Origin of the sequence: Photobacterium sp. GB-56 (genome assembly GCF_003026105.1) — a bacterium.
In the GTDB taxonomy this organism is placed as follows: Bacteria; Pseudomonadota; Gammaproteobacteria; order Enterobacterales; family Vibrionaceae; genus Photobacterium.
On sequence record NZ_PYNW01000004.1, the window covers coordinates 1 to 57,671 of the forward strand.

A 57,671-nucleotide genomic window follows, 5' to 3' on the forward strand; every position below is an offset into this window, starting at 1 on the left:
CATTATCCTTATTATTGAACGTCGGTTATCTGGGTCGAAATATCCCCGTTAATTGCATGACATGTTGGCAGCAGGGGCAAAAGGGTTGGGCTTTTATACGTACCGTTTTATTCGGTGAGGGCAACGTGAGTTGCCCGGCTATCATGAACATAAATTGGATTGCTTGAAGCAGCTTCTTTTCATGACCCCGCAGCAAAACATAATCACCTACCCGACGAAATCCTTTTGGTAACACATGCTGCAATATCAACCAGAGAAATTTCACCACGGGTAATGTGCGTGTTTCATCGTTTGAGTTTGGCTCTCTTTATAACGAAGTGTCACCTGATCATTATTGATATTCAGTTGTGTAAAATACCGCTTCAGATCTTCGGTAGTTAACGTGTCTGGCGATTTATCCAGTTGATGGGTAATGCGACGTAGAGCACGACTATAAGCATCAATCGTAGCGGGACGTTTACCTTGCAAGGTGAGATGGGTAAGGTGTTGTTCATAAAGATAATCTGAACGATGTTGCTGCGCTTTGTTCATGATAAATATTCCTTTTTAAAAGGTATATTTACCGTAGTCGAGCTTATGGGCTTTCACTCTGCCACGTAGCGGCTTCGTTCAACAAACTGTTCAAGAGTGATTCGCAACGCGTGGCATTTTTGGTATGCGGTGACTTCGGTGTTGAAGTGCAATGCAGCGGCTTGGTCATTGCGTGCTTCACACCTTAATTGGGCGTTATACAAATCGAGGTAATGAGGAAGTGATGAAGCCAGAGGCATTTGCTTCAATTAAGGCTGTATTGTTAGCTATTTTAGGTACAGGTTTGTTTGCTAAAGCAATTCAGTTGTATGGTTTAGGGTATTATGAAGGCTTTATTGAAGGCCATGGCTTTGAATATTATCTCTTCCCAATTGAGTGGGAGGACACAGCGCTATGGGCGTACTTTGCTAGCCAAGATCTGGGAACAAAGTTTTTGGGGGCTCTTGGAATAAGCCCATTACAGTTTATCGTAATAGCAATTGTTCTATTTTTTAGTATCTTATTTGGCCTGTATTACCCTAGAACTAAAAATGACATAGAAGCGGAAGGAACTGGCAGCGGAAAGTCTTTAAAAGACAACTTATTCATTTCTATGATTGGTTCATATGCTTTAATGGTAGCAGTTTGTCTATTCAGCCTTTTTGTCCTTATTTGGGTTTTTCTTCCCTCAGTCGCATTTGAACATGGAGAAGCGGTAGCTCAAAAACAAATGGCAAACTATCAACAGTTATGCGTAAAAGACAACCCATATTGGAATAATAAATGTATATCAGTTTTAGTTAATGGTGTTGAGTATACCGGCATCATCATTGTTAGAAATGATGATAAAGTAGGCCTACTTACCCAGAAAGGTGCTCTAACCTTTACGCTTGAGGAGAAGTTTAGTTACTTCAACCTGAAGAATGAGCAATAATTTGTATAACAAATAAGGATATGTGTCGCGTAGCCGACACCTATCCGAAGTGTTGGACAAGCCCAAGCCTCCTTATATAAGTAAATATTGGAAATATCATGAAGGGGGATGCCAAAAAGAATTCGAGCATTATCCTTGGTGTGAACCAATAATATTAATACCCTGATTTATAATAAAACCCTCTTTAGTTCTGAAGCGTGAAAGCCATTATCCTTATTATTGAACGTCGGTTATCTGGGGCGAAATATTCCAGTTAATTGCATGACATGTTGGCAGCAGGGGCAAAAGGGTTGGGCTTTTATACGTACCGTTTTATTCGGTGAGGACGATCGTTATGCTAACGCTATATAAATGGAGTGAAAAATGGAAGTTGTTGAAGTAAAAGGTTTTGAAATCCAAGGTTTAGTTTTAAGAACCCGCAATGAAATTGAGATGAATCCTGAAACGGCGAATATCCCAAAACATGTTGCATACGTTGACTCGAACTTAGTCATCAACTATCAATCGGGGGCAAGGGCTTATAGTGTCTACTGCAATTACGAGTCAGATGTTGATGGCTACTTTGATGTTTTGATGGGGGCGGACGAAATATCCTCTTCAAATGTTGCGCTGTCATCGGTATCTGTTCTTCCTGGCTCTTACCTTAAGTTTGAATCTGAAGGTGAGTTTCCTGCTGCTGTTATCGCTGCGTGGCAGTCGGTTTGGTCGTACTTTACTTCTTCTAATTGTGCGCATGAAAGGGCTTATACAACAGATTTTGAACACTACGAAAGCGCGAGTAAAGTTAGCGTCTACATTGCGCTGAAATAATTCACATAACAAATAACTAAAGCGCGATTTGCACGTGTGGCATTTTACCATGTGTAAAGTTTGGTAGTTACAATCGTTTTTATATCGTATCGAGAATTCAAAGCCTATTTCTCCGTCACGTTTTAAAAGAAAAAGCCACTGATTAATCAGCGGCTTTTTTATAGTTAATAGATTATAAACCATCGGCTGGTTGAATAATGTTATTAGTGTGTTGGCTTATTATTTAAGGTTCACCTATCACTTTATCATTCCACTCGCTGTTAGATTTTATGAATTACAGTTTCTAATGGCATACGAGATTTAGGTAAACGAGCATTAAAATCAGATTCATCATGGTAGCCAATCGCGAGTGCGACAGGGCATGAGAAGCCATCTAACTCTTGGCTGAATTCTTTCTCAACACGTTTTACGTCAATACCTTCAAGAGGTGTTGAATCTATTTTTAATCGTGCAAGAACATGCAGAATATTACCGAAAGCCAGATACAGTTGTGCTTTTGTCCAATTCGCATTGTAACCACTCGGCTCGGTGTATAAATCCGCAAAACTAAACTTGCTCACAGCATCGTCTTTTTTCTCTGGTTTAATGCGGCCATCAAGAATATTTTTATCTATCACGGCTTCAAAATCTTCAATCGAATAATGAGGGTTGTGAGTAAATAAAATGATATGGCTGGCGTTAGTTGCGTGAGGTTTATTGGCTAAAAACTTAGTCTCAAAGGTATTGCTAAATCGTTGTTTAGCATCATCTGATTCTAAAATAATAAAGCGCCATGGTTGCGAGTTGATTGATGATGCTGATAAGCGTAGTGCTTCTGAAATAATGGCAATATTTTCTGTTGAGATGGTTTTATTAGGATCGTAACTCTTAGTGGTATAACGCCAATTTAAGTCATCTAAAATAGGGCTGTTCATCTTACTTTTGCTCTTATTATTAATTGTCGTATTAATAAAATGGGGCTAGTCAGCACAATTTCAAGGTTTAGGCGGTATGTTGAGGCGATAGCAGGGAGTATGACTATGGCATACATCGCGTACACCATAGTAAATAGTATGGAATTATGCGTCAGGGCAGCAAGCAGTGCAGCCTTGTAGCGCAATGTCATGCTCAAGCTCAATCATGCCATCAGCATTTTTGTTTGCTTTGATTTCTTTTTCAATTTCAACAAGGTCGTCTGGATCTACGCCTGTTGTTTGCATTTCTTCTTCTGAATAAGCGAATGCATTTAACAATAGGTAATACTTAGCTTCATCAACAGAACAGGTAATAGTGGTCACAAGATCATCAGGGTAATCATTGCTCGCTGTAATGATGGTATTTACTTGCGCAAGAACCGCTTCATGCATAGCAGGGGTAAGCCAACCTAAACTTGCTTCTGCTTTTTGTTGACGGCAATCGAAACAAGGTAAAAGGGCGGTATAAAGATTAAAATTGCTCATGGTGAATCCTAAAAATAGCTCTAGCGATGAAGGTTACATTAGCAACGATCATAAACGTATTTGAACCATGCGTATATTAGGAAATTATCCTATTCACGTCTAATCAATAATGAAGCTTTGAATCAGTATCATGTTTATACTAAAACATAAGTAAGAGATGGTGTGATATTGTATGTCAAATCATTGAGATAAAGTTGAAATAAAGGATTTTTGATGAAAAAGCAGGTGTTATTTTCACTGATTGCATTCGGGCTAGTGGGGTGTGCTGGAACGCCATCAAATAGCTATACATTAAAAAATGCAGCGGGTGTATCGTCATGGGAGCTATGTAAAAATATTGGCTATCATGAGTTTTTTAATCGTACAGAGAAAGCAGCGGAGCTTAAGCAATATGTGACGGAGCGTGGTGATATTGCGCCAGAGTCATGTGCGGCAGCGGCACAAAAAGGCAAAGAGTTTGCTGAGCAAGAATACCACCGCAACACAGGGTTATAAGTTTGAAACAATAAGCCTAAGCAATGATTGCTCAGGCTTGTTTCTACTATAGATCTGTTGTGGTGATTTGCACTTTCACTAACTGGTTTGGCTTACCTGTCAGTTTCAGGGTATAGCTTCCCCATTCGTGGGTGTTTAAGTGGGTCAGGTATTGTGATGGCTCGGTACATTGCAAGTTAACAATATCTGCGCCTTGAATATCTGCACCCGCCATCGATACGTGGGTTTTCGGTGTGACACCGACGATAAACTTTTCATTCCATTCTTTTATCGCCAATTGAATATAAGCTTCACCTTGGGAATTTAGTTGGGTGGATAAGCCTAATTCTTTATCTAAAATAAATTCTTGTTGGCTGGCCTCTTCAAGTGTTGAAGCTGTCGCAATGTCTTTTGTTGGCAAGTTACATAGTGGCTGATAACTTTTGGCAAAATAATCATTGCGCCCTTTATGTTCAGGGTTAATGTCGGTGTTTGCGCTTACGGCCATTGATTGGCTTAGTAAGGCGCTTAATGTCATTAACTTAATCGTCTTTTTCATGGTCTTGTTTATGGTCTTCATGACTTCACTTTAAAAGGTGGAAGACAGTTCGGGCTGTCTTTTTTATTTTTTAATGGGACTAACTGGCAAAAAGGATCTTGGTGTTGCTGTGTTGGTAGTCGAGTTATGGCTAAGCTATTGAGAAAGGCAACGAGCGCTTTATTCTCTTTATTCGATAAACTAAAACCTGAGATCTTGTTGTCTTTATTGAGATGATAACGACCATCTCCTGCATTTTTACCTATCGTCAGTATTCGTCCACCGGCGGCATAATGTTCAATATACTGCTCGAGTGATTGTACGCTGCCATCATGTCCCCAAGGTGCTGTTTCGCTCACATTGATCAATGAAGGTATACGGTATTTTCCGTCGTCAGTTTCTTTATGGCTAAAACTGGCTTTGCCACGTTCATTTTCAGGGTATAAGTATTTGCCATCTTTATTTTTTATGCCGTACAAACCTGTGCTGACATAAAGTGGATCGGCGTTGTTTTTAGGGGTATTTAATAGCTCACCACCATGGCACTGGGAGCATTTTAGGCGATCACTATTGAACAGAGCTAATCCTAGCTGTTGCTCTTTATTTAGCGCATCAGTATCACCGGATAAATAACGGTGATAGGGGGTATCAACACTTTGAATTGTTTCTACATACTTCGCTAATGCGTTAATGACTTTTTGGGTTGTGAAATCTGCTGATTGATAACTGGCTTCAAATAGTGGGGTGTAGATATCAGACGCTTGTTGTAAGCGTTGCAGTAATAACGGCTCTGTCATCCCCATTTCTGTTGGGGCTGTGCCAAATAAAGGTAACAAAATAGCTTGTTCTAATGTCTGTAATCCTTCACGACTTTGCATGAATTGGTCATAGTGGGCAACATTGAGTAATGCTGGCGTGTTTAGCGTTGTTGGATTGCCATGGATATCTGGCACTTTGCTAAATCGATTGGTCCAACCAAGATCGACGGCATGACAAAGGGCACAACTGCGATTGCCGAGCTTTGACAAGCGAACATCATTAAATAAATAGCGACCTAAGGTGATCTGAGCTTGCTGCTCACTGGTTGTTGCCAATGCAAAATGAGGAACTAAGACAACAAAAATAAGGCTAAGAAAGGTGAGTAGTGGACGCATTGTCGAGAGTGCTCTTAACAGAATGAGCAAATGATATAAGATACGGAAAAAGAATAGGAATAAATATTGTTTCAAAGTGCGACATTAAAAGATAAAACGAGAAATAACCTTTAATTTTATAACCTTGGGCTATCTCTCGTTTATTACTAATGCTTACGTGTTAGCAACTTAAGCGCCTTCAAAGTGATAAAGCATATCGGTGTTGTGGGTCATTTTGGTCAATAAGGTATTGGTTAATTTATTGGTTAATGCCAATGCGTTATCAACTGTTTTTTGTTCAAATTGATTAATTAATGCTTGTGCTTTTTTAGGTTGCGTTTTGTATATCGCAAGGTACTGCTTTTCAAGCTCTTGTTGTTTAACGGCTGTTTGCTGCTCAAATTGTTGATAGGCTTTTTGAACAATGGGTGAGAACTCATTCCAGTTGGTCATGGCAATGGTTTGTAACTTACGGAATTGCCAGTTAGCAGATAGATTGTCAGCTTTATTTGTGCCAATCGTTAATGCTTTAGGCACTTCTGTCATGCCTTGATAATAAGGAATATAAACGCTAAGTGCTGTCATCCCATACGCCATGTATTCGGTTTCACCGATAGCGATAGGTAGATTAGGACGAACTTGCAATATGTGTGATTCTTGGGTTCTAAATACAGATATTGGTCGGTATGGTTCTTTCGGATTGCTATTCGCGTATGGGTCGTGTGACGTACCTTGGTAGTGATTTCGTAGCCCTTGTTCAACATCTGCAACCGATAATTTATGGCTTGGTTTTAAAAAGACAGGGAAACTCTCACCTTGCGTTATCTTGGTATTTAAGCCCTTTGTATACATGTGTTGTAACGTCCAGACACGGGGGTAATTGTACGTTTGATCATTCTTGGTATCTTGCGAGTAAGCTTTGTGGAAATTGAAAGCCTCTCCTGTAACTGGAGTATATAAAGCATGTTGTTCGGCAAAGCTAACTAGCGTAGGAGAAGCTAAATAATCGGGATTATGCAGTTTATAGGTAGTTAATCGACCTTGGTTAGCTGAAACGAAATATTTATCAGCTGGGATTTTTTGTGCCATCCATTGGTGACCACTGCCGGTTTCTAAATACCAAATACCGGTTTTATCAACGAAGGCAACGCCAAAGCCTTCAGATGCGCCTTGTTTTTCAATGATCTTACCTAACAGTTCAACGCCTTCTTTGGCTGTTTTTACACGTGGCAAAATGACATTTTCAATCGCATCTTCACCAATACCAGTCTTGGTTACATACGGATCCGCCGCGAGTGCTTGAGTACCGTTATAAATGGTTTCGGTTGCAGACATACCAACCCCAGCAGAGTTAAATCCAGCTTCACCCATACTGGTACCATGGGTGTCAAAATCTGACAATGACGTGTATTCCAGTGCATTTTTTGCTGCAGGGTAAGTAAAGTCATTGGCGTTAGATTTGAAATCAGCTTTTTGTTTTGCTTCAGCGGGGTGGTAGATAAACTGTTTTGCATTAGTGGCTTGATAGTCTTCATTACGTGCGACAATAAAAGACCCATCAGTTGTTGCTTGGTTACCTACTAAGATGGTCGTGCAGGCAAAAGCTGGTACAGTAATAGCTGAAGTAATAAGTGCGGAAAGTAACGTTATCTTTTTCATTAATTATCGTTAAGTTATAGGCATTGAACGAATATTCTTGCAGTTGAATGAAATATAAAACGTGATATTCGTCATATAATTTTTTTAGCTTGATGCACACTAATATTGCATGGATTACGGGAGTAAAAATGCGTAATTATTTTGTATAGCGTGACTCTGATTTAATTAAATATGACGAATAAAAATAAAAAGGAGAAAATAATTAAATACTTTCTCCTTTTTATATGAAGTTGAACTTAAAAAATTATTGTGGTTTTTTTTCTTCGTTTTCACGATGAATATAACCACCTATTTCTTCATCATGATAATTAATCGACATATTACTTGCGCGAGTTTGCTGGTTAATTTCATAAATTTGAGAAGTATTCATCAAATCGCGTTGGCTTGTGTGAATGTCAACGTTCGTTGAATTTCTAGAGAATTCAACGTCAATAATAATGATTATATCGCGTATGATAAAGATAAACTCATAGGTCTTTTTTGCGTGATAAGAATGCCTATTAATACATTGGCATAAGTGATTAGAAGGGGTTACGTGTTTACAATTAATAAAGCTGATGATTCTGATTTTGAATCGCTATACGATTTGATCTATCAAAATATGTATCAACTACAATCCGAGCTTGGCTTACCTTGGAATGCCGAGGGTATAAAGCGCCATTATAGGGCTAAAGATAATTGGGTAATTAAAAGTGGCGATATTATTGTTGCTGGATTTTCAATTGAAGCTAATGAAAAGTGTTTATTTATACATTCGCTACAAATTACAAAGTCAGAGCAAGGCAGTTTATTAGGCTATCGGGCATTTAAACACATAGTGAAAGAGGCTACATCACTTCGCGTTCCGTACATCAAGTGTTGTGTGTTTAGCAATAATAAGGCTAAAGAAATGTATAGTTTAGTTGGTTTTCAGAAGTTAAGTGAGTCGAAAGGAATATTGGAGCTTCAGCTTGATTTGAATGACAGGAGTAATCTATTTTTGCGTAGGTTGAGAACAGAAAAAATTGTTTAAGAGGGATTAACAACGCATAGCATTTTCACTATGCGCGGCTTTGGTATTTCGTTGCTCACATCTAAGCGGGCGTTATACGATCAAGGAGATTTTTGTCTGTACGATATTTATCAATATGGACTCAGCGATTAAGCATAACCACGATCGCGATAATTGTAATGAGAGCAATGACATTGAGTACGCTATATAAGATAGTTTTAGGCATACTAAAAGTCAGGTGGTTGAAGTCGTATTTTGTCCCAATTGAGGTGACGGCAAGAGGGAGCATAACCAGTAAGCCGAACAGCCAACGAATATTGTTAGTCATTAAATAACCAACCTGAACTTCTGCAATAATAAAACCAATTACGGCTAATACTAATGTCGTGATAGATACGGCGAACGTACGATTGTATGAGTCCATTAATTCCGCGAATGCTTTATATTCTTCATCAGTAAAATTAGGTTGATTAGCCATATTGTCGCTACACCTGTAGGTAATATCTTTAAAAAAGTGATGATGATTATAACGGATAATGACACCAAGATAAAAAGGACAATTGCCTGTGTATACAGCTAGCCATGAAGAAATGGCGAAATATATTATTAATTTTATTAGAAAATTTAGAATGTTTTAGAAAACATATAGCGATGTTCGGATGAATATATCTGCTTTTCTGTATAGAATTACACCGTATGCAGTGCATAGAGTTGAGTGGTTCTTAAAGGGGAAAGTGATGCGAATAATGGGATCAGAACGATCGGTAGCTGGATTATATTTAATAGCGTTATTTTTTAGTTTTATGTTGTTTGGCACCGCTTACGCTAATCAAGAGAAAGATCCCATTCGTCAGCCACCGATGGTGGAAGTGATTGGTAATGGCCCTTTAGTTCCGCAATCTCACCACCAATCAATTCCAATTAACTTTATGAATCTTGATAAAGTTGATGTTGAAATTTTACATATAACTGATCCCGACACCTTTTTAAATGACAGTTACCTATTAGATAACCTAAGCCCTTATGGTTTAGAGCGTTTACAACACGCTTATGAAAGTGTTTATGCTGATCGTTTTACACTGCCACCAAGCAAGTTAAATCAACAAACTGCAGCACGTATCCCTCTTTCACATCATTTGCCGTCAGGTTGGTATGTTGTGGTGTTAAAGGCACCTGGCGCGTTTGATGAGCTAAAAGTTAAACATGTGTTATTAACAGATATTGGTATTCAAGCACGGTTAAATACCCACCAAGCGAGTTTTTCTGTGTCACGTTTATCAACGGGTGACGCTGTTACTTCAGGTAGCGTTGATATTTATCGCGATCATAAACTGTTTAGAACAGCACCCATCGACCATAAAGGTGAAGCTAACTTTGATATTGTGGCGAAAAACACCGATATCGTTATTGCTCGTACTAATAAAACAACAGCAGAACGCCAACTCGCTCCTTCATTACAACATAAGTCACAACAAGAGATCGGTATTTTACCTCTGCGTGAAGCGCCCTTAGATTTATCGGATAGCAAAGTAGGAGGGCGAGCTTATCAACCTTATGAAGCGTTTATTTACAGCAACCGTGATTTGGTTAAGCCGGGTGAATCATTACCGTTAAATATTTTGCTGCGTGATCAAGACGGTCTGGCGATTAAAGATCAGCCGATCACATTAACGGTATTAGATCCACGTAATGATGTTGTGTTATCTGAGCAACTCTCTCCGCAAGCAGCGAGTTTTTATTCTAAGCAACTGAACACGACATCTAGTTGGCGTACGGGGCGCTATACCGTTGAAGTAAGGCTCGATCCTGAAGCGCAAAAGCCGATCAGCCAATATTTTTTCGAATTGGAAGAGTTTGTTCCTGAGCGAATGGATTTAACCTTTTCCGATCCTGCAAAGCTTGTTATGGCGGGCAGTCAAACCAAGGTTGAACTAAATGGGCGCTATCTATTTGGTAGCCCAGCGGCAGGTAATAAAGTTACTGCCGAGGTTATGTATAACCCAACGTCGAGCTTTAGCGGTAAATACAGTGATTATCGAGTCGGTAAGCGATTTTCATTGGCTAGCCGTTATCAGCAATTAGATAAGCAAACATTATCAGCAGAAGGGAAAGCAGAGATAGTTTTACCGACACCTTCTGCTGCTAAAATTCAATCACCAGTTAATGCGGTCGTTAATTTCAGTTTATTAGAAACGGGTGGGGCCGCTGTACAACGGGATTTACGTTACACGGTGTGGAAAGATAGTCCAATAGCTGGAGTAAAGCCGCTGCAAAAAAGTGTCGGTTATGATGCTAACCCTCAATTTGATATCGCACTATTAAGCCATGATGGTCAACATCGTCTTGCTGGTGATTTGACCGTAAAAGTGGATTACGATCAGGGGCCTTATTATTGGTTATATGAGCAAGGTGTTGGTTGGCAGCGTAAGAAACAAGCGCGTTGGAAATCGATCTCTTCGCAAACGATTCATGTTGAAGCAGGTAAAAGTCATCGATTATCTTTTGCGACTAAATGGGGTCAGTACCGTATTACAGTGACTGATCAAGCGAGTAAAACCGTTACTGAATATCAATTCTATGCCGGTTGGTATGATGGTTATCAGCAAATAAAAGCCAAGCCTGAACATCTTGATATTGCTTTTGATCAATCACGTTATCACGTAGGTGAAAATATCCGTTCAGCGATCACCGCACCAATTGCAGGTAGCTTATTAGTGACGCTAGAAACAGATAAAGTGATTTGGTCGCAACGCACTAAGATAACGAAAGGCAAACAAGATATTGAGATCCCACTGCCACAGGGACTAAATCGTCACGATATTTATTTAACCGCTACGCTAACAGGTAATGTTGATAATGCGCCGAAACGTTATTTTGGCATTAAGCCAGTTAAGCTTAATCGTGAGGCGCGAAAACTCTCAATCAAAGCGACAATGCCGCCAATTATTCGTCCGTTAACGACCTTAGATATCCCAATTACTGTTGCTGGTATTGAGAAGCAACAAAATGATAATACTTGGGTAACGGTTTCGCTGGTGGATAAAGGCATTATTAACCTCAGCCGTTTTAAACCACAAGATCCGTTTAACTACTTCTTTGCACAGCGTCGTTATAGCGCGGATGTGGTTGATCTGTATTCACGTCTTTATGATTTGCGTCCCAATCCCTTTGCTCAATCTCGTTTCGGCAGCGATAGCGTTACGCGTACTGATAATAAAAACGACGATCTCGTTGAAAGTAAAACCGTTATTTTGATGTCCAAATCGATAAAGGTTAACAACGGCAAGGCGAACGTGAAATTAGCTATCCCTGATTACAATGGTGAAGGGCAGTTAATTATTACGACATTTAACGATTCGCAAGTGGGTCGAAGTGTATCAAGTAATAAAATTGCAGCTCCCGTTGTCGCTGAATTAAGTATTCCTCGTTTTCTCGTAGCGGGAGACAAATCGAGTGTTACGGTAGATATTCACAATATTAGTGGAACAGCGCAGACGTTATCACTGGCATTGAGCGCTAACAAAGGCGTGAACTTAGCGATTTCACTACTGCCTGCTAAGGTGACATTACAAGATGGCGAGCATATAAGTTACAACGTCCCGTTTACGGTTGACTCACCAATAGTTGTTAACCGTGCAGAGTTCAAACTGCAAGCACACTCGCTGTCACAAAACAGCAACAATCAGATCCATATTGATCGTTCATGGACAACACCGATCAAGTCAGTAATGCCGTGGGTTTATAAGATGCATTCGGATCTGTTAGAGCCGCAACAAAAGCTGACAGTGACATCATCATTGTGGCAAGGGCTTGATACGATTCCAGATCAATTAGGCTTTGCTTATATCAGCCAAACACCGATGCTAAGCGTGATAGAGCAAGCAAGAGATCTTTATCAATATCCGTATGGCTGTGCAGAGCAAATAACCAGTAAAGCATTACCGTATTTATATGATTTACCAGAATTAACCCGCTTTAAAAAAGCCGCGTTTGAGCAGCGATTGAAAGCGCAAGGAAAAGCACCGAATGCTGAAGCGATGCCATCTGATAGGGATATGATTTATCAAGCGATAATGAACTTGAAACCAATGCAAACATCACAAGGTGGTTTTTCGTTATGGCCAAGTGATGGCTATAGCAGTCGTGTTAACGATCAGCCTTGGTTAACTGTTTATGTGACGGACTTTTTGCTACGTGCTGATAAAAAATTTCCAAATATAGTACCGAAAGCCATGCTGAAACGAGCGCAAGACGAGATCCTCGAATATGTGAAGAACCCAACACGCATGAAGCAATGGGCGTATAACCAACAAAATGCGGATAGTGCATTAACCTATGCGGCATATGTGTTGTCTCAACAAGGACTGCTCCAGTGGAGCGATATTGATAATTTAGGTCTTAAACTCTTCCCATCTGGACTAAGTGAATTACAGCTTGCGGCAAGTTATGCCAATGTGGGCGATAGTGATAAGGCATTAGCACTGTTAAATAATTACCATACGGTTAAACGTTACAGCAGCTATTTTCAAGATTATGGATCTAACCTGCGTGATAGCGCCTTGTCTGTATTGATTTTGCAGCAACTAAAGTCGAATAGTATTTTGGCTCATAAAGCGGCGGAAATTCAAAAGCAGTTGTTAGAACAACTTGTTGCAGAGTCGGGCGATAAATTGTGGTTGAGCACCCAAGAGCGCGGTGCATTGTTACAAGCTGCGATATTGACCCAAACATTGAATAAAGATCAGCCGTTTGATGTGACAATTAATGGTCATGATCAGCAACATACGGGTCCATTTTCAGTACCATTAACGGAAGGATTAACAATTACCAACCATAATACCAAGCCGCTGTACGTTAAGTTACAGGGTGAGGGATACCAGCAACGCAATAAAGCGGTATCAAATAGTGATAATCCGTTGAATACATTGAAAGTGAATACGCTTTCACGCTCTGTTTATCAATTAGACGGCAAGCCATTTACTGGAAATACAGTAAAAGTTGGTCAGCGGTTATTGGTTGTATTGAATGTTAATCTCAACCAGCGAGTTAATGAAGGGTTACTGTCTAAGATGATCCCAGCAGGTTTTGTGTTAGAAAACCCTGCACTTAATCAAGGGCTTGATGTAGCAGCATTAGCACCCAAAGGTGTGACATTAAGTTCACCAGAGCATAGTGAATATCGTAATGACCGTTATGTAATTTCTCAGTCATTTGATAAGGATAAAACCTATTCATTTGCGTATTTACTTCGTGCTGAAGTACCGGGAACCTTTACTATTCCGCCAATTTACATGGAGTCGATGTACCAGCCATCACAACATGCTGTGTACTGGCCTAAGCAAGACATGGTAACCATTGAAAAGTAATTATTTTGCGCAACAGCCTGCATCACGTTATAAAACGTGGATGCGGGCTTGTTGTATAACCATTGTATTATTAGCTACTTGTGGTGTGGTGCTGAATTACGTATTTCCATTACCGCCACTTTATCCGAATGGCTCTGCGGTTGTTATTAAAAGCCAAGAGGGAGAGGTACTGCGAGCATTTGCAGATATGCAAGGGGTGCGTCGAACGCAACTAACATCACCGGATCAAGTTGATCCTTTTTATCGACAAGCGTTATTAACCTATGAAGATCGATGGTTCTATTTCCATCCCGGGTTTAACCCTTTTTCGATCTTTCGGGCTGCATGGCAATGGGGGGTTAATGGGCATGTGGTCTCTGGTGGCTCAACATTAACCATGCAAGTTGCCCGTTTAATCTCACCGCATTCACGTTCGTTATCAGGCAAACTAACCCAGTTATTTCGAGCGCTTCAATTAGAGTGGTTTTTTAGTAAAGAGCAGATCTTAACCTTATATTTAAATCTTGCCCCGTTTGGCGGCAATATCGAAGGGGTTGAGGCTGCGGCGCAACGTTACTTTGGAAAGTCTGCGCAATTGCTCACAAAGTCAGAAGCGGCATTACTGGTGGTATTACCGCAAAAACCATCGTTATATCGCCCAGACCGTTTCCCTGAACGTGCAAAAGCGATGCGTAATAAAGTGCTTGAACGATTAGTGCGTTATAACAAGCTCGATCAATACAGTGCGAACTTTTTGCAACAGGAACCTGTCGTTGTTGCCCCTTATTTTCAACCACTGCAAGCGCCATTATTGAGCCGTATGCTACAGCAAGGTTATCCGCACCAAGCGGTGATTCAAACCACTATTCGAGCGGATATTCAAAAGCGAATTCAGCGACTGCTCACGACGGTTTCTCAACGCTTACCAGCTAAAAACTCTGCGGCTATCGTTGTGGTTGATAATGCGTCTGCCAGTGTTATTGCCTATCAAGGCTCGGCGGATTTTAATGATGTTAGCCGATTTTCTTATGTTGATATGGTGCAAGCGGTTCGATCACCAGGTTCAACGTTAAAACCATTCATTTATGGTACGGCTCTTGATCTTGGGATCATTCATTCTCAAAGTTTACTCAGTGATATTCCGTCATCGTTTTCAGGCTATAAGCCACAAAACTTAAATGGCAAATTTCAAGGCGCAGTGAGTATGAGTGAAGCATTAAAGCAGTCACTGAACATTCCTTTAATACAAGTTTTTAATAAAGAAACACCAGAGGTTTTTGATCAAAAACTGCAACAAGCTGGGATTCAATTACAGCATAAAAAATCAAATTTAGCGGTGGGATTAGGCGGGACAGGAACCAATTTAATTACACTGGCAGCTATGTACCGAACACTGGCAACGAATGGGCAATATCAGCCTTTACAACTGCTACAAAATGCCAAATCCGTTGTGAGTAAACCGCTCCTTTCACCGGCTTCAAGTTGGATTATTTTTAAAACACTGAGTGAAATAAGCGCGCCAGATAGAGTCGTACCATCGATAAGACGTCAAATTGCTTGGAAAACAGGAACCAGCTATGGTTATCGTGATTTTTGGTCGATAGGCGTTAGCCCAGATTTTACAGTTGGCGTGTGGATAGGTCGTCCAGACTCTAGCCCTGTTGTGGGTTATTTAGGCGCGACACAAGCCGCACCTATTATGTTTGATGCCTTTGATCAGTTACCCCGCGATCAACACCAACGAATAAAACTTAAAGACGTTGTGACAAAGACCATTTGTTGGCCGAGTGGGCGTGATAAACAAATTACGCCTCGTGCACAATGTGTTTCGCAAAGAAAAGCCTATACCGTAAGAGGAATTACCCCACCCACGTTGGAAACCGATGGACGTTTTTTACTTCCAAGTTTGGATACGGCTCAAACAACGTGGCCGAAACGTCTAGCAAATTGGCAACAGCAACGTGGAGGTATTTCAACGTCTAAAGGGAAAGATGATTCACATAAGGATAACGGAAATGTTGCGCCATATATCAAGCAACTAGTAACAGGGCAGCATTACTATAAAGATCAATTAGACGTATTACCGCTACAAACGCTAGATGAAAACGTAAAGGTTGATTGGTATGTTAATAACCAACCATTTACTGGTAATGAAATTAAATTAGTGGATTACTCGGGTAAGGTGCGTATCACTGCTTGTATTAATGGAGTATGTGATAAACGTGAAATTGTTGTTCATCCGTAATCGAAAGCGTCAAGAAAACAGTGTTTATTAAGTGGTGTTTTTGACGGTTTATTTAAAAATAAATTATTACAAATCAAATAGATAAATTAATTCTAAATTGTATTGTTATTGTTTATATTTCGCCAAATACATATTATTAACATTGTGCGAAAATAATGAAAAAGAAGTATTTAGTCAGCCTATTGCCAGTATTGCTTATGGCGCAATATGGACAAGCAGAAACAATCGGATCCACAGTACCAGAAACACTTTATTTTAATAAAAAAGCGTTGCCATCAGACACTCAAGGCACACTGCAAGGTAGTGTTAGTGTTGCTCAAAGCGTGATCATGCAAACGAGCAATAAGATTGAAAATGATCGCCAACCACATCTTGTTTCTCTTCGTCGTACACTGGTGCTGTTTGAGCCTCATGCAGATATGCTAGAGCAAGACGAAGTGGTTACTGTGACTGCTAAAAATAAACAAAACGACGTGGTTTATCACACGGTGATGCGTCAACCACAACAGTTGCCACAAGTGGCGGGTAAGCTTGACAAGTATGTTGAGATAACGAAGCCATCACAGTTCTCTCTAACGATCACTAGCAATCACGATCTTAGTGATATCTCTGGTGAAGCGGGTATAACACATTTTAAAGCACTACTTGCTCAACACGATACCGTTTTAGTTAAAACTGGAGATGGCCATTGGGCGGGGCATTTTATTTTGCCTGATGATAAGAGCTTCAATAATAAGAAGATCACCTTTATTTCAGATGCTGGCTACAATTCTCAAATTGAATATGCACAAGGTACAGATACAATCAGCCGTGGTAACCAATTGACCTATCAAAATATTGATGGCGTTTGGTATGGTGAGTCGGATATGGCAATCAGCCGAATTTCATATAGCGATAAAGCTTATTCAGCGGTACTTCCAGCCGAAGCCGTTAAGTTGGGTTTACGCTTAACTTTCACCAGTGAAAATCAGAAAGAAGGGACGGTTTCAGATATTAAGATCGGTGCGAATACCAGTATGATCTTAAATACAATCGATATTGGTTTATTAACAGAGCCAAGAGATCAATTTATCTTTATCGATGATCCAGAATTACACCGTCAGTATTTCCAAAGTCTTCAGATCAGTAAATTGATCGTTAACCCTTATGAAGCCGTGCATCTTAAAGAGATCATGTTGCCAGATGGTCGCTTACTTCAAGGTGTTGATCCTAGTGATGCAGACGGTTACGGCAGTGATTCACATTACCGTATTGCACGTGAACTTATCTCTTCAGGTATTAACAGTGCTAACTATGGTGTCAATTCATCAAAAGTACGCCCCGAAAGCCAGTGGAATATTGAAGCGCCATACCATGCAACACAAGTCACGGTGAATAACTCAATTGGTAATTATACTGATGGTTTAATTACACACGGTATGTTGGGTTCTTACGCAGGTGTTGCTTCTGTCGTGAGCTCAACGGGTAACGAATTTAGCCATGAAGTCGGTCATGAACTAGGAGTCGGTGCCCATTACCCTGGTGGCTTTATGGGATCGATTCACAAAAGTTCTACCGAAGCGAACTCTACATGGGGGTGGGATGGTTATAAAAATATCTTTATTCCTAATTTTACTAAAGGCGTAACGAACCAAGAGTCATGCTATGAAGGGGAATGTGTTGCACCTTTTGAAGGTCACAGTTTTGGTTTTGGTACCATGTCTGGCGGTCAACCGCTATACCCTAAATACAATGCATATACATTACACGCGCCGTATGAGCTGAGTGTATTCCAAGATTTTGTAGAAAATAAAGCGAATTTTGATCCAGCGTCACCAACAGGTTATAGCAAGTGGGATCACACAGAAAAAGTGATGAAGCCATGGACGCATTCAGTGGCTGATGATTTAGCGTTTTCGGTTGTTACGGTCAGTGGTAACGGCCCGCTTAGTGAATTTGGTGAAAATAGCGATAAATTTCAACAGCTATTTGCTAAACATCAAGTGGTTCACTTAACAACGGCTAATGCCGCTTGGGCTCGTGACTTTTATTTACCGACTGATGCGAAATTAGAAGGGAAAGTGGCGCTATTTGAATCATGGGCGGGTTGGAATTCAACTATCCATTATAACGACCAACAAATGACATTAAGCCATGGTCAAAAACATGTATTTGTGTTTACCAATGGTGTTTGGCAGTTAACAGATAATGCGCTATTAGAGCGCAACGTGGATTTGATCCCATACAAGCAAGGCGTACAGGTAACAACCTTGGTAGGGTATTACGATCCACAGAAAACACTACCAAGCTACATCTACCCAGCTCTGCATGGTGCATACGGTAATGTTTACGTTGATAACTTCACGGCTTCAACATGTCAGTTGGATGTGTTGACGCAAAACGGTGGCACCAAAACGTTTAACCTGTATAACCGTCGTTTGCAAGATGGTCACATGAACCGTTTTCACATCAATATTGAAAGTGCACTGAAACCATACCGCGCAGAAGTTAGCTGTGGTGGTGAAGTATTAAATACAATGGATATAGTGCCGGCAAAAGCGTCGTTAAAAGCAAGTATTGTGACAACGGAGGCAGGAAAAGCACCCGTTATCACAGGTGTTGACGATATTGTTGTTGCACATGGTGATTTATTTGCGCCACTTGCAGGAGTAACAGCGACAGATGATTACGATGGTGATGTCACTGCCTCTATCGTGGTTGAAGGTACTGTTGATACCAATAAAGTGGGTCATTACACGCTAACTTACAAAGCTTATGACAGTGCTTTAAGTGAATCTGTTGTTGTGCGTAAAGTTGAAGTGTTTAGTGCAAAACCTGTGTTAGAAGGGATTAGCGATACGACTATTCAACTCGGTGATACCTTTGATGCAAAAACAGGTATTACCGCAAAAGATGCAGAAGATGGCGACATAACGGCCAATATTATTATCGAAGGTGAAGTCAATACGAGCCTAGCTGGTAACTACACCTTGAATTACCGTATTACTGACAGCGCACAACAAACCACAGAAGCGCAACGTGTTGTGACGGTTGAAGGTAGCGCAGTGTGCGAAAACACATGGAGTGCACAAAGTATTTATGTGGCAGGAGATGAAGTCAGCCACAATGGTGTGGTATGGCTAGCAGGTTGGTGGACAAAAGGTGAAGAGCCGGGAACAACGGGTGAGTGGGGTGTTTGGAAACAAATTGCAACCGAAGGGTGTACCTCAGTCAAACCAGAAGTGACGCCACCTGCGCCGGGAGAATATCCAACGTATCAAGCGGGCACAGTTTACCAACAAGGGGATATTGTTCGTGCTAGCGATGAGCAGTTATACCAATGTAAACCGTGGCCTAATTCAGGTTGGTGCTCAAGTGCTTCTTATGCTCCAGCAAGCAGTGCTTATTGGCAAGATGCTTGGACAAAACTGTAATCACATAATATTTACTATATAAATCAAAGCGGTGAGTAAAATCACCGCTTTTTTATATCACGCTATATGATATTCCACTTATTACGATCTATTTGGATCATGAGTGAAAAAATGATTCACAGGGCCATGACCACGACCAATATTGAGCTGATCAGCGGCTGAAATGGCAGAGGTAATATATTCTTTGCCACGCTGTGTTGCTTGTTCGATCGAATAACCTTGAGCAAGGTAAGAAGCAATAGCTGAAGAGAGGGTACAGCCAGTACCATGGGTATTGTGGGTATCAATACGTTTTGTTTTTAGCTCGATAATATCGTCACTTAATATCAATAAATCATTACTTTCTGAATCACTTTCTAGGTGCCCACCTTTAAGCAGTATGGCTTTTGTTTGTATGTCACGCAGTTTGCTGACTAATCCCAACATATCTGTATGATTGTGTGGGATCTCGCTGTTTGTCAGAGCAGCGGCTTCAGGTAAATTAGGCGTGATGAGATCAGCTAATGGAAGTAGTTTTTGCTTTAATGTACTAATGGCTGACTGTTGTAATAATAAGCCACCACTGGTGGCAACCATAACGGGATCAATCACAAGATAGCGTGGCTTGTACTCTTTTATTTTGTTCGCAACCAGCGTGATGATGTCACTATCGGCAAGCATGCCTATTTTAACGGCCTGAATGTTGAGATCGGTAAAAACAGCATCTAACTGTTGTTCTATCATCACAAGAGGAATAGGAAGAATACCACTAACACCTTGGGTGTTTTGCGCCGTAATTGCAGTGATCACCGAACAAGCATAGCCACCAGTTGCTGAAATAGCTTTGATATCAGCTTGAATACCCGCGCCACCACTACTGTCAGAGCCAGCAATAGTTAAAACGATAGGCGTTGTAACATGGGATGTATTATTGGTGTGTGATGACATAACAGATTCCTAATTACGCGTTAGGAACCGGTGCCAAGTCTGAAAGGATCAGTTGATGTGAAGTGATGAGATCCAGTGATAACTTGGCTAAACAATACGGATATTGTTTATTTAGTTCCCTCCGCCAGTGTTAACTGGTTCAGGTTCAACGGGTCCCACTTAAATTGTGATCTCAGCGTAATGCCCCCCGACTAACTCTCAAATCCTAATAGATAAACGTTTTGTTGTCACGTACTTATAAAATAAGGGGTTACATCAGCTTATAACCGAAAATGTACTCGTATGAGGTATTGTGTTTTGAATACATAAATTACGTGGTTTGGTTTACTTTTTAGTTATGAAATAGCGGTGGAAAGTCGGCGTTGTTTTAGTGGGTAATAACGAAATGGGAACAAGTTTAAAAAAGAATAGACTTTATATTTGAGGACAAAAAAACCTGCTTTTAAGCAGGCTTTTTGTTTAAATTTGGTGCGTCTGAGTGGACTCGAACCACCGACCCCTACCATGTCAAGGTAGTACTCTAACCAGCTGAGCTACAGACGCAAATCGTGTTAATTAATGATTACTGGTTTAAATCATTAATTGGTACGAACGAGTGGACTCGAACCACCGACCTCTACCATGTCAAGGTAGCGCTCTAACCAGCTGAGCTACGCTCGTATAAGATGAACTGATTAAGTGTGAATCACTTCATAATATTTGGTGCGTCTGAGTGGACTCGAACCACCGACCCCTACCATGTCAAGGTAGTACTCTAACCAGCTGAGCTACAGACGCAAATTGTATATTTATGATTTCTGGTTTTAATCATAAATTGGTACGAACGAGTGGACTCGAACCACCGACCTCTACCATGTCAAGGTAGCGCTCTAACCAGCTGAGCTACGCTCGTAATATGTTCTAGTTAACGACAAGCATATTAGCGAGTCACTTGTAACGAGGCAAGTATTAAAGTTGGATTTTTTAGTAAATTCAGTGCGTTTGCTTGCACAATAGCCAGTTTTAATAAAATTATGGTGATGAAATAGTCGAAGTCATATTTTTAAGTAGGGCATTGCCAATTAAATGTAATGTGTAGCGCAACAGAATGTGCGCTACACAAGCAGATAGGTTAGTTTAAAAGTTCGTGATCGGGCGGAAGTAAGCGGCTGATCCATAAAACCAGCTTATGTTTCATATGAACGCCGTCCTCTTGATCCACGGCAAGAGGAGTGATTTGTTTACAATCAACCAGTAAGCGATAAATACACTCAACACGGTCGGTAGAGCCAACACTGCGGTCTAAATCGCCAAAACCTTGTTTTTTCGCGAATGCAAAGCCTATTTCTAATGCTTTTTTGAGAAGTTTTGCTTCATTCTTGGTTTTCTTCATGCGTATCTCCTATATCCCTTAGCGAAAATATATACAAATTTATTGTCTTCGCGACTGTAGAAGCTGAGTTTAAATTTTAGTTTAAAGCTCAAATTTTTGAAGCAAAGTTATTCTATCAAATTAGAATAAAGTTATTGTCCAACTTTGAATTTACATTGTTTAAACAGACGTTGCCAGAATTTAACGTGCGCTAATGTGGCTTCATGAAATTGCTGATACAGATCGCCATCAACATAGAATGCTATATAGGTTTGCATCGGTGAGGAGAGGTGAATATTCGGTTGATTCAATTGTTGAAGTATCTGCTGTAAAACGGGCTGTATTTGTCGATATTGTGAATCAAGTGTTGATAAATAAGGCTGGATAGTTGGAACATAAAACTTATAGAAAACATTACGAAGATATTGTGCTTTTTGCTGATTCATATTTTTGCCACACAAAATTGCATCTTGTGACTGAGTAAGTTGTTCTGTAATTGTGTTCAGCAATGTTGTGGTGCGCTGCATTGAATAGAAAAGATCACCAATATATCGGCTATTATAAATTTGTTGTTGGTGCTCAAAAAGATCCTGATATTTATCCTTGTTAGAATAAGGTGCAGTGATGTTATTTGAGCGTTTGATGCTATTTGAAAGTAAATTATTGATATAGCTAAATGCGCTTAGGCTAGCGTTAAATTGAGTGGTTTGATTACTTTCAAGTAGATGATGGCCTAGCGTTAACTGTTTACGCCATTCTTCTCCAGTAAAAAGCGTGTTCCAAAAAACCAATGGGAGCTGCTGTTTCTTTTGTTGATAAATAGGTGCTAGCTCGGTTAATAAATCAGACTCTTTAGGCAGTGTTTCTAAACAATACTGTAGCCCATCTAATAGTAAAAGTTCATAGCGGAGACCGCGGGTTTTATCTTGAACTTTACCCAAAATCGAATTTCGCTCTGCAATCAATTGGAATAAGCCACATTGCCGTAATTCATAGGCATCAAGTAGACCAATTCTAATATCCGCTAAAGGCTGAATAAGATCTCGTTTCGCGGGTAAAAGTTGTAAGGGCGTTTCAGGAAAGGGGGTTTTGTCTATATCGAGTACATTAGCCAGACGCTGATGATAGGTATCAAAGGCGTCTTCATTGTCATTTTGCTTACAGCCTATCAGCATTATTGAAATGAAAAGAATCAGAGACAGTCTATGTGGGAAAATAGAGATAGATACAGGCATAGGCGTCTCTTAAAGCATTAAGTGAATATTCATCATACTGATTATTATCAATATTAGATCAAAAAAGGCGATCTGATGATCGCCTTTTTGTGTTATCGGTATGACATTTCAAGTTGCTTTTCAGCATCAAGTTTATGCACATGGTGTATTCGCCAACCAAGCATAATGGCTGCCGCAGTTAAGCCGAGAATAAAACCAATCCAAAAACCTTGCGGGCCCATTGCTGGTACAATCCAGTTTGTTAGGCCTAAGACGTAACCTGATGGTAGTCCTATTAGCCAGTAAGCGATGAATGTACAAAAGAAAATGGCACGCATATCTTTATAACCACGTAACGCACCTGCAGCAACAACCTGAACGGCATCACTGCATTGATAGATCGCTGCAAGTAGTAATAATTGCCCAGCAAGCACGATGACTTGTGGATTATGAGTATAGAGCTCGGCAATGTCTTCGCGGAAAATAACCGTCATCATAGCGGTACAAATAGCTAAAGCCGTACCGACAATTAAACCGCAATGGCTTGCAATACGTGCACCATCAATATCTTGTTGTCCCATTTTGTGGCCAACACGAATGCTCACCGCTGCACCAATACTCATTGGCAGCATATACACCAGTGATGAGAAGTTCATCGCTATCTGATGCGACGCTACTTTATTTGGGCCTAATGGTGAAATCAGTAAGGCAATAACAGCAAACAGTGAAACTTCAAAGAATAGCGAAGCTGCAACGGGAAAGCCTAGTTTAAATAAACGTGAAAGCGCTTTTAATTGAGGGCGATAAAATGTGCTAAATACCCCAACACTCTTTAACCGTTTATTAATTAAGACATACGCTAGTAACGCAAAAAACATGAACCAATAGACGATAGCTGTTGCCACACCACAGCCGATCCCGCCTAATTCAGGCGCTCCAAACTTTCCGTAAACGAAAACCCAGTTTAGTGGGATATTGGCCAGTAAGCCTAAAAAGCCGATCACCATGCCTGGAATGGTAAAAGATAAACCTTCAGAAAAACTCTTTAGAGTTTGGAAGAACAAAAAAGCAGGTACAGCAAAAAGTACGGCATATAAGTAACCGACCGTTTTTTCTGCTAATACAGGCTCTACATTCATGTAATGGATTAAAGAACCCGCGTTATACAATATCAACATGGTTGGGATGGATATTAAGATCGCAAGGTAGAAGCCATGTTGAACTTCAAACGGAATACGCTCTTTTTTACCTGAGCCGCTAAGTTGTGCCACCACGGGCACAAGTGCCATAAGTAAACCAACACCAAATAAGATAGAAGGTAACCAAATACTTGCAGCAACAGCAACGGCTGCCATGTCAGTCGCACTGACACTACCCGCCATCACTGTGTCAACAAAGCCCATCGATGTTTGTGCAACAGAGGCAATGAGCACAGGCACGGCAAGCTTTATAAGCTGCGCGGTTTCTTTTTTATAGTTATGCACTATTTTTGGCTCCAAAAAGAGGAATATAAAGGGGAGGAGTCAAGTATTAAAATGCTTCTATGGCATTCTATTTTGTACTGCCAATGATTTTTCAGGATTATATAAACAAAAGGCGTATAACCAAAACAGAATATTGGCAATTTACATAATTATTGCTTTGGGGTGGGAATAACAGCAGCTTAGTAGATAGTGTTTACTCATTAAGCTGCTGTTTTATCGAGAAAGTTAAACCGTAAACATCATATGGCTGTAAAAGCCAATCGCGATAAAAGTACTTGCTGCACTAAAGACACATAGCATTGGTGTTTTAATATTCGGATAACGTTCAATAAGTAAAAGTAAGCCAAAAAAGGTTGGATACAACCCAAACGCATAACGAGGCATCGCATTTAAATTTGATGACAGCGGTAATATCAAACAAATGAACATAAATATGGCTTCAGCGTAGTATTTACGCGCGACCAAATAGATATTTAGTATAAACGCGAGTATCGCCATGATGGCTAAGTAAAGCTTAGGGCCGCCTGTTTCAAAACCATAGAGGAGCCAGTGAAACGGATTGGTTAATTGACGTCCCCATGCAATTTGGATGTGTCCAAAAGCCAGCGCATCACCTACATGAAAGTAGAGATAAGCCATATAGGTGAAAAAGCCGAAAGGGATCACCCATATGGCTGAAATTGCTTTCAGTGCCGGGGTTTTTAAGCGAAAAAAGCTATTTATACCGTAGTGTTGAATCGCAATAATGAGTACAGGAAAAACCAAGAACACGCCAAGGTTACGGGTAATAGCGGCTAATAGACCTAAAATAGCGACCCATCCCCATTGTTGGCGATAACTAAACAGGAATACACCAGTCACGAAAACAATGAAGAGCGGTTCGGTATAGCCTGCAGTTGAATACACAGTATAAGGTGAAAAGCACAATAACCAGATAGCAGCAGACTGCGTTGCTTTGCTGAAATTAAGCTGCTTTAACGCCATTAAAATAATCGGCAGGCTGAATAAAAACGCTAAGTTTGACGCTATGACTAAACCTAAGCGGGCATTGTTAATTGGGTTTTCAAAAAAGAAAAATTTTGAAAAGATCCAACCAATAAAGGGCTGTAGAGGCATAAATGCCCAGTTAGCCGCATTCTTTTGACTTAGCCATTGTGGCACTAAATCATAGCCATTTTCGATGATCCGATAAAACCAGACACAGTCAAAGCGACAAATAGTTTGCAATAAAGGCTGTTCAGCATAATGTCCAGAAGCAAACTCGGCTACTCCCCATAAACCTAAACAGTAGATAACGGTGCGACTCACAATAACGGCAAATATAATGGTCAGCCATTCTTGTTGACTAATTTTGATTGAAGGTAAGCTTAATGTAGTCATTTAAACACCCAAAATTTAGCCAAGATGAAGGTAATTACAGGTACGCAAAGGGTTGATATTGTTACCGCCAGCCAACCTGAGAACATTGCAGATTTCAACAATGAAGCAAGGATTAAATTGTTAATAAAAAAGCCCATCAATGATACGGCCAAAAATTTTAAAAATGATCCTTTCTGTCCAAACGTAAAGTGGCGATGTCCAAAGTAAGACACTAAAAAAGCAATACTAAAACCGATCACGTTGGCACTGTATTCTGATGGATCTTGGATTTGGAAAAAATATAGTCTAACAACAGACAAGTGTACGGCTGTTGCAAGTAAGCCAATAATTGCAAATCGATTTAATTGCCAAAAGTGCTTTAAAAATGACTCATTCATTGATGGTTTCTAACTCTTTTTCTGTCTCTGTAACAAGTGGTTGTGTGTTTTTTTCACTATATTTCCCATAGACACCTTCAACAAGGTAAATAGGGCGCTGTTTTAGTTCGGTATAAATGCGGCTGATATAGCCACCAATTACGCCTAATGAAATTAATTGAATCCCCCCAAGGAATAGAACAACGGAAATGGTTGATGCGTACCCTGGTGTATGAATACCAAAGAAAACAGTACTGACTAATACATACATTAAAAAGGTAAAAGATAAACACGAGATACCAAAACCAACAAACCCCCATACACGTAGAGGCCAAGCAGTAAAACTTGTAATACCATCCATTGCGAAGTTCCATAACTTCCAATAGTTGAATTTAGTATCACCAACATTTCGCTCAGGACGCTGAAAATCGACGCCGATTGAGCGGAATGAAGACCAAGCCAATAAACCTTTCATAAAGCGGTTACGTTCAGGTAATTGTTTTACTGCTTCAATAACACATCGGTCAATGAGACGAAAATCACCGACATTTTCGGGTAAGATTGTTTCTGCAGATAAAAAGTTGAAGAAACGATAGAAACCGCCTGCAGTCACACGCTTTAACAAAGTATCTTGTGAACGGTCAACACGAACACCATAAACTGTATCGTATTCCCCTGTTTGCCATAATTGGACAAATTCAAGGATCAGTTCTGGTGGGTCTTGTAAATCAACATCTAAAATCACAGCAGCATCACCTTTTACGTAATTAAGGCCTGCGGTCATGGCTGCTTCCTTGCCAAAATTACGAGCGAAGTTAATTAAGCTAATTGAATCATCTTTGGCTATTTGAGCTTCAATTACAGACTGTGTTTTATCTTTACTACCGTCATTAATGAAAACAATATCAATATGTGAGCGGATGGAGGAAAGCTTATTATTGATTTCGTTAATAAATGGCTCAATAGCGACTTCTTCGTTATATACAGGAACGATAAGTGACAGGGTATAGTCTGTATTTTTAAGGTTATTATTCATATTATTTACCTTAGTTATTGATCATTAAAAGGTGACGCGATTGTTGGTTTTGTTGCTTGATGACTATCGTTTTTAGATAAAAAGGCAAAGTCCACCAACTTAAATGCCAACGGTGTTAATGCCTTTATCTGCAATGTTTGTAATGTATCGCCAGACTTAAATGCAGATGCTGGGATAATGGCATCAAACACATTAGATTGTTTTGTTGGTGCAAAAACGCCATGCCATTGGTTTACTGAAAAGTGCAATGGTGAGGATAGTGAAGATGCTAATGTGATACTGACTTTAACCTTTTGCTTTACCTTATGCGGAAGCGTGAAATAAAACCCGCCAGTACTTGTTAATAATCGAGCACCATTATCAGCGTCTTCATTCCATCCTGCGCGTGATAAATAGGGAACTTTTGTTGAAAGTTCTAGCGATGATGGAATCTTTAGAGCAAGGTTAGGCTCTTTAGGCTGCCAAAAGAGAGTCTGAGTTTTAATGTAATACGCCTTATACGCAATACTTACGTTCGGGGTTACTGCTTTATATAAAACCCAAAGATAATAACACGATAAGATCGTAATTAACGTTATTAGCGTAATACGTAATGTTGTACAAGAATGGTTTTTTTTAGTGTTTATTGGCATGGCATCATTAGCGACATCAATAGTCATAATATACCTATATTATTTTGTATTCGTTATCTTATTGCTGTAAGAATACACTTTATAACTTTATTCCCAGAAGGGATATGGATTTCATTGCCAAGTTGTTTTTTTGACAATTAATTGTCATTGGTAAATAACATAGAAAAGGTTAATCAATGCTGTATAAGAAAAGTAAAAGTAAGACATTGAATACTCATTTTTAAATATTGGCTTATTTGATAGTTTTTCTATAAAAAAGAGCTATAAAATCAAGATATTGATTAACAGCCTAAGTTAATTATTAACTCAGTTAGGAGCGTTATGTTTACGGGAATTGTACAGGGAACAGCAGAAATTATTTCGATTAGTAAGAAACAAGATTTTCAAACTCACGTAATACGTATGCCTGCTAATTTATTAAGTAATGTAGAGCTAGGGGCTTCGGTTGCTCACAACGGCTGTTGTCTGACAGTGGCGGAGATTAATGATGATTTGTGGTCATTTGATTTGATGCAAGAGACACTAAATATCACTAATCTTGGTTTAGTTAAAGAAGGTGATGTCGTCAATGTTGAGCGTGCAGCAAAGTTTGGCGATGAAATCGGTGGGCACTCTATGTCTGGACATATTATGTGTACAGCAGAAGTATCTAATGTTGTTACATCAGAAAATAATCACCAGATCTGGTTTACTTTACCGCAAGCACAGATGAAGTATGTATTCACTAAAGGCTATATAGGGATTGATGGTATAAGCCTCACCATAGGTGATGTGGTCGAAAATCGTTTCAATGTGAATTTAATCCCTGAAACATTACAGCGTACAAATTTAAAAAGTCGTGTTATTGGTGATGTGATTAATATTGAAATAGATCCTCAAACCCAAGCGATAGTTGATACTGTTGAGCGTGTAATGGCAGCAAAATCATAAACGAGAGATTAACTAGACCGCTTAGCGTAACTGGTCTAGTTAATTGATCATGGAATTAGTATTAAAAAATTTGCTCGTCATCAGCATCGATAAATAAATTAATGGTTTTGTGGAGATCATCAACCTGCATATTGATATGAATCGGATTACAGCATGCAGAGCAATCATCATAAAACTCTTGGCTACCAGCGCTTGCATCTAATTCAATGCGTATGATTTGTCCACAATGGGGACAGGTAACGCTTTGTTCTGAATAGTTTTTCATTATTGCACTCCTTCACTCGCAGTCAGTTATCAGCAGCAAATTTAATTTAGGTTATGTTGATAATATTCGCTATAACTAAAAATACTATTGATAGCCTAGACGCTGGCAAAAGCGTTTGCAGGTAAACTTATTTTACTGTGGTGATAATAGCTATCAATGAAAACTAATGTACGACGAAAGATATGCAAAAGCTTATACATACCTTACGTCGACACATACATAGAATTTAATTACTCATCTAATAGATTAAGCTTGGCTATAATGTATTCAGCTTGGCCCATATATTCGCCACCAAAGAGTATGCAGTGATTAAGAATATGATAAAGGTTATAAAGCTCTTTACGCTCTTGATACTCGGGGGGAAGAGGATAGACTGAATTGTAACCCTTATAAAAGCTGTTTGGGAAACCACCGAACAGTTCTGTCATAGCAATATCACATTCGCGATCCCCCCAGTATGTGGCGGGATCAAAAATAATTGGGCCAGATACAGTTAGAGCAGTATTGCCATGCCATAAATCGCCATGTAATAAAGAAGGTTTCGGCTGGTGGTTAACTAAGTGTTTAATGACATTGCTAGTAATAATGTCAATATTACCAAATATAATGCCTCTTTCTTCACATAGTTGTAATTGCCATGCGATACGTTGCTCTGCAAAAAAACGACACCACCGGCGATGCCAACGGTTAGGTTGTGGCGTTAAACCAACATAATTATCAAAATCAAAACCGTATTCAGCTTGCTCACCCCATAAATGCAGTTTTGCTAATTGCTGACCTAATTGATAACCAGCATTATCATCGACTTTTTTTGTTGGTAAATAATTCAGTGTGAGGAAGGATTTATCGCGGCATGTACCAACATGGATATACTGAGGTACTTGAACACAATTGGCTTCATTAAGAATACGTAAACTTTCTGATTCAGTTTCAAAGACAACGAGCTGTTCTTTATCATTGAGTTTGAGAAAAAAACGTTGATCACCATCGCTAACGCAATAGCATTCATTGACATCGCCCCCTTCAAGCGTTTGTCGCTCAATAATCTTAAATGGTCGACCTAGTACATCTGACAGTTGGTGAGAAATGGCTTGCCACATAATCATCCTCCGCACTGAAACTTATGTATACAACTTGTCTATCAACATCTTAGACTATATATCGAGTGAAGAAATGTGAACTCAGTGTGATTTTAGTTACTGTTTTTAAAAACTTAGAATTCAGACGATAGAAAGAACAACAAAAACAAAGTATTAAAATAAACCACCGCATAAAATATATGTTCTTCTTTTTTAAATAAAAAATAATCACATCGTAAAAATATGCGTAAATCTTAGATGGCGATTCAATAAAAAGTAATTAGACACTAATTGATAAAGATACTTACAAAACAAAATGTATTCACGTTGAGAATGCAGGTAATCTACAGCACATTACTTTTAGGAAAAGATATAAAATATGAACCAGAAAATCATACCAACAGACATGACATTTTTTGAACGTTTTGAAGCCGATATTCTTTCAGGAAAAAAGACAATCACTATTCGTGATGAGTCTGAAAGTCATTATGTTCCAGGTTCACAAGTAAAAGTCTCCACATTTGAAGATGGCCGTGAATTTTGTACCTTACAAATCGATAGGGTAGAGCCTATCTTGTTTTCTGAACTAAATGATTTTCATGCTAAACAAGAAAATATGACACTCGATGTGCTTAAAAGCGTTATACAAGATATCTATCCTGGGATAGAAAAACTGTACGTTGTTAGTTACACCCTCGTTGACTAAATTATTGTTATTAATTTAAGAGGATTCTTTGCAATCCTTTTAATCCGTTTGCTATAGTACAGCCTCGCTTTTCTTTTAGTGTGCCGCTCAGTATTGCGGTATCGAAAGTAAGGCGTTTTTTATTCGTAAAAGCTTCTGAAAGCTTTATAAATTCAACATGTGCTACTTGGTGTGTGGCACCACTGTTAAAGGACATTATTCATGCCTGTAATTACTCTTCCTGACGGTAGTCAACGTCAATTCGACGCGCCTGTATCAACTATGGACGTGGCACTTTCAATCGGTCCTGGTCTTGCTAAAGCAACGATCGCAGGGCGTGTTGATGGTGTACGCGTAGATGCATGTGATCTAATTGAAAACGACGCAAGCCTTGAAATCATCACTGCAAAAGATGAAGTCGATGGTTTAGAGATTGTACGTCACTCATGTGCTCACCTATTAGGCCATGCAATTAAGCAGCTTTACCCAGATGCGAAAATGGCTATTGGTCCTACAATCGATAACGGTTTCTACTACGATATCGACTTAGAGCAATCACTAACTCAAGAAGATCTTGAAGTGATTGAGAAGCGCATGGTTGAGCTTGCTAAAACCAAATACCAGGTTGTTAAGAAAAAAGTAAGCTGGCAAGAAGCTCGTGATGCATTTAATGCACGCGGCGAAACTTACAAAATTGAAATTCTTGATGAGAACGTAGCGCGTGATGACCGTCCAGGTCTTTACCACCACGAAGAATACATTGATATGTGTCGTGGTCCACACGTACCTCACATGGGCTTCTGTCAAAACTTCAAACTATTAAGCGTTGCGGGTGCATACTGGCGTGGTAATAGCGACAATAAGATGCTTCAACGTATCTACGGTACTGCATTCCACGATAAAAAAGCATTAAAAGCACACCTTACTCGTTTAGAAGAAGCGGCTAAGCGTGATCACCGTAAAATCGGCAAGCAACTTGATCTGTTCCATATGCAGCAAGAAGCACCGGGTATGGTGTTCTGGCATCACAACGGTTGGACTATCTTCCGTGAGCTAGAAGTATTCATTCGTGAAAAACTAAATGAATACGATTACCAAGAAGTTAAAGGTCCTCTAATGATGGATCGTGTGCTTTGGGAACGTTCTGGTCACTGGGATAAGTACGCAGATGCGATGTTCACAACAAGTTCTGAGAACCGTGAATACGCTATCAAGCCAATGAACTGCCCAGGTCACGTACAGATCTTTAATCAAGGTCTGAAATCATACCGTGATCTTCCATTGCGTATGGCTGAGTTTGGCTCATGTCACCGTAACGAACCATCAGGTTCACTTCACGGCATTATGCGTGTACGTGGTTTCACCCAAGATGATGCGCATATTTTCTGTACAGAAGCTCAAGTACAACAAGAAGTTACATCTTGCATCGAAATGGTGTATGATACTTACAAGACATTCGGTTTCGACAACATTGTTGTTAAATTATCAACACGTCCTGAAAAACGTGTAGGTTCTGATGCAATGTGGGATAAAGCTGAATCAGACTTAATTACCGCGCTTGAATCAATGGAAATTCCATTTGAAATTCAAGAAGGTGAGGGTGCGTTCTACGGTCCTAAGATCGAGTTCACTCTTCACGATTGCCTTGATCGCGCATGGCAGTGTGGCACCGTTCAGCTAGATTTTGCATTACCAGAGCGTTTAGGCGCTACTTATGTAGGTGAAGATAATGAACGTCACACACCGGTTATGATTCACCGTGCAATTCTTGGCTCACTAGAGCGTTTCATCGGTATTCTTATCGAAGATTATGCAGGCTTCTTCCCAACATGGTTAGCGCCTCAACAAGCTGTAGTGATGAATATTACTGATGCTCAGTCAGAATATGTGCAAGAAATTGTAGAAAAATTGAAAAAATGTGGAATTAGAGTCAATGCGGACTTGAGAAATGAGAAGATTGGCTTTAAAATCCGCGAACATACTTTGAAGCGAGTACCTTTCATGCTGGTTTGTGGCGACAAAGAAGTCGAAGCAGGCGTTGTAGCAGTTCGTACTCGCAAGGGTAAAGATTTGGGTAAATTCAAGATTGATGAACTTGTTGCATTTATGCAAGAAGAAATTAGCAGTCGTAAGCTCAATATTGTGGAGGAATAAGGTATTAAAGGCGGAAAAAGAACCCAAGCACCAGTTAAGCAAAACGCGCATCGTCTAAATGAAGAAATTCGTGGCGTACGTGAAGTTCGCCTGACTGGCCTTGATGGCGAATCAGTTGGTGTTGTTTCACTTGATGAAGCAATGGAAGTTGCTCTAGACGCTGGTGTGGATCTAGTTGAAATTAGCCCTAATGCCGAGCCACCAGTTTGTCGTGTGATGGACTATGGCAAGTACCTGTTCGAGAAGAGCAAGGCTGCTAAAGAGCAAAAGAAAAACCAGAAACAAATCCAGATCAAGGAAGTTAAATTCCGACCTGGTACAGACGAAGGCGACTATCAGGTAAAACTACGCAACCTGACTCGCTTTTTAGAAGAGGGCAACAAGGGTAAAGTAACGCTACGTTTCCGTGGTCGTGAAATGGCCCACCAAGGCATTGGTATTGAACTTCTAAATCGTATTAAGAGTGAGCTTGAAGAAATCGCGGTTTGTGAAAGCTTCCCTAATCGAGTAGAAGGTCGTCAAATGACCATGATGCTTGCCCCAAAGAAGAAGTAATAAAGGCATTCAAGTAGCTAAAAGCGCTGCTTAAGCAGCGCTTTTTGTTCGCCCTATTACTGTGATTATTAACTATCAACAATGCGGAGTTATCATCTCATGCCAAAGATGAAAACAAATCGTGGCGCAGCTAAGCGCTTCAAAAAAACAGCTGGTGGCTTTAAGTTTAAGCACGCTACTAAGCGTCACATCCTGACTAAACGTACTACTAAGAACAAACGTCAGCTTCGTCCAAATGCAATCCTTCCTAAGTGTGAAGTGGCTGCAGTTGCTCGTATGCTTCCGTTCGCTTAATCGTTTTTAGTTTTATATTTTATTATTTTAGTTAGGAGTCTCCTATGCCTCGCGTAAAACGTGGTGTACAAGCGCGTGCACGTCACAAGAAAGTTCTTAAACAAGCTAAAGGCTATTACGGTGCACGTTCACGTGTTTACCGCGTAGCTTTCCAAGCTGTTACTAAAGCTGGTCAATACGCTTACCGTGACCGTCGTCAGAAGAAACGTACTTTCCGTCAACTTTGGATTGCACGTATCAACGCTGCTGCACGTCAAAATGGTATGTCTTACAGCCGTCTAATCAACGGTCTGAAGAAAGCATCTATCGAAATCGATCGTAAGATCCTTGCCGATATCGCTGTATTCGACAAAGCTACTTTCACTGTTCTTGTGGAAAAGGCAAAAGCTGCACTGTAATTTCTCAGTTTAGTTTTTAAGTTAAAAGGAGAGCCTCGGCTCTCCTTTTTTCGTTGTATATCATACTTATTTCTTCTAAATATTCACTTCTCTATTGATTTATAGATGGCTTGCAAGTAATAGCTCTAACTGTAAACTCAATTGTTCTATTTGCATTCTATGCTCCATATCTAAGTAAGCTTCATTAGATATTGCTTTTTTAAAAAGAATTAAAAGACGTTTAGTCTTCTCCTTATATTTTTGTCGTTTGATGAGATCTTTGTTTAATTGTTGTTGCTGTTTACTTAATGCAAATAAAGCATGGTGAATAGGCTTTGTGCATTTAGGTTTTAATTGAGGGTTATCTTTTAATATTCTTGGTCTAGAAGGGTGAGGCTCTGGTAGTGGATTGTTAATAAGCATTAAGAAATGTTGATCAGCATCGGTAAGTTGCTGCTTGAGGCATTTTTCATCCTCAAGCAACTGACTCTTCTTTACTTCCAATGTTGTTATGACTTGTTTTAATTGCGAATATTGAAAGTAGAGGTATTTGAAGGAAATATTCGTCATGGCTGATAGCTATGTTATTCATCGAGCTCATTAAGTAATTTAGCTGTTTTCGCTTCTTCTATTCGATTGATTAAACGATTTGATTCAGATTCATCACGAATAGCTTTACTTAAAGTGATCGTTGCACTGACAAGAAATAAGCTACAAATACTGTAATAGCCTTTCACGATTAAATCGCCCGGTAATTTGACGATACTAATGATCATTGCGATGGTCGCAATGACAAAAGTAGCCTTAGCATACGTTAACCAATAGTTATCTTGTTTTTTCATGTTATATCCTAATTAAATAAAACAGTGTTCGATTATGGTATGTGATATTGCTAAATAATTCAACAGTGTATTTTATTTTTATCAGATATAAAAAAACCAGCACTTTAGAAAGAGGTGCTGGTTTAAAAATTAAAGAAAATAAAACTTATGCTTTAATCATACGACGCTGCTTGTTTGCGCGAGCACGAGTTTTAAATAGAAACGCAAGGAATGGAACTAAAAGAGCGTTAAGACCAATGAAGAATACAAGGTTAACAATGTTAAATCCTGCAGCTGAGTTAATAGGCATTGAATGCGCTAGGCCGTAGTTACCAAGAGCAAGTAATGCGGTGCAAAGGATCATTGCAATTGTTGATATTTTTAATAGTGCAGCTAGATCTTTATTGTTCATCAGAGACTTCCTAACTTTGATTTTGATCATAATTTACACTGAAAAATGTAATTTTAAAACAGGTTTGATAATTAATTTCACTATTTATCGTCAGAAGTATAAAAAAAGCGACGATAATGATTGCGTATCTATATTGATATTTTGTTATCAATTTTGGCTTTTATTTAACAAATAAAAGGGTCTCAATGTTGCTGAATATAGTTTTTGGTCTGTGTTTTAGTGTGTTTAAAACTCATTAATAAAGAGATGAGAAATCCCACAAATAAACCATTAAAAGCAAAGTAATACAGCACATGTATAGAGTTTATATAAAACTGAGTTATTAACGGTTCTTAAACCATAATAGGCATGCTAGAGAACATACCCATATTGGCCATGATTATGAGGGCAATACAAAGCAGTAATGTGACTCTTAAGATTTTTAATAGTGCTGTGAAATCTTTAATGTCCACTGTTATTCCCTCAAAAAAGACGTAATAAAATTACTCTCAGTAGAGAAAGTTTGATACGTAAAAAATGATAAATAGGAATGCTCATACAATGTAATGATTTTCTTATTGTTAGGCGCTAATTGATTGAAATCCTCAATTTTTGCCGTTCAACTGATAAAGACGTTTTTTTTTCGTCCAAACTTGCGCTTTTAGTACGATTCAATTTGGATTTAGACGCTGCTTTCTTTAGTATGTATCAATACGCGATTTTATATCTCCCTTAAGGACGCCACCTGTGGGTGGATGAGGATACGATGCAACATCTAGACGAGATTATTGCCAACGCAACGGCAGCTATTGAGCAGGCTGATTCATTAGTCGCTCTGGACGAAGTCCGAGTTCAATTCCTAGGTAAGAAGGGTCACTTAACTCTTCAACTTCAAGCCCTAGGTAAATTACCACCAGAAGAACGTCGTACTGCTGGTCAAGAGATCAACAAAGCGAAACAAGCAGTGCAAACACTCCTTGTAGAGCGTAAAGATGGCCTACAACGTGCAGAGCTTGAAGCTAAGCTTGCGGCTGAGACTATCGATGTTTCTCTGCCTGGTCGTCGTATTGAAAATGGTGGCTTACACCCAGTAACACGTACCATTGAGCGTATTGAAAGTTTCTTTGGTGAGCTTGGTTTTACAACTGAAGCTGGCCCTGAAATCGAAGATGCTTTCCACAACTTCGATGCGCTAAATATTGCTGAAGATCATCCAGCACGTACCGACCACGATACGTTCTTCTTTAACCCAGATCTAATGCTACGTACGCACACATCAGGTGTTCAGATCCGTACAATGGAAAATGGTCAACCGCCATTCCGTTTCATTGCTCCTGGTCGTGTTTACCGTAATGACTACGATCAAACTCACACACCAATGTTCCACCAAGTGGAAGGTATGTTAGTTGATGAAAACGTAAACTTTGCGCAACTAAAAGGTATTCTTCACGATTTCCTTTGTAATTTCTTTGAAGAAGAAGTTGAAGTACGTTTCCGTCCTTCGTTCTTCCCATTTACAGAGCCTTCAGCTGAGGTTGATGTAAAAGGCAAGAATGGTAAGTGGTTAGAAGTATTAGGCTGCGGCATGGTACACCCTAATGTTCTACGTTCAGTTAACATCGATCCTGAGAAATACTCAGGCTTTGCATTTGGTATGGGCGTTGAGCGTCTAACTATGCTTCGTTACGGCGTTAACGATTTACGTGCGTTCTTTGAGAACGACTTACGTTTCCTAAAACAGTTTAAGTAAGCACTAGGGGCTAGAAATCTATGAAATTCTCTGAATCTTGGCTACGCGAGTGGGTTAATCCTGCAGTAAACAGCGAAGAGCTAGCTCACCAGATCACAATGGCTGGTCTGGAAGTTGACGGTATTGAAGCAGTTGCTGGTGAATTCACTGGCGTTAAAGTGGGTCAAGTGGTTGAGTGTGCACAACACCCAGACGCAGATAAACTTCGTGTTACAAAAGTGGATGTAGGTGCTGAAGAGCTTCTAGACATCGTTTGTGGCGCATCTAACTGCCGTCAAGGTATCAAGGTTGCGGTTGCAACGGTTGGTGCTGTGCTTCCTGGTGATTTTAAAATTAAGAAAGCAAAACTACGCGGTCAACCTTCTCACGGTATGCTTTGTTCATTCACTGAGCTAGGTATTGATGTTGAATCTGACGGCATCATGGAACTTGCAGAGGATGCAGTATTAGGTACTGACTTCCGTGAATTCCTAGGTCTTGACGATGTTACTATCGACGTTGATCTAACTGCTAACCGTGCTGACTGTCTAAGTATTGCAGGTCTTGCTCGTGAAGTTGGCGTACTTAACCGTGCTGAAGTCACTGAGCCTCAATTTGAGATCGTTGCACCTACAGCTGCTGACACTATTGCTATTGATGTTAAAGCACCTGCGGCATGTCCACGTTACCTTGGTCGTATTGTTCGTAATGTTAATGTTCAAGCTGAAACACCATTATGGATGCAAGAAAAACTACGTCGTTGTGGTACACGCTCAATTGATCCAATTGTAGATATCACTAACTACGTATTGCTTGAAATGGGTCAACCAATGCACGCATTCGATCTTGCTAAGATCGACGGTGGCATCGTTGTTCGTATGGCAGAGCAAGATGAGAAACTAACACTTCTTGACGGTAACGAAGCTGAACTTAACGACAACACCCTAGTCATTGCTGATAACAAGCAAGCACTAGCGATTGCTGGTATCTTCGGTGGGGAGTTCTCTGGTGTTAACACTGAGACGAAAGACGTACTACTTGAGTGTGCATTCTTCGCTCCTGATGCTATCCGTGGTCGTGCTCGTAGCTATGGCCTACACACTGATTCTTCACACCGCTTTGAGCGTGGTGTTGATGCAACACTACAAATGAAGGCGATGGAGCGTGCAACAGCACTTATCGTTGAAATTTGTGGTGGTGAAGTTGCGCCAATCGTTGAAGCTGAATCAGAAGCTGATTTGCCAAAAGCTGCAACGATTGAACTTCGTCGCACTAAGTTAGACCGTCTATTAGGCCACTCAATTGCTTCTGAGGAAGTGGTTGAAATCCTAACACGTCTAGGCTGTGACGTTGAAACTACAGATGCTGGCTGGAAAGCAACAGCACCTGCGTGGCGTTTTGACATGGCAATTGAAGAAGATTTAGTGGAAGAAGTGGGTCGTATCTTCGGCTACAACAACATTCCAAATCAATCGCCAGTTGCTGCACTAAGCATGAACTTACACAAAGAAGCGAACCTTCCGCTTAAGCGTGTACGTGATCTGCTTGTTGATCGTGGTTACCAAGAAGCGATTACTTACAGCTTCGTTGAGCCTGAGCAACAAAAACTTATCGTGCCTGAAATTGAGCCATTGATTCTGCCTTTCCCAATTTCTGCAGATATGTCAGCAATGCGTTTAAGCTTGTGGACTGGCTTACTAAATACAGTTGTGTTCAACCAGAAGCGTCAGCAACCACGTGTTCGTCTATTTGAAGCGGGCTTACGTTTTGTTCCTGAGCAATCAGCAGAAAACGGTATGCGTCAAGAAATGATGCTTGCTGGTGTGATTGCAGGTAACCGTAGTGATGAGCACTGGGATATTGCAACTAACACTGTAGATTTCTTTGATCTTAAAGGTGACGTAGAAGCCGTACTTGAGCTAACAGCTAATGAAGCAGCATTTAGTTTCAAAGCCGCTAAACACCCAGCACTTCACCCTGGCCAATCAGCAGCAATCGTTGTTGACGGCAAAGAAGTTGGTTTCATTGGTACTGTACACCCAGAGCTAGAGCGTAAGTTCGGTTTGAATGGTCGTACAATCATGTTTGAAATCGAGTGGGCGGCAATTAACACTCGTATGCTTCCTGAAGCGGTAGTTGTATCTAAGTTCCCTGCAAACCGTCGTGATATCGCCGTTGTGGTAAACGAAGATGTATTAGCTGGTGATGTTGTTGCTGCTTGTCGTGAAAACGGTGGCGAGCTACTGACAGATGTTAACCTATTTGACGTTTACACGGGTAAAGGCGTTGAAGAAGGTAACAAGAGCCTTGCAATCGCACTAACGCTACAATCAGCGGAGCGCACATTAGAAGAAGCCGATATTGCATCAGCAGTAGAAGCTATTGTTGCTGCACTTGCTGAAAAGTTCGGTGCATCACTACGTGACTAAGACTCGTCAATAAAAGTTAATAGCGTTAATTACAAAATATTGACGCGTTTAACTCCTTGTTTTTTAAAAGCAGCCAGCAACGGCTGCTTTTTTTTTGATCTTTCTCCAAAAAATTAATAAGACTCTGATTAATAGATATTTTTTACTTTTTCTATGTTTTATAAAATATATAAGATGATAACTGTTTGTTTTTAAATGATTTTATTGTTGGTCTGTTTTGTTTTTATTTCAACTGATTGCACAATGGAAAGTGTGTGAAGCAAAAATATATTAAGAAATTAACGTGAAGTTTACGTAAAAAAGTTGGCGGAAATCAGCAAGTTGGCTTAGACTTGACTCTAGTTGATAAGGAAGTTGAGATGTTAATCTCTTCAAGCACCAACTATAGGTGTTATTAGCCTTATTAACGTAACCTTATTCACAGTAACAAATTGGAATGATGCCAGTGTTGTTACTATACATTCAACATAGTCTTGAGGGAGTTATCTATGGCGCTCACAAAAGCCGATTTGGCTGAGAACCTGTTTGAGAATGTTGGATTAAGCAAACGGGACGCCAAGGATACGGTGGAAGTCTTCTTTGAAGAAGTTAGGAAGGCTCTAGAAAATGGCGAACAAGTAAAACTGTCTGGTTTTGGTAATTTTGACTTACGAGACAAAAACGAGAGACCAGGGCGTAACCCGAAAACTGGCGAAGATATTCCAATTTCTGCGCGTCGTGTAGTCACTTTCCGTCCAGGTCAGAAACTAAAAGCACGTGTAGAAACATTAGAAGTACCTAAATAAGCCCGTTTAACGCTTAGTCAAATCGAAACCCAAGTGAATTTATTCTCTTGGGTTTTTTATTACCTCTTGCTGAGATAAGTGAACCTTCATGAGGCTGTGGGTTGTCATTATGTTGCTATTGTGTTTAAAGTTTGGTGTTTTATACTGGAGGTTAAAGCTATTGGGCGATTGTATTTCATAACGTTTATGTACATGGAGGTAATATGACGTTTGTTGATGAAGTGAAAAAAGGCCGTTTTTTATCGGCAACTTGTGATTTATCATTACCATTCACGGTCGGCGAATGGATATTGGAATCTGGTATTCATTGTAAATTGTTGCAGCGTGGTGTACTACAAATCACGCCGGTAGAGCAAATGAGTACGGCAAAAGATATTGTTTTATCTTCTGGTGTGCATGGTAATGAAACGGCGCCAATAGAATTAATACAACAGTTAGCGGAAGGTATTTTACTTGGGCATATTGAACCGGTTCATCGGTTACTGTTAATTATTGCTCACCCTGAAGCTATTAATAACAAAACACGCTTCATTGATGAAAATATGAATCGTTTATTCAAAGTTCGGAATCAAGAAAGGAACATTGACTGTACGATTGCAAATCAACTGCAAGAGGCTGTAAATAGCTTTTATGGTTCTTCTACAGCTATTCAACCAGAAAAGTGGCATCTTGACCTTCACTGTGCAATTCGACGCTCAGAACACTATACCTTTGCGATTAGTCCATATAGCCATAAGTTATCACGTAGCAATAGTCTGTTTAGTTTTATTCAGCATGCAAAAATAGAAGCGGTGTTATTGGCAAACGATCCTTCTTCTACTTTTAGTTGGTTTAGTGCGGAATATCATGGCGCACAAGCGCTGACGATTGAACTGGGTAAAGTTGCAGATTTTGGCAATAACAATTTAGCGCTATTGGCGCATTTTAGTAGAGCGATGATGAAGTTGGTGACTGAAAGCTCCTTGCCTATTACATGGAATAATGATGTCGAGGTCTACCGCGTTAGCCGCACTCTGCTGAAGCAATCTGACGATTTCAATTTCTCTTTTCCGAATGACTTGCCAAATTTTACATTTTTCGAAGAAGGCACCTATTTAGGTAGCGATAAAGAACAAGAGTTTATTGCGGATGAAAAAGGAGAGGCTGTTGTTTTTCCTAATGCGAATGTAGCTTTAGGCCAACGAGCAGCATTAATGGTAAAAAAAGCACATATCATCTTTGATGAGCAGATACGGTTATGTGGATAAGTTTTAAAAAATCATGTTTTTCATTATTACAATCTCATACTTTTGTTCTTTTACGAAGGTTGTAGGGTAGGGGGCTTTTACCATTTTGACGATGGATCGTATGTCTCTTAATGCATTATTAGCCCGTCAGCAATCACGCTGGCGGTTTAGTTTTTGGCTAATAGTTTTACTACTTATTCTTGTTTGTTTTTTTTCCTTATCCGTTGGGGAGTTGTGGATCACACCATGGGCACCTGAAGGCGGCTTAGAACAACAATTACTCCTACAGTTACGTCTGCCTCGGTTATTAGCTGCTCTGGCTATAGGGGCTGCTTTAGCAAGTTCTGGTGCCGTTCTGCAAGTATTACTTGGTAATCCATTAGCAGAGCCGGGTGTATTGGGTATCTCCGGTGGTGCAAGTTTAGCACTAGTTGCAGTATTATTCTTTTTGCCATTTGCACCATCTCCAATGCTTACCATGTTTACAGCGATGGGAGGCGCATTATTATTTACATTAATTCTCGTAGGGCTCTCACGTCGACGTAGTGTTTCAATGACTCGTTTATTACTGATTGGTGTCGCGTTGGGTATTTTGTCTAGTGCTGTTATTACTTGGGCATTTTATTTTAGTGATGATCTTAATATGCGACAGTTAATGTACTGGCTTATGGGAAGCCTTGGTGGGGTTAATTGGCAGCAACTCTCTTTGCTATTTTTTATTGTTCCTGTGTTAGCTGTTTTATGTTGTCAGGGGAAAAAACTCGATATTTTAATGTTGGGAGAGCTCCATGCGCGGCAACTTGGCTTGAACGTAGCGACTCTACGTTGGAAATTGATCTTAATGGTATCGTTATTAGTCGGTAGTGCTGTCGCGTTAGCTGGGATTATTGGCTTTATTGGGCTTGTTGTTCCGCATTTGATACGTTTGATGTTAGGCACAGAAAATCGTTTTTTGTTGCCGTTATCTGCTTTAGCTGGAGGGGTATTATTAGCCTTCGCCGATACGTTATCACGTATTTTACTGCCTTCTGCTGATCTTCCTGTTGGCGTTGTGACTACATCACTGGGTGCACCAGTGTTTATTTGGATGCTTATGCGAGCACAACTGGATTAATAATATGTTAATGATTAATCGTATTGCTGCTGAACATCGATTAGAGCCTTTAACCTTTTCTGTTGATAGCGGTGAGATCGTGCATTTTATTGGTCCTAATGGTAGTGGCAAAAGTACCGCAATAGGGCTTATTTCTGGGTTATTTTCTGCGGCTGGCAATGTCACTTTGGAAGGAATTGATCTAATGGATTATGATCTTGCTTCATTAGCGCGTGTGCGTAGTTATATGTCTCAGCAAGATAAGCCAAATTTTGCCATTCCTGTATACCAGTATCTTCTAATGTCTTTTACGGCGTTGGGTGAAGTAAAAGACGTGATTAAACAAGCTGCAATTGATGAAGTGTGTGGGTATTTAGGTATTGTTGATAAATTATCGCGAAGTATACAAACACTTTCTGGTGGTGAGTGGCAGAGAGTCAGATTAGCTTCCGCTTGTTTACAAGTTTGGCCTGCATTAAATCCCGACGCTAAATTTCTATTACTTGATGAACCCGCTGCATCTTTAGATATTGGCCAAGAAGCGTCTATGTATAAATTGATACGGAAGATTGCGTCACAAGGGATCGCAGTGATTATGGCTAACCATGATTTGAATCGGACATTACGCGAAGCCGACAAAGTGGTATTGCTAGAAGCAGGCCATTGTTTTGCTGTTGGTAGGACGCAGGAGGTAATGATTGTTTCACAGTTAGAGAAGGTATTTAGTACTGGGATTGTAAAAGTGAATTATCAAGGCATTGAAAATTTAGTATTTGTTGATTAGGCAAATGGTATTGATTTATTGATGATATGCAGTAATAAAATGCGACATTTAAATGGGTGATAAAAATTTTTAATTATGATGATTTGTAATCTAAATAGTCATTTTTATTTCACAGGTTAGACTACCATTTTTTCCTGTAAACGTTTGAACTATGCATTGTCCATTCTCACTTCAAGGGGTATGCCAATCGTGCCCTTTAGCTTCGCTTTCATATCCGCAGCAGATTAAACAAAAAGATGATGTGTTACGTAGTTTGTTTTCAGAACATCACCCACAGCAATGGTTAGCACCAGTAGAAAGTGCCATTTCTGGCTATCGTAATAAAGCCAAAATGGTGGTGCTGGGCGCAGCTCATGAACCATGTTTAGGTATTCAAAAGCAGACTGAGGATTCAACGGCAGGATCTAAACCGATTAGTTTGTGTACTTGTCCTTTGTATCCCGCAGATATGCAAGCGTTGTTGATCTATATTGAGCGTTGGATTCGTTGTGCTGGTATTCCACCTTATAACGTAAAGAAAAAGAAAGGTGAGCTGAAATTTGTGTTATTAACACGCAGTGATAGTCGAGGTGAGTTTATGCTTCGATTTGTATTGAGAAGCCATGAGGCTATCGCTCGTATTGTTAATAATTTACCTGAACTAATGGCGGCATTTCCTACGGTAAAAGTCGTATCGGTGAATATTCAGCCCGTACACATGGCACGCTTAGAAGGGGAAGAAGAAATTTTCTTAACCTCTGATCATTATTTATTAGAACAATTTAATCATGTTCCATTAGTTGTAAGACCTAAAAGCTTTTTTCAAACCAATCCAAAAGTGGCAGAGAGCCTTTATGCAACAGCAAAACGTTGGGTTAGTGAGATAAAGCCAGCTTCTATGTGGGATTTATTCTGTGGTGTTGGTGGTTTTGCGTTACATTGTGCTGAAGAGGTAGAGCATGTTACTGGTATCGAAATAGAGCCAGAAGCCATTGAGAGTGCTAAACATTCTGCTGAAATTATGGGGGTGACGAATTTACGGTTTGCAGCTTTAGATTCAACCAGTTTTTCGCAATCAAATAAAAGTGCGCCAGAATTAGTATTGGTGAATCCACCGAGGCGGGGGATTGGTGAACAACTGTGCCAACAACTAAATGATTTTGCACCAAAACATATTATTTATTCAAGTTGTAACCCTTATACGCTAGAGCAAGACTTAGCGAGGTTAACAGGATATAAGGTAATGAAGTTGCAATGGTTTGATATGTTCCCGCACACAGAGCATGTTGAAGTTATGGTGTTACTTGAACATATTTAATGTTGATAAGGTAAAAGGGCATAACGTTATGTCCTTATAATTATTTGTTATTCAAGTGAGAGTAGTATTCACTTAATAAATGAGTAAGCACTGAAAATTGGCGAGCTATCTCACGGTTAAGCCATAAATAACCATAATAACTAATATTACTGGCATCACTTTGCTCATGGTTTTCTGCCGGAGGTAAAAGTGAGAGCATTTTTATTTCTTCTTGTTTAACAGGTAAAATATGTTGGTTTTCTATTTGAATAGCTAGACGTGAGAATCGGTCTGCTAATTGCTCTTTTGCCTCCATTAGACCAGGCATGTCGTTAATTTTATTCTGTCCTAACTGTTTATCCCACCTTGTGTGTAGCATTGATCCCATCATGGTAAATATTTGTTCTTCTGTCAGCATGATCTCAGTTAAGAGCTGTTTACTGGCAATATTCTCATTTTTAGTATGTGGCTGAAGGCTAGTTTGTTTATCAAGTATGTTTGATAGGGGATTGATATCTATAAGTTGAAAGTTTTCTGCCGCTATTTGCTGGTTATGCTGATGATAATAGTTACAACAGAGCTTGATGAACTGATGAGTGTAATTAAGATAATGCTCCGTTGCACGAGCAGGAAAAATATATAAGCTACAACAAATAGCAACGATAGCGGCCCAAAACACATTGATTGTGCGCCACATTGCAGCATGTAAATCCTCTGGGCCACCGCCGGCAACCACAACAACAGTAATAGCAACAACAAGTGCCGCATAAGAATACTTACCTTGTGTATAGTAAATTGCTGTAACCACCGTAGTGATTAAAATAATGTGGTGGAGCCAACTGTATGAAGTGGGTATTAAATAGAGAGATAAACCTATAATCGCCCCTAATATAGTTCCTGTTATTCGTTGATTAGCTTTGGATAAAACACCACCAAGAAAGTGAATACTGCCCATGATTGTTACTGTAGTAATCAGCGCCCATGAGCCATAAGGTAAGCTAAACATTTGAATAATAGAGACAATAATACTAAGTGCAACAAACACGCGAAACACAAGTAGTTGGCGGAAATATTTGATTGCAAAGCGAGAATAATTCTTCATACAAAACATTCGTTAAAATTTTCTAAATCATACAAAGAACGTGATGAAAGTCACTATTTAATTGTGAGGATTGAACTCGTCATTTACCTGAAACATGTGTCAGGTTGGTGAACGTTTGATAAAAATAAAGGCACTATAGAGTGCCTTTAGTCGGTTTTATTATTAGCTTGAATGGCAATTATTGTGTTTTAAATTGTCCTACTAGTTGCTGCAATTTATGACCCGCATCATCCAGTTGACTTACGATAAGTTCAGAGTTTTTATTTTCTCGAATCAAGTCGGTCACAATATTTTGGATAGAACCCATGTTGCCGCTTATCTCACCTGTTACTGCATTTTGCTCGGTAGAGGCCGCTGCAATTTGATTAATCTTGCCATTTATTTCGGTTACGGCTTCTGTGACAGAAATGAGGTTATTCGAGATTTGATTTGTCGAACTTACCGCATCATTACAAGATGTCTGACTTTTATCCATCGCTTGAACGGCTTGTGTAACCAAGTTATGTAATTGGTCTAGCATTTCATTAATTTCTAATGTGCTACTTTGAGTACGACTCGCAAGCCCACGAACCTCATCAGCAACAACGGCAAAACCGCGACCTTGTTCACCAGCACGTGCGGCTTCAATAGCGGCATTTAATGCTAGTAGGTTTGTTTGCTCAGCAATATCACCAATCACTTTTAGTACATTGTTAATATTATGCGATTGCTGATTTAGTGCATCAATGTAGCCAGAGGCTTGGGTTACTTCATCTACTAATGTATTTATTGATACTAATGATGTATCCACTTGTTGTTGAGCGATAAGCGCAACATCACTCATTTTTTCAGTACCAGAAGCAACATCGTTTGTGTTCTCTGCTATCTCATTTGCAGCTAGGCTCATTTGTTCAACGGCAGCAACGACTTGTTCAGTCTCGCAATTATGCTCGTTCAGTTTAGCAGTTAAGGCATTAGTTTGATTATGTACATTATGCGCCGTTGTTGTCAGGCTATCTGTCGTCGCTGAAACTTGGGAAATAATGCTTTGTAGTTTATTAGCAAAACGGTTAAATGCTTTTCCAAGTTGTGCAATTTCGTCATTACCTTCAACCACCAGACGTTTGGTTAGATCACCTTCACCATCTGCAATATCATTAAGTGTTTTAACCATACGCTCAACTGGTTTAATGATACGGCTTGTGATCAATAAAATAATCATGGCAGAAATTACGGCTAAAATGATCGAAATAAAAGCGACGGTATTGATACGATCTTTCATATCAGCATGAATCTGTGCTGTGTATTGTTCAACACTGTTATCTATGTCATCTAGATATAAGCCTGTACCAATAAACCATTTATTGTTATTAAGTGTAATCGCATAACTTTCTTTTGGTTGGGCTGGCTGGTTCGCTTTTTTAGGAAAGCTGTATTTAACAAACTGTCCATTATTTTTAGCCGCATTAATTAATACTTTGATGTACGCAACGCCGTTAGCATCCGTCGCGCCAATTTGATCAGTACCTTGAATTGAAGGCTTAAGAGGGTGAGCAACATTTACTCCCTCCATTGTGTAGATAAAAAAGTAACCTGCATCATTGGCTGCAAATCGAATAGGCGTAATAAGTTGGCGGATTGCTACAAGCTGTGTTGCTTCATCACTGTTTTTAGAAATGATATTTTCAATGGCGTGCTTGGTAATAATAACCGCGTCTTTGAGTTCTTGTTGTCTTTCTGAAATAAGCTCTTGCTTATAATGTGCCACATTTTTTGTTAGAGATTGGTTCTCTAAATAGATGACGATACACATCGCTATACCGAGAATAGCGATCATAGGCAATAAGCTTAGTAGTAATAATTTGTGCTTAAGTGTGTTGATCATAATTCCATTTGCCTTATCCATTATTAATCACTGATATGCATACGAGAGCGTTTGCTGTGTAGTATGCACATATAAGTTTATGTAATGATAAGAGAAAAATATTACTGATAGATGTATCTTTGATATTTATTCAATTAATAGTGCGGTTGTTGCAGACTTTTACATTGGGGGGAATAAAAATAAGGGTTGCATCGATAAAAAAATACCTACCAATGAGGTAGGTATTTTTTTAGAGCATGTATTTATTTTTTGTTTTTAAGGTATGTAATTGTGTTTGCCATATCTTGTAAGCTGTCGTGAGCACTTGTATTTACAAGATATTTGCCATTAATCAGGAATGCGGGCACTGATTGTAATGCAGCATTGCGAACGGTATCTTCAGATTGTTGGAGTAGCTTAAAGATTTCAGCTTGTTGTTGTTTTGTTAATTCATACGGACTTTTTAAACCGTTATCATGGAAGATTTTCGATAATGCGACTTTACGTTGCGCATCTGTCATATCTTTTGGTGAGTCTTGTACGAAAGAAAATAACGCTTCTACTAGTTTATGGCTAGGTTCGTTATTCGTTTGAATCATTGCTGCGTAGAAAATAAAAGCCGCTTTTTGCGCGCTTTCATTGAAAGTCACGTGTACTTGATTGATGTTTTTAGTGTTTGTTAATTTTTGAATTTCTGGCAGCATACCTTCCATATTACGGCAGTGCCCACAAGACAGTGAAAAAATCTCTGTGACAGCGGGCATGTTAGGCATAGGGGTTGGAATTATTGAATACTTATCGCCTTCTTGGGGTGTTTTAGAATCAGAACATGCTGTTAATGTTAGTGCTGCTAATAGTACAACGAAGAAAGATTGGTAAATACGTTTCATTGTGGTCTTCTTTATAGAATTAAATAAAGAGTATTATGGCGATAATTAAATAACATTGCATCGTAAAGTTACAAAATAACACCAAATTGTCTAATGTTAGCGTTATTTTGTTGATGAATAAACGTAAAGAAATAGTGTGAATAACTCAGTGAAAAGCCTATGTTGATGGGGTATTATTGCTGGCTTTATTATTGCTTTGAGTGCTTCAAATGTTTATTGGATTTGATTATGGGACGGCAAATTGTTCAGTCGCAAGAATGGTAAATGGTAACCCCGAACTGTTACCGCTAGAACACAATAATCATTTTATTCCATCAACGTTGTGTGCCCCTACACGAGAGGCGGTATCAGAGTATCTATACCGTTTTATGGGGATATCCCCAACAGACAGTGTTGGAGAGCAAGTATTACGTCGCGCAATGGCTGTTAACCGTGAAGAAGATATTGAAATTTTCCGTGGTGATTTACAGTTTGGTGAAGCCGCACTAAATACCTATTTGTCTGATCCTGAAGAAGTCTATTACGTTAAATCTCCTAAATCTTTTCTTGGTGCCAATGGCTTACGTGACGCGCAGATCAGTTTTTTTGAAGATCTTGTTTGCGCTATGATGGCGAATATTAAACATAATGCAGAGCAGCATCTTCAATCAGATATTACACAAACCGTGATTGGTCGTCCGATCAACTTTCAAGGGACAGGGGGGGAAGCTGCAAATATTCAGGCTGAAAAAATTCTCTCTCAAGCAGCGAAACGCGCAGGTTTTAAAGATGTTTCGTTTCAGTTCGAACCCGTTGCAGCTGGTTTAGAGTTTGAATCAACATTAACTGAGAATAAGACAGTACTTGTGGTTGATATCGGTGGTGGTACTACAGACTGCTCACTCATAGAAATGGGGCCTAAATGGATTAATGAGCAAGATAGAACACAGTCTCTACTTGCACATAGCGGACAGCGTGTGGGTGGGAATGATTTAGACATTCATCTTGCTTTTAAGCAATTGATGCCAGAATTTGGTTTAGGGAGCAGAACTGCACGAGGCATTGATATGCCGTTTAATCAATTTTGGAATCCTATCGCGATTAATAATGTTGCGGCACAAACTGAGTTTTATTCTGAAGCCAATTTACGCGCGTTAGAAAAGTTACGTTATGACGCTGCAGATCCTGCAAAACTAAGCCGCCTTATTCATGTTTATCATGAGACCTTGGGATACCAAATTGTACGACGTGCAGAAGAAGCTAAAATAGCGTTATCTGAGCAAAATAAATATCGTGTTGATATGGCAATAATCAACGACGTATTTGCAGTCGATATTACTGTTAAGCAATTTGCAGAAGCGATCGCAACCCCGACAGATAAGATGCGTGATCTTATCGTGGAAGTGCTAGCACAGAGTAATAAAAAACCAGATGTGGTGTTTATGACGGGAGGAACCGCACGTTCTCCAATTTTGAGGCAGTGTATTGAGCTGCAGTTGCCAGATATTCCTATTGTAAGTGGTAATTTTTTTGGTTCAGTTACTGCTGGATTAGCACGTTGGGCTGAACGTTGTTACCGTTAATTCTAATAAAGTGATAAAAAGGCCTTTGATATGGCCTTTTTATTTGAAAAGAGCTAGGCAGGTTTAGGGGCGTAAGCAGAACACCATCCCTTAGCATTAACAAGCTTACCAGGGAATATTTTACATGGGCGCCATGCCGCGCTTGCATCACCTTCAATAAGCATACAGCTATTACAATTACTGTCACCTTTAGTGGATTCGTTAACATATTTTAGTGCTTTTGCCTGTGGATCATCGGTAGACAAATGTGGAAGTTCAGCCGCTTGGGCCGGTTTTACTAATAGCTTGCTTCCAATACTCAGACCAATAATTCCACCAACAGTCAATTGTAAAAAGCGTCGACGTGAAGATTGATTTTTCATTGCAATGTCCTTTTTTAAGCACATGAGTTTCAACTCATTTAACTTATTAATTATTAAAGTAGGGGATAATCAATAAGTGACCTACGCATCATCTACTACTAATATAGACGAGTGATGGATAAAGCTGATTGTTTAATCTACTTATAGATTAAATCAATATTACGTAAGTAATGTCAAAAAAGATGATTTTTGCTGTGTAAAAGTAAGCAAAGAGTGAAGAATGGGCCTCACAATAGTGAGGCCCATAGATATTCTATTTTATAGTGCTGAAATAGGTTGGCTATTTTCTTGCTTTAATTTTGCGAAAAAAGCCTGTGTTTCAGCAATGACTACGTGGCGTAATACAACGAGACCAATAAGGTTAGGGATAGCCATTAAGCCATTAACAATATCTGCAATTACCCAAATCATATCTAGCTGCATGAAGGCGCCGCCAGCGATAAGTACAAGGAAAAATAACTTGTAAGGTAAAATTGCTTTCACACCGAAAAGGTAAGTAATACAACGTTCGCCATAGTAATTCCAACCTAAAATAGTGGTAAAGGCAAAGAACATTAAGCCAACAGAGACCATTAATGGACCGTAATAGCTCGAATGTAGACCTTCAGCAAAAGCATGGGTTGTCATTGCAGCACCAGCAAAATCAGAAGACCAAGCGCCAGTAACAATCAATGTTAGACCTGTCATCGTACAGATAATGACGGTATCAAAGAAAGTACCTGTCATAGAAATAAGGCCTTGGCGCACACAAGAATCAGTTTGTGCTGCAGCCGCTGCAATAGGTGCGCTACCTAAGCCAGATTCATTAGAGAATACCCCGCGCGCAATACCAGACTGAATAGCAAGCATGATCCCTGCGCCAACAAAACCACCTGTAGCGGCATGCCCTGTGAATGCAGATTCAATAACTAAGCTAATAGCATTTGGAATGGCGTCAAAATTACTCGCTAATACACTGATACAAGCAATGATGTAAAAACCAGCCATGAGTGGAACAACAGTACTTGCAACACTTGAAATGGATTTAATACCACCCAGTGTCACTGTCGCAACCAATACGGTTAAAATAACAACGGTGATTTCTTTCGGTATATTGAAAGAAAGCTGTGCGGCTTCAACGATGGCGTTCGCTTGTGGGAAAGTACCAATACCAAAACATGCAACACCAACAGCAAAAAGTGCGAACAGTTTCGCAAGCCACTTGCTACCCACACCTTTTTCGATGTAGTACATTGGGCCGCCTAAAATTTGGCCGTTACTGTCAACTTCGCGGTATTTTACCGCTAATAAACATTCTGCATATTTCGTTGCCATTCCTAGTACAGCAGCAAGCCACATCCAGAAAAGTGCACCAGGGCCACCAAGTTTAATTGCTGTGGCTACACCAACAATATTACCGGTACCAATTGTTGCAGAAAGGGCAGTACATAGCGCGGCGAAGCTAGAAACATCACCTTCACCTTTACTATCAGCATCTTTTTTGCCACCAAATACATAGCGTAATGCCAGTGGTAGGTAACGGACTTGGATAAAACCAAGACGGATGGTTAAGTACAAACCTGTACCGACTAGTAAGATCAGTAATGGCGGTCCCCAAACAAGACTGTCAAAGGCTTTAAGAAAATTAAAAATTGTATCGTGTAGTGGATTCATTATTCCTCCTTTAAACTTCAAAGGAAGAGATATAGAACAACATAAATGTTGGATGCAGATAATATCTGGTTGCTGCTCTTATCTCCTCTGTCCTTTTGCCTGAGAGTTTCACCCATATAGGGCTTGCTCCTTCGGCGCTCGATTTAACGAGTCTCTCCAGAGGCTCCTCCAACAACAGTCCATACCTATCGTAAAATACGACATGGTGCCTGAAAGATTTACGATTTAATAAATTGAGGGCTCAACTTATTAAAAACGCTTACTTCTTCGGCGGGCGTAAGAGATACCATCATGGTAATTTCTTTTGCCGCTCTCCTGCTGTCTTCATCGGAACTCATATTTCGGATTGCAATGTTAGGGGAATGAAATGTGATTGTCAGCAAAAAAAATGTGCAAACAGTGAAAAAAAGTCTAAATGTGAAAAAAATAAGCGGGTGATGGGGGCAGAAATTTGTTGGTGGACAAAAAACAAGCTTACTTATCGGGAAAGTAAGCTTATTAGTATGTGGGATCAGTTTATATAAACAAGACGTCGTTATTGTTTGAAGTTTTTACTGAGTAATTTTATTAACTCATGGTTGTTATCTGATGTAGCTTCCCAGCCAAAAACGCCACCGAGTTGATGTTTCTTCACATAATCAGCTTTAGCTTGTAACGAACGCTTATCTTCAAAACTAATGTATTCATTTTTCTTTGGGCTAAATAAGACGGCAGCTTCAGCTTTTTCGTCGTAATAGTACTGGTAACCCAATTTTTTATTATTTATTAGATATTTCATAATATCTGAGTAGTTAAAATAACCAGGGTCAGCAATATCTGAACCTTTCTCCATTGTTCCTTTACTACTTAGCCCTTCGAGTCTTTCAGCAGAAGCTTTGTCGACACCTTTCCATCCACGACCATAAAAGGGGCTGCCAATAATGATTTTTTGTCTGTCAACGCCTTGTTTTAATAAAGCGTTTACTTGGTTGTCAACTGACATGTCATCAGGCGTTAAAGGCGTACTATATAAATTGCTATGGTGACCAACCGTAGGACCCCAACTGCCTAAAAAGTCAAAGCTCATTAAGAATATTTGATCGAGATCTTGTGATACTTTTTTCCAATCAATACCGGGTAATGTTTTAGGTGCACCATTTACTGCCGCTGAAAGTTGGTAAGTGCGATTATTTTTTATAGCCAACGTATTTAATTGGGTACGAAGTTCATGAATTAACTTTGTGTATGCAAGACGTTCACTTTCCACATTATCATTGCCTAAGCCTGATAAACCATGTCCACCGGGGTATTCCCAATCGATTTGAATGCCGTCGAAGAAATCATATTTTTGGATTAATTTTATAGCACTATCAACAAATGTTTTTCTGTATTCATCGTTTAACGCGACTGTATGGAAAGGCTCTGATAATGTCCAGCCGCCAAAACTAGGAAGAATAGATAAATTTGGATTTTCGTCTGAAAGTAACTTTAGTTGACCGAAGTTACCACGGTAACTGACTTTACTTGATGTCTTACCTTTTAGTTTCATTTGAAGTGCGGCATAGTCATCTAAGACAATAGCGGTACCTATTGGTTTATCCTTACATTGGGTTTTCATTATTTTTTTTATGTTGTCGGGAGAGGCATCAACAGGTCCGCACACAGCAAGAAAGGCATAAATAACATGCGTTAAATCATTAACAGGAAGCATGTTGGCACTGTAGGGCGTTTTAGGAGTATATACTTTCCAATCTGGATAATAGGCTGCAATAACAGGTGACGAATGCGTTATTGGCTGAGCTGCAGCTTGATTGGAAAAAAAACAACTAACAAGAGTTGCGGTAATAACGGAAAGATAATAATTCCGTGAGAAATAACGCATTGATAGATCCCTAATCGCGAAACATAAATTAATATCAAACAAGTATACTATCGTTGTTTGTTTTTATTGAGTTATGTGATTTGTTATATATTATGACAATGATCACAAAGATACACTAAAACGCAAATTTTATATGTAAAAATTTGTATTAGAAATACGGTATTTGTTTTTTTTTTGCTACAAAGTATTTCTTTTTTTTTTATACTGAATTGTTATTTTAACGGATGTTGGATGGTTCGTTATGTTATAAAGGAATCACTATAAATAACAAATATATGTATATAGTTGATAATTAATTCGGACTAGAACAAAATAGTTATCTCGTTATTAATAATTAAGAATATGTAATATGACTGGATAAATTAGTGTTTATAACCATTATTAGCCATATTAATAAGTATCTAATAATTAATATCTGAGTAAATTAGGAACAATATTATTTTTTGATAAAGGATGATCATTAAAGAATTTTATTAAGAGAATAACCAAACAGGTGATGATGTGATTTGGGTAAATTGTTGTCATAAAGAAAAACATACCAGCACTAAAGATATTCTACTGCAGTATCACAATCTCGTTGATGTATCGCCATTTGAAATACTATCAACAATGACTGGTTTTGAATTAATTTTCATTGAAATACAAGACTCACAATCAAATGGCTTTAAATTATTACGTACCATAAAGCAGCGCTTTCCTGATGTGAAGATTGTTATTGTTTATCATGATTTAGACGCTGAATTGGCTGTGTCTGCTTTGCGATCTGGTGCTGAAGATATTTTATCGAGTAATGCAATCCGTCAAAAAGTTGATGCCTGCTTAACGCGCTTACATACCCATGACGATAATATGATAAATGTTGAAGATATTTCTCAGCGAGAACTTTCGATCCTTCCTGCTTTAACAATTATCGATAAAGATATCAGTGCCCCCTTGCGGGAAGAAGAGTTAGCAAGTGCGTGTCAATTTTCATCGACGTATTTCTCTCGTTTATTTCACAACATAATGGGAGTGACACTCAAGCAGTACATTATTAAAAAGCGGTTAGATTTAGCTTGTGGCCTCTTAAGTTCAGATCAAGAAAAAATATCAGCCGTTGCCTCATCTGCTGGATTTAAAGACGTGTCTTACTTTTCAAGAGTATTTAAAAAGCATATTGGTTGTTCCCCTGGTGAATTTCGTGCCAGTCGTCAAAAAAAATGAATTTTTTTGTAGTAAATTTAATTAATAGTTGCCTAACGAACATCTTCATTGCAGAGTATTTTAACGTCACCGTTACTAATATTCACAATGACAACATACCATGAACTGCTGGGAACAACAGAAGACTTCACAAGAAGTGATATCAAAAAACGTTATAAATTGTTATCTCATCGATTGCATCCTGATAAATCAGGTTCTGTTATTTTAATGCAATTAATCTCGCATGCTTATAATGAAGTATTATGTGGTAATGGTAATAGGCATTGCGAATTAACCCATATTAATCATGAAAAAATATTATTAACAAAGAAGTATGCAGAAAAAGTAAAGCAAGAGTTAGCACTGCAAAAAAGAAAGAATGTTGAGTTAGAACAACAAGTCTTAGAATTAAGAAAAAAATTAGAACATCAATCGTGTGAGAATAAACGATTAACGGAAACGTTAGAAAAGAAACAAAGAAAAAAGATTGTTAGTACAGTGCTGCCTTATGAAAATAAGACGTGGGAAAAAAGATATCGAATAATTAAATATGGATTAGTTATATCTTCTGTTGTATTAAATGTTGGATTAGCAGTTGCCGCAATAACACTTACCAAGTCTAATGTTGTTGATCGTGTAATTTTCAAAAGAGAAAATAGGTTGATAGAGCCATCGGTAGTTCCACAAAAAGTCGCTGTTGAAGAGCTTATTTCCCCTAAGCCAGAATTAACGACATATCGACCGTTGGATCTAACACAAATCGTCGGAGAATGGCGTTTATTCCAACCAATAGATCGGTCACCTTATATTGCTATACGTAATCAAACAGGTTCTTACATTGTGCAGCGCTGTGATCTCCAATTTTATTATTATGCCAATATGACTCAGCAACGAACGGCATTACCCGCTAATTTACGTTTTATGTACCAGCAGCAGAATTTTTTGGTTTATAACATTGCCTATGGAATAGGTTCAGAACGGGATCATTGGGTAAATAGTCTGAGTATTAAAATTAACAAAGAGTATTTTTCTAATACCTCTTTTTTGGATTCTAACAATATAATGAAACAGCACTGTGCTAGGGGGTAGCTTATAAATAAAGCCCAATGTCTCACTTGAAGTGATAACATTGGGCTTTGTTTTATTAGGCCGTTTGTAATGGCATTACATGTTGCTGTTTAGGTTTCATCAATAGTGTAAAAGCTGCAGGCACAAAGTAGAAAGAAAGTAATGTGGTCAATACTGTACCGCCAGCAATGGTGACGGCAAATGGAGGCCAAAAACCACCACCTTCTAACATCAGAGGAATAAATCCACCAACGGTTGTAATCGTGGTTGAGGTTATATGTCGCGTACAACTCATTACGGCAATATGAATGGCCTGTTTATCGCCATTTAATGCATTAGGATCTGCTTTTAGCTCGGAAAGGATGACAATAGCGGCATTTATTGCCAAACCAATTAAACCGAGTAAACCAATAATGACGGTAAAGCCAAACGGATAATTAAACAGCCATACTGAGAGCAGCCCTAACCCTGATGCCATAAAGCCAACGGTGAAAATGATCAAACTTAATCTAAAGGAATTAAATGAAATCACAACCACCATGATCATGAGTGTAAATACCATGGATAAATTGGTGATGAGGTTGCCTACAGATTTATTTCGTTGTGCAGATTCCCCCCCAATTTCAACAGTATATCCAGCAGGTAATGTCGTCATGTATTGATTGAGCTTTACTTTAAATGCATTCAATGCTGTTTGCGGTAAAACACCGGCTTCTAAATAACCTTCAATAACATTAATGCGTTGACCATTTCGATGTGGTATTGCACCACGTGTTGGGGTCAGTGATAGATCAGCAATGGATGAAATAGCAATACCTGAAAACTGCTCACTTGCATGGTTATTAACCACTGGAATATGAAGGTTTGCTAAGTTCGTCATATTTTCGCGAGAGAGGTTATCCACACGAACACGAATAGGGATTGCTTCTGCACCTTCGATAATATTGCCGTTAGTGATCCCAATCAGTGATGCTTGCAAGAGATCTGCGATTTGAGAGAGGTTTAAACCACTTAATTGGCTGGCTTGTTCATTCACATCCACACTGACTTTCGGTAAACCTGATAATAATGTTTCACGGGTATGCGTGACATTTGGCGTACTCGCCATCAATAAGCGGATATCTTCACCAATGGTTTTCAACATATCAAGGTTATTGCCGTATAAACGTACTTCAAGTGGCGCATTAAACGGAGGGCCTTGTTCTAACTTACGTATTAAAATTTGCGCCTCTGGGATCGCTTTATCTAATTGCTTTTGCAGTTTAGGGATCAGCGTATTAGCAACTTTAAAGTTAGTGGTTTTGATCATCGCTTGAGCAAAGTTAGGTGTGCCTTGTTGGTTGGCGACCATGTTGTAGTAAAACGAGGGAAAATTAGTCCCAATTAACCAATTAACTTGTTCGA

At 39.4% G+C, this 57,671-nt stretch carries 52 protein-coding genes, 4 tRNA genes and 2 riboswitches (1 of these 58 running past the window's edge); of the genes, 23 read left to right on the top strand and 33 right to left on the bottom strand.

Going from position 1 to position 57,671, the window contains the following annotated elements; all coding sequences use genetic code 11:
• Nucleotides 1-25: 25 nt before the first annotated feature.
• Nucleotides 26-268, bottom strand: a complete 243-nt coding sequence (locus C9J42_RS06365) for a hypothetical protein (RefSeq protein ID WP_370445011.1) — start codon at nt 266-268, stop codon at nt 26-28.
• Nucleotides 262-531 (bottom strand): phage integrase N-terminal SAM-like domain-containing protein, encoded by a 270-nt coding sequence (locus tag C9J42_RS06370; RefSeq protein ID WP_370444979.1) that lies wholly within the window; start codon nt 529-531, stop codon nt 262-264. The genes C9J42_RS06365 and C9J42_RS06370 overlap by 7 nt, the downstream gene beginning before the upstream one ends.
• A 223-nt stretch (nt 532-754) precedes the next feature.
• Between C9J42_RS06370 and C9J42_RS06380 the strand changes: the two genes are divergently transcribed.
• Together C9J42_RS06380 and C9J42_RS06385 are read left to right on the top strand one after the other, a co-directional pair.
• Entirely contained in the window at nt 755-1,444 is a 690-nt protein-coding gene (locus tag C9J42_RS06380; RefSeq protein WP_107290384.1) for a hypothetical protein, read from the top strand.
• 363 nt (nt 1,445-1,807) lie between these two features.
• On the top strand, nt 1,808-2,254 hold the full coding sequence (locus tag C9J42_RS06385; RefSeq protein WP_107301796.1) for a GyrI-like domain-containing protein: 447 nt from the start codon (nt 1,808-1,810) through the stop codon (nt 2,252-2,254).
• Between the two features lie 260 nt (nt 2,255-2,514).
• On the opposite strand, the gene C9J42_RS06390 is transcribed toward C9J42_RS06385, so the two are convergent.
• Together C9J42_RS06390 and C9J42_RS06395 are read right to left on the bottom strand one after the other, a co-directional pair.
• A complete protein-coding gene (locus C9J42_RS06390) occupies nt 2,515-3,168 on the bottom strand; it encodes a nitroreductase family protein (protein ID WP_107260730.1) in 654 nt (217 codons plus the stop codon).
• 144 nt (nt 3,169-3,312) lie between these two features.
• On the bottom strand, nt 3,313-3,693 hold the full coding sequence (locus tag C9J42_RS06395; RefSeq protein WP_005367304.1) for a hypothetical protein: 381 nt from the start codon (nt 3,691-3,693) through the stop codon (nt 3,313-3,315).
• Nucleotides 3,694-3,906: 213 nt separating this feature from the next.
• Here C9J42_RS06395 and C9J42_RS06400 point away from each other — a divergent pair, with 213 nt between their 5' ends.
• Nucleotides 3,907-4,188, top strand: coding sequence for a hypothetical protein (locus C9J42_RS06400; protein WP_005367305.1), 282 nt, complete (start codon nt 3,907-3,909; stop codon nt 4,186-4,188).
• 46 nt (nt 4,189-4,234) lie between these two features.
• On the opposite strand, the gene C9J42_RS06405 is transcribed toward C9J42_RS06400, so the two are convergent.
• The 4 genes from C9J42_RS06405 to C9J42_RS21790 all read right to left on the bottom strand — a co-directional run bounded on the left by C9J42_RS06405 (nt 4,235) and on the right by C9J42_RS21790 (nt 7,867).
• Nucleotides 4,235-4,747, bottom strand: a complete 513-nt coding sequence (locus tag C9J42_RS06405) for a hypothetical protein (RefSeq protein WP_107301797.1) — start codon at nt 4,745-4,747, stop codon at nt 4,235-4,237.
• Nucleotides 4,744-5,859 carry a cytochrome-c peroxidase gene (locus C9J42_RS06410; protein WP_107301798.1) on the bottom strand — a complete coding sequence of 372 codons (1,116 nt, stop codon included), beginning with the start codon at nt 5,857-5,859 and terminating at the stop codon, nt 4,744-4,746. The genes C9J42_RS06405 and C9J42_RS06410 overlap by 4 nt, the downstream gene beginning before the upstream one ends.
• Before the next feature lie 168 nt (nt 5,860-6,027).
• Nucleotides 6,028-7,497 (bottom strand): C69 family dipeptidase, encoded by a 1,470-nt coding sequence (locus tag C9J42_RS06415; protein WP_107301799.1) that lies wholly within the window; start codon nt 7,495-7,497, stop codon nt 6,028-6,030.
• A 244-nt stretch (nt 7,498-7,741) separates the two neighbouring features.
• Nucleotides 7,742-7,867, bottom strand: coding sequence for a hypothetical protein (locus C9J42_RS21790; protein WP_255418319.1), 126 nt, complete (start codon nt 7,865-7,867; stop codon nt 7,742-7,744).
• Between the two features lie 165 nt (nt 7,868-8,032).
• Between C9J42_RS21790 and C9J42_RS06420 the strand changes: the two genes are divergently transcribed.
• On the top strand, nt 8,033-8,509 hold the full coding sequence (locus C9J42_RS06420; protein ID WP_107245370.1) for a GNAT family N-acetyltransferase: 477 nt from the start codon (nt 8,033-8,035) through the stop codon (nt 8,507-8,509).
• 121 nt (nt 8,510-8,630) lie between these two features.
• Here the strand turns inward: C9J42_RS06420 and C9J42_RS06425 are convergent, their stop codons facing one another.
• A complete protein-coding gene (locus tag C9J42_RS06425) occupies nt 8,631-8,966 on the bottom strand; it encodes a hypothetical protein (RefSeq protein WP_107205827.1) in 336 nt (111 codons plus the stop codon).
• Nucleotides 8,967-9,225: 259 nt separating this feature from the next.
• Here C9J42_RS06425 and C9J42_RS06430 point away from each other — a divergent pair, with 259 nt between their 5' ends.
• From C9J42_RS06430 to C9J42_RS06440, 3 genes are all read left to right on the top strand, one after another.
• Nucleotides 9,226-13,854 (top strand): alpha-2-macroglobulin, encoded by a 4,629-nt coding sequence (locus tag C9J42_RS06430; protein ID WP_107301800.1) that lies wholly within the window; start codon nt 9,226-9,228, stop codon nt 13,852-13,854.
• Nucleotides 13,844-16,078, top strand: a complete 2,235-nt coding sequence (gene pbpC / locus C9J42_RS06435; RefSeq protein WP_107301801.1) for a penicillin-binding protein 1C — start codon at nt 13,844-13,846, stop codon at nt 16,076-16,078. Before C9J42_RS06430 ends, pbpC begins: the two co-directional genes overlap by 11 nt.
• A 155-nt stretch (nt 16,079-16,233) precedes the next feature.
• On the top strand, nt 16,234-19,491 hold the full coding sequence (locus tag C9J42_RS06440; protein ID WP_107301802.1) for a M66 family metalloprotease: 3,258 nt from the start codon (nt 16,234-16,236) through the stop codon (nt 19,489-19,491).
• 81 nt (nt 19,492-19,572) lie between these two features.
• Here C9J42_RS06440 and thiD read toward each other — a convergent pair whose 3' ends face one another.
• The 12 genes from thiD to C9J42_RS06500 all read right to left on the bottom strand — a co-directional run bounded on the left by thiD (nt 19,573) and on the right by C9J42_RS06500 (nt 27,898).
• Entirely contained in the window at nt 19,573-20,418 is an 846-nt protein-coding gene (gene thiD, locus C9J42_RS06445; protein WP_107301803.1) for a bifunctional hydroxymethylpyrimidine kinase/phosphomethylpyrimidine kinase, read from the bottom strand.
• A 99-nt stretch (nt 20,419-20,517) separates the two neighbouring features.
• A riboswitch (TPP riboswitch) is annotated at nt 20,518-20,618 on the bottom strand.
• 266 nt (nt 20,619-20,884) lie between these two features.
• Nucleotides 20,885-20,961, bottom strand: a tRNA-Val gene (locus C9J42_RS06450).
• A 40-nt stretch (nt 20,962-21,001) separates the two neighbouring features.
• Nucleotides 21,002-21,078, bottom strand: a tRNA-Val gene (locus tag C9J42_RS06455).
• Between the two features lie 40 nt (nt 21,079-21,118).
• Nucleotides 21,119-21,195 (bottom strand) — tRNA-Val (locus C9J42_RS06460).
• A 38-nt stretch (nt 21,196-21,233) separates the two neighbouring features.
• Nucleotides 21,234-21,310 (bottom strand) — tRNA-Val (locus tag C9J42_RS06465).
• 219 nt (nt 21,311-21,529) lie between these two features.
• Nucleotides 21,530-21,790 (bottom strand): DUF5062 family protein, encoded by a 261-nt coding sequence (locus C9J42_RS06470; RefSeq protein ID WP_005367367.1) that lies wholly within the window; start codon nt 21,788-21,790, stop codon nt 21,530-21,532.
• A gap of 131 nt (nt 21,791-21,921) precedes the next feature.
• Nucleotides 21,922-23,004 carry a DUF3080 domain-containing protein gene (locus tag C9J42_RS06475; RefSeq protein WP_233220730.1) on the bottom strand — a complete coding sequence of 361 codons (1,083 nt, stop codon included), beginning with the start codon at nt 23,002-23,004 and terminating at the stop codon, nt 21,922-21,924.
• A gap of 92 nt (nt 23,005-23,096) precedes the next feature.
• On the bottom strand, nt 23,097-24,467 hold the full coding sequence (locus tag C9J42_RS06480; RefSeq protein WP_107205844.1) for an MATE family efflux transporter: 1,371 nt from the start codon (nt 24,465-24,467) through the stop codon (nt 23,097-23,099).
• A 225-nt stretch (nt 24,468-24,692) separates the two neighbouring features.
• On the bottom strand, nt 24,693-25,847 hold the full coding sequence (locus C9J42_RS06485; RefSeq protein ID WP_107245340.1) for a hypothetical protein: 1,155 nt from the start codon (nt 25,845-25,847) through the stop codon (nt 24,693-24,695).
• Nucleotides 25,844-26,224 (bottom strand): GtrA family protein, encoded by a 381-nt coding sequence (locus C9J42_RS06490; RefSeq protein WP_005367375.1) that lies wholly within the window; start codon nt 26,222-26,224, stop codon nt 25,844-25,846. Before C9J42_RS06490 ends, C9J42_RS06485 begins: the two co-directional genes overlap by 4 nt.
• The gene (locus tag C9J42_RS06495; RefSeq protein ID WP_107205846.1) at nt 26,217-27,239 is read right to left on the bottom strand and encodes a glycosyltransferase family 2 protein; all 1,023 of its coding nucleotides are present in this window, start codon (nt 27,237-27,239) and stop codon (nt 26,217-26,219) included. The genes C9J42_RS06490 and C9J42_RS06495 overlap by 8 nt, the downstream gene beginning before the upstream one ends.
• A 14-nt stretch (nt 27,240-27,253) precedes the next feature.
• A complete protein-coding gene (locus tag C9J42_RS06500) occupies nt 27,254-27,898 on the bottom strand; it encodes a riboflavin synthase subunit alpha (RefSeq protein ID WP_107301804.1) in 645 nt (214 codons plus the stop codon).
• A gap of 294 nt (nt 27,899-28,192) precedes the next feature.
• Here C9J42_RS06500 and C9J42_RS06505 point away from each other — a divergent pair, with 294 nt between their 5' ends.
• Nucleotides 28,193-28,801 (top strand): riboflavin synthase subunit alpha, encoded by a 609-nt coding sequence (locus C9J42_RS06505; RefSeq protein ID WP_107205847.1) that lies wholly within the window; start codon nt 28,193-28,195, stop codon nt 28,799-28,801.
• 61 nt (nt 28,802-28,862) lie between these two features.
• Here C9J42_RS06505 and C9J42_RS06510 read toward each other — a convergent pair whose 3' ends face one another.
• Together C9J42_RS06510 and C9J42_RS06515 are read right to left on the bottom strand one after the other, a co-directional pair.
• Entirely contained in the window at nt 28,863-29,066 is a 204-nt protein-coding gene (locus C9J42_RS06510; protein WP_107245335.1) for a CPXCG motif-containing cysteine-rich protein, read from the bottom strand.
• 230 nt (nt 29,067-29,296) lie between these two features.
• Nucleotides 29,297-30,166 (bottom strand): fructosamine kinase family protein, encoded by an 870-nt coding sequence (locus tag C9J42_RS06515; protein WP_107205849.1) that lies wholly within the window; start codon nt 30,164-30,166, stop codon nt 29,297-29,299.
• A gap of 358 nt (nt 30,167-30,524) precedes the next feature.
• On the opposite strand from C9J42_RS06515, the gene yqfB reads away from it, so the two are divergent.
• From yqfB to rplT, 5 genes are all read left to right on the top strand, one after another.
• On the top strand, nt 30,525-30,851 hold the full coding sequence (yqfB, locus tag C9J42_RS06520; RefSeq protein WP_107205850.1) for a N(4)-acetylcytidine aminohydrolase: 327 nt from the start codon (nt 30,525-30,527) through the stop codon (nt 30,849-30,851).
• A 201-nt stretch (nt 30,852-31,052) separates the two neighbouring features.
• Complete coding sequence (thrS, locus tag C9J42_RS06530; RefSeq protein ID WP_107260677.1) at nt 31,053-32,984, top strand: threonine--tRNA ligase; 1,932 nt, start codon at nt 31,053-31,055, stop codon at nt 32,982-32,984.
• Nucleotides 32,985-32,987: 3 nt separating this feature from the next.
• A complete protein-coding gene (gene infC, locus C9J42_RS06535; RefSeq protein ID WP_107205852.1) occupies nt 32,988-33,539 on the top strand; it encodes a translation initiation factor IF-3 in 552 nt (183 codons plus the stop codon).
• 99 nt (nt 33,540-33,638) lie between these two features.
• Nucleotides 33,639-33,833: a 50S ribosomal protein L35 gene (rpmI, locus tag C9J42_RS06540; RefSeq protein ID WP_005367387.1), complete on the top strand. Its 195-nt coding sequence runs from the start codon at nt 33,639-33,641 to the stop codon at nt 33,831-33,833.
• Nucleotides 33,834-33,877: 44 nt separating this feature from the next.
• Nucleotides 33,878-34,231 carry a 50S ribosomal protein L20 gene (rplT, locus tag C9J42_RS06545; RefSeq protein ID WP_005367388.1) on the top strand — a complete coding sequence of 118 codons (354 nt, stop codon included), beginning with the start codon at nt 33,878-33,880 and terminating at the stop codon, nt 34,229-34,231.
• A gap of 99 nt (nt 34,232-34,330) precedes the next feature.
• Here the strand turns inward: rplT and C9J42_RS06550 are convergent, their stop codons facing one another.
• The 3 genes from C9J42_RS06550 to C9J42_RS06560 form a co-directional block, all read right to left on the bottom strand.
• The gene (locus C9J42_RS06550) at nt 34,331-34,693 is read right to left on the bottom strand and encodes a hypothetical protein (RefSeq protein WP_146144298.1); all 363 of its coding nucleotides are present in this window, start codon (nt 34,691-34,693) and stop codon (nt 34,331-34,333) included.
• 101 nt (nt 34,694-34,794) lie between these two features.
• Nucleotides 34,795-35,052 (bottom strand): YiaA/YiaB family inner membrane protein, encoded by a 258-nt coding sequence (locus C9J42_RS06555; protein WP_107205854.1) that lies wholly within the window; start codon nt 35,050-35,052, stop codon nt 34,795-34,797.
• A gap of 145 nt (nt 35,053-35,197) precedes the next feature.
• Nucleotides 35,198-35,443 carry a phenylalanyl-tRNA synthetase subunit alpha gene (locus C9J42_RS06560; RefSeq protein ID WP_107205855.1) on the bottom strand — a complete coding sequence of 82 codons (246 nt, stop codon included), beginning with the start codon at nt 35,441-35,443 and terminating at the stop codon, nt 35,198-35,200.
• Between the two features lie 745 nt (nt 35,444-36,188).
• Here C9J42_RS06560 and pheS point away from each other — a divergent pair.
• The 7 genes from pheS (at nt 36,189) to rlmC (ending at nt 44,765) form a co-directional block, all read left to right on the top strand.
• Nucleotides 36,189-37,172, top strand: a complete 984-nt coding sequence (gene pheS, locus C9J42_RS06565; RefSeq protein ID WP_005367402.1) for a phenylalanine--tRNA ligase subunit alpha — start codon at nt 36,189-36,191, stop codon at nt 37,170-37,172.
• A gap of 20 nt (nt 37,173-37,192) precedes the next feature.
• The gene (pheT, locus tag C9J42_RS06570) at nt 37,193-39,580 is read left to right on the top strand and encodes a phenylalanine--tRNA ligase subunit beta (RefSeq protein ID WP_107301805.1); all 2,388 of its coding nucleotides are present in this window, start codon (nt 37,193-37,195) and stop codon (nt 39,578-39,580) included.
• 488 nt (nt 39,581-40,068) lie between these two features.
• Nucleotides 40,069-40,365, top strand: coding sequence for an integration host factor subunit alpha (gene ihfA, locus C9J42_RS06575; protein ID WP_005367406.1), 297 nt, complete (start codon nt 40,069-40,071; stop codon nt 40,363-40,365).
• 203 nt (nt 40,366-40,568) lie between these two features.
• The gene (astE, locus tag C9J42_RS06580) at nt 40,569-41,612 is read left to right on the top strand and encodes a succinylglutamate desuccinylase (RefSeq protein WP_107205857.1); all 1,044 of its coding nucleotides are present in this window, start codon (nt 40,569-40,571) and stop codon (nt 41,610-41,612) included.
• 100 nt (nt 41,613-41,712) lie between these two features.
• Nucleotides 41,713-42,705 (top strand): vitamin B12 ABC transporter permease BtuC, encoded by a 993-nt coding sequence (btuC, locus tag C9J42_RS06585; protein WP_199186998.1) that lies wholly within the window; start codon nt 41,713-41,715, stop codon nt 42,703-42,705.
• Between the two features lie 4 nt (nt 42,706-42,709).
• Nucleotides 42,710-43,468 carry a vitamin B12 ABC transporter ATP-binding protein BtuD gene (gene btuD, locus C9J42_RS06590; RefSeq protein ID WP_107205859.1) on the top strand — a complete coding sequence of 253 codons (759 nt, stop codon included), beginning with the start codon at nt 42,710-42,712 and terminating at the stop codon, nt 43,466-43,468.
• Between the two features lie 151 nt (nt 43,469-43,619).
• A complete protein-coding gene (rlmC, locus tag C9J42_RS06595) occupies nt 43,620-44,765 on the top strand; it encodes a 23S rRNA (uracil(747)-C(5))-methyltransferase RlmC (protein ID WP_107245328.1) in 1,146 nt (381 codons plus the stop codon).
• Between the two features lie 40 nt (nt 44,766-44,805).
• Here rlmC and C9J42_RS06600 read toward each other — a convergent pair whose 3' ends face one another.
• The 3 genes from C9J42_RS06600 to C9J42_RS06610 all read right to left on the bottom strand — a co-directional run bounded on the left by C9J42_RS06600 (nt 44,806) and on the right by C9J42_RS06610 (nt 48,579).
• Nucleotides 44,806-45,846: an FUSC family protein gene (locus C9J42_RS06600; protein WP_107205861.1), complete on the bottom strand. Its 1,041-nt coding sequence runs from the start codon at nt 45,844-45,846 to the stop codon at nt 44,806-44,808.
• A gap of 178 nt (nt 45,847-46,024) precedes the next feature.
• Nucleotides 46,025-47,710 carry a methyl-accepting chemotaxis protein gene (locus tag C9J42_RS06605; protein WP_107301806.1) on the bottom strand — a complete coding sequence of 562 codons (1,686 nt, stop codon included), beginning with the start codon at nt 47,708-47,710 and terminating at the stop codon, nt 46,025-46,027.
• 242 nt (nt 47,711-47,952) lie between these two features.
• Entirely contained in the window at nt 47,953-48,579 is a 627-nt protein-coding gene (locus C9J42_RS06610; RefSeq protein ID WP_107205863.1) for a thiol:disulfide interchange protein DsbA/DsbL, read from the bottom strand.
• A 209-nt stretch (nt 48,580-48,788) separates the two neighbouring features.
• On the opposite strand from C9J42_RS06610, the gene yegD reads away from it, so the two are divergent.
• On the top strand, nt 48,789-50,141 hold the full coding sequence (yegD, locus tag C9J42_RS06615; protein WP_107205864.1) for a molecular chaperone: 1,353 nt from the start codon (nt 48,789-48,791) through the stop codon (nt 50,139-50,141).
• Between the two features lie 53 nt (nt 50,142-50,194).
• Here the strand turns inward: yegD and C9J42_RS06620 are convergent, their stop codons facing one another.
• The 3 genes from C9J42_RS06620 to C9J42_RS06630 all read right to left on the bottom strand — a co-directional run bounded on the left by C9J42_RS06620 (nt 50,195) and on the right by C9J42_RS06630 (nt 54,017).
• On the bottom strand, nt 50,195-50,503 hold the full coding sequence (locus C9J42_RS06620) for a high-potential iron-sulfur protein (RefSeq protein ID WP_107205865.1): 309 nt from the start codon (nt 50,501-50,503) through the stop codon (nt 50,195-50,197).
• A gap of 258 nt (nt 50,504-50,761) precedes the next feature.
• On the bottom strand, nt 50,762-52,156 hold the full coding sequence (locus tag C9J42_RS06625) for a sodium:alanine symporter family protein (RefSeq protein WP_107205866.1): 1,395 nt from the start codon (nt 52,154-52,156) through the stop codon (nt 50,762-50,764).
• 77 nt (nt 52,157-52,233) lie between these two features.
• Nucleotides 52,234-52,326: riboswitch (glycine riboswitch) on the bottom strand.
• A gap of 365 nt (nt 52,327-52,691) precedes the next feature.
• On the bottom strand, nt 52,692-54,017 hold the full coding sequence (locus C9J42_RS06630; protein WP_107205867.1) for a glycoside hydrolase family 18 protein: 1,326 nt from the start codon (nt 54,015-54,017) through the stop codon (nt 52,692-52,694).
• Nucleotides 54,018-54,518: 501 nt separating this feature from the next.
• Between C9J42_RS06630 and C9J42_RS06635 the strand changes: the two genes are divergently transcribed.
• Together C9J42_RS06635 and C9J42_RS06640 are read left to right on the top strand one after the other, a co-directional pair.
• On the top strand, nt 54,519-55,220 hold the full coding sequence (locus C9J42_RS06635; RefSeq protein WP_107205868.1) for a DNA-binding response regulator: 702 nt from the start codon (nt 54,519-54,521) through the stop codon (nt 55,218-55,220).
• A gap of 87 nt (nt 55,221-55,307) precedes the next feature.
• Complete coding sequence (locus C9J42_RS06640; RefSeq protein WP_107205869.1) at nt 55,308-56,288, top strand: DnaJ domain-containing protein; 981 nt, start codon at nt 55,308-55,310, stop codon at nt 56,286-56,288.
• A 55-nt stretch (nt 56,289-56,343) separates the two neighbouring features.
• Here the strand turns inward: C9J42_RS06640 and C9J42_RS06645 are convergent, their stop codons facing one another.
• On the bottom strand, nt 56,344-57,671 hold the end of the coding sequence (locus C9J42_RS06645) for an efflux RND transporter permease subunit (protein ID WP_107301807.1). It continues 1,765 nt past the right edge of the window; 1,328 of the gene's 3,093 nt are visible here — the last part of the coding sequence; its start codon lies beyond the right edge, outside the window; its stop codon occupies nt 56,344-56,346.

Coding starts and splice junctions, on each gene's coding strand:
- C9J42_RS06380 (WP_107290384.1), top strand. CDS start 755: ATGAAGCCAGAGGCATTTGCTTCAATTAAGGCTGTATTGTTAGCTATT.
- C9J42_RS06475 (WP_233220730.1), bottom strand. CDS start 23,004: ATGCCTGTATCTATCTCTATTTTCCCACATAGACTGTCTCTGATTCTT.
- C9J42_RS06610 (WP_107205863.1), bottom strand. CDS start 48,579: ATGAAACGTATTTACCAATCTTTCTTCGTTGTACTATTAGCAGCACTA.
- C9J42_RS06400 (WP_005367305.1), top strand. CDS start 3,907: ATGAAAAAGCAGGTGTTATTTTCACTGATTGCATTCGGGCTAGTGGGG.
- C9J42_RS06415 (WP_107301799.1), bottom strand. CDS start 7,497: ATGAAAAAGATAACGTTACTTTCCGCACTTATTACTTCAGCTATTACT.
- pheT (WP_107301805.1), top strand. CDS start 37,193: ATGAAATTCTCTGAATCTTGGCTACGCGAGTGGGTTAATCCTGCAGTA.
- C9J42_RS06430 (WP_107301800.1), top strand. CDS start 9,226: ATGCGAATAATGGGATCAGAACGATCGGTAGCTGGATTATATTTAATA.
- C9J42_RS21790 (WP_255418319.1), bottom strand. CDS start 7,867: ATGAATACTTCTCAAATTTATGAAATTAACCAGCAAACTCGCGCAAGT.
- C9J42_RS06605 (WP_107301806.1), bottom strand. CDS start 47,710: ATGATCAACACACTTAAGCACAAATTATTACTACTAAGCTTATTGCCT.
- C9J42_RS06600 (WP_107205861.1), bottom strand. CDS start 45,846: ATGAAGAATTATTCTCGCTTTGCAATCAAATATTTCCGCCAACTACTT.
- ihfA (WP_005367406.1), top strand. CDS start 40,069: ATGGCGCTCACAAAAGCCGATTTGGCTGAGAACCTGTTTGAGAATGTT.
- btuD (WP_107205859.1), top strand. CDS start 42,710: ATGTTAATGATTAATCGTATTGCTGCTGAACATCGATTAGAGCCTTTA.
- C9J42_RS06505 (WP_107205847.1), top strand. CDS start 28,193: ATGTTTACGGGAATTGTACAGGGAACAGCAGAAATTATTTCGATTAGT.
- C9J42_RS06410 (WP_107301798.1), bottom strand. CDS start 5,859: ATGCGTCCACTACTCACCTTTCTTAGCCTTATTTTTGTTGTCTTAGTT.
- C9J42_RS06405 (WP_107301797.1), bottom strand. CDS start 4,747: ATGAAGACCATAAACAAGACCATGAAAAAGACGATTAAGTTAATGACA.
- rpmI (WP_005367387.1), top strand. CDS start 33,639: ATGCCAAAGATGAAAACAAATCGTGGCGCAGCTAAGCGCTTCAAAAAA.
- C9J42_RS06390 (WP_107260730.1), bottom strand. CDS start 3,168: ATGAACAGCCCTATTTTAGATGACTTAAATTGGCGTTATACCACTAAG.
- C9J42_RS06620 (WP_107205865.1), bottom strand. CDS start 50,503: ATGAAAAATCAATCTTCACGTCGACGCTTTTTACAATTGACTGTTGGT.
- C9J42_RS06560 (WP_107205855.1), bottom strand. CDS start 35,443: ATGAACAATAAAGATCTAGCTGCACTATTAAAAATATCAACAATTGCA.
- pheS (WP_005367402.1), top strand. CDS start 36,189: ATGCAACATCTAGACGAGATTATTGCCAACGCAACGGCAGCTATTGAG.
- btuC (WP_199186998.1), top strand. CDS start 41,713: ATGTCTCTTAATGCATTATTAGCCCGTCAGCAATCACGCTGGCGGTTT.
- C9J42_RS06625 (WP_107205866.1), bottom strand. CDS start 52,156: ATGAATCCACTACACGATACAATTTTTAATTTTCTTAAAGCCTTTGAC.
- C9J42_RS06370 (WP_370444979.1), bottom strand. CDS start 531: ATGAACAAAGCGCAGCAACATCGTTCAGATTATCTTTATGAACAACAC.
- astE (WP_107205857.1), top strand. CDS start 40,569: ATGACGTTTGTTGATGAAGTGAAAAAAGGCCGTTTTTTATCGGCAACT.
- thrS (WP_107260677.1), top strand. CDS start 31,053: ATGCCTGTAATTACTCTTCCTGACGGTAGTCAACGTCAATTCGACGCG.
- C9J42_RS06485 (WP_107245340.1), bottom strand. CDS start 25,847: ATGACTACATTAAGCTTACCTTCAATCAAAATTAGTCAACAAGAATGG.
- rplT (WP_005367388.1), top strand. CDS start 33,878: ATGCCTCGCGTAAAACGTGGTGTACAAGCGCGTGCACGTCACAAGAAA.
- C9J42_RS06440 (WP_107301802.1), top strand. CDS start 16,234: ATGAAAAAGAAGTATTTAGTCAGCCTATTGCCAGTATTGCTTATGGCG.
- yqfB (WP_107205850.1), top strand. CDS start 30,525: ATGAACCAGAAAATCATACCAACAGACATGACATTTTTTGAACGTTTT.
- thiD (WP_107301803.1), bottom strand. CDS start 20,418: ATGTCATCACACACCAATAATACATCCCATGTTACAACGCCTATCGTT.
- C9J42_RS06495 (WP_107205846.1), bottom strand. CDS start 27,239: ATGAATAATAACCTTAAAAATACAGACTATACCCTGTCACTTATCGTT.
- C9J42_RS06640 (WP_107205869.1), top strand. CDS start 55,308: ATGACAACATACCATGAACTGCTGGGAACAACAGAAGACTTCACAAGA.
- C9J42_RS06500 (WP_107301804.1), bottom strand. CDS start 27,898: ATGACTATTGATGTCGCTAATGATGCCATGCCAATAAACACTAAAAAA.
- C9J42_RS06555 (WP_107205854.1), bottom strand. CDS start 35,052: ATGAAAAAACAAGATAACTATTGGTTAACGTATGCTAAGGCTACTTTT.
- yegD (WP_107205864.1), top strand. CDS start 48,789: ATGTTTATTGGATTTGATTATGGGACGGCAAATTGTTCAGTCGCAAGA.
- rlmC (WP_107245328.1), top strand. CDS start 43,620: ATGCATTGTCCATTCTCACTTCAAGGGGTATGCCAATCGTGCCCTTTA.
- C9J42_RS06630 (WP_107205867.1), bottom strand. CDS start 54,017: ATGCGTTATTTCTCACGGAATTATTATCTTTCCGTTATTACCGCAACT.
- C9J42_RS06470 (WP_005367367.1), bottom strand. CDS start 21,790: ATGAAGAAAACCAAGAATGAAGCAAAACTTCTCAAAAAAGCATTAGAA.
- C9J42_RS06515 (WP_107205849.1), bottom strand. CDS start 30,166: ATGTGGCAAGCCATTTCTCACCAACTGTCAGATGTACTAGGTCGACCA.
- C9J42_RS06490 (WP_005367375.1), bottom strand. CDS start 26,224: ATGAATGAGTCATTTTTAAAGCACTTTTGGCAATTAAATCGATTTGCA.
- C9J42_RS06425 (WP_107205827.1), bottom strand. CDS start 8,966: ATGGCTAATCAACCTAATTTTACTGATGAAGAATATAAAGCATTCGCG.
- C9J42_RS06510 (WP_107245335.1), bottom strand. CDS start 29,066: ATGAAAAACTATTCAGAACAAAGCGTTACCTGTCCCCATTGTGGACAA.
- C9J42_RS06395 (WP_005367304.1), bottom strand. CDS start 3,693: ATGAGCAATTTTAATCTTTATACCGCCCTTTTACCTTGTTTCGATTGC.
- C9J42_RS06385 (WP_107301796.1), top strand. CDS start 1,808: ATGGAAGTTGTTGAAGTAAAAGGTTTTGAAATCCAAGGTTTAGTTTTA.